Genomic DNA, 57,671 nt, shown 5'->3' with positions numbered 1-57,671 from the left:
TATCCCATCTCAATATTTGCGTAGTTGAACATAAAAAACCTGGAAAGTTGCTTATTTTGTTTTTAATCGCTGGTCAGTGTTCTGATTTACGCAATCCTATATCCTGTTAATTGAAATTTCATAGAACACCTTGCTGTTTTATAGTCCAGCTAAAGGTCACGACACAGAATCCATTATGAATACAAATATCGCCACGTTTAGTCCCGACTTACCCGTCCATATGACATTCGAGGAACATGACTGGCATCTTTTGGCTCAGTACTGGTATCCGATTGCACTTGCGCGTGATATTACAGATCAGCCAACAAGTAGTATGCTGCTTGATATGCCGCTGGTGATTTATAAAATGAACGATGAACTGGTGGTGGCGAAAGATGCATGTCCGCATCGCGGTGTACCTTTAAGCTTGGGAAAAAATGACGGCCAAGGCGTGGTGTGTCGTTATCACGGTTTACGCTTTGGCAGTGAAGGTAAATGTAACCGTATTCCTGCACATCCTCAGCATAAAATATCGGAGCGCTTCCATCTAAAAACTTATGCTGCGGTAGAAAAATATGGTCTGATCTGGTGTTCATTAAGCGCTACAAAAGATGCAGAACCTCATATTCCTCATATGCCTTTTTGGGATGATGCTGAGTATCAGCAACTGGTCTGCCCTCAGATAGACATTCAATGTTTTGCAGGAAGACAGCTCGAAGGTTTTATTGATGTGGCACATTTTGCCTGGGTGCATCCCGATACTTTTGGTGATCCGGAGGATGTAGAAGTTCCTGATTACAGTACGACAGAAACGGATGTTGGTTTTAATGCAGATTATATCAGTAGTGTGGGACGTTATCCGATCGGAACAGAGCAGCGTGGCCAGGAAGATTTTAAATGGTTACGTCATTTTGAAGTGAGCCTACCCTTTACTGCAACCCTTACGATTCATTTTCCGAATGATGCCAAGCAGGTCATCATGAATGCGGCTTCACCCATGACTGCGCGTTCAACACGACTTTTTGCACCTATTTGCCGCAATTATGATAAAGATTTACCGGTTGAAGATGCCTATGCCTTTAATATGAAAATTTTCGAGGAAGATCGTGTGATTGTAGAAAATCAGAAACCTGAATATTTACCTCTGGACTTATCTTTAGAAGCGCATTTTCCGGCAGATCGAAGCTCGAGTATGTACCGAAAATTACTACGCAAACGGGGATTTAGTCCTTTATTTGCTGCTTAAAAGTTCATTCAAGTGAAAAAGCGATTATAGGTAGTAAGGGTTAGAGATGCTCTGATATTTAAAAATCAATTGGGTTATATCGTGATTTCTAACAGGATACATCTTGTTATATATCCTCATAAGCCTTGTATTCTGGTGAAGATAAGGACTTTTAGAACGATAAAAAACTTTAAGAAGATAAAATTAGTTTTTTATTAAAATAGGTATATAATAAATAAAATCACTTTATTTTACTATTTTAATAAAATTATGGATCAGTATTGCACACTGCAGATTTATCAGGAAGATGAATGGCTGGATTGCGCTATTGTTGAAATTGTCGGCCAACAACAGACTGGATGGCAAGCAGCCACGCGCACCTCATATCTGTTTGAATATGCTATTTCTTATATGGATCTAAACGATGGGCATGCACTTGCCTATCATTTACCAGTAAATGTGCAAAATACATTGCAATCTACCTGGCCGGCCTTCCTGATGGATTTGTTACCTCAAGGATATGGTCGTAAAGAATTACTCCGTCAGCTTAATTTTTCTGAAAATACTCAGGAACAAGCAGACTGGGCGCTTTTAAAAGCGGGTGCAGGCAATCCGATTGGCAACTTACGGATTAAAGAGGCTTATGAATGGCTACAGGGGCAGTTCCCTGTTCAGCAGAACCATGGCTTTAGTCTAGACCAAGTCGTAGAACGTCAAGAAAAATTTATTGAATCCTTAGCCTCTTATGGACTTTTTATTGCTGGCTCTTCTGGTATTCAGGGCGAGTGGCCAAAATTACTGCTGACCCAAGGTCATGATGACCTGTTCTATCTGGATCACACGCTTAGAGATCATCAGGTCAAACAGCATTGGCTAGTGAAATTCAGCCGTGGCAGCGATCAGAATTTAGATAAAATTTTGATGCACGAAGCCTTATATATGAAAGTTGCCCAGTATCTCGGACTTCGTGTTCATCAGGAACTGGAACTGCATGGCAAGACTTTATTTATTCCCCGATTCGACCGTAAAGTTATTGAGGGGAAGGTTGAAAGAATCGCTCAGGAAAGTATTGCTTCTCTGGGAGGAAAAGCAGGTTTTGGGGTAAGAATGACCCATAACCAGATCTGTAGCCTGTTGATGCAATGCTGTACTGAACCAAAACAGGAAATCTTTGAATATTTGAAGCGTGATCTTGCCAATGTCGCTTTAGGTAATAAGGATAATCATACCCGTAATACAGCGATTCAACGTTTCAATAAAGGAATCATTCAACTAACCCCATTATTTGACTTTGCGCCGATGTGGCTCCATCCAGATGGTATTGCCCGGACTACGCGTTGGGAGCGAGATGATCATGGTGGTATGCCAATTTGGCATTCAGTCATTGAACAGATCGCCGAAAGCACGATGATTGATCCAAAAGAAATCAAAGCGGTGTTAATCGAACAATTACCACTTTATCAGGGATTACTCGAGCACATGCAGTATCTGCAATTGGCACCTGAAATTCTGGAAAATAGCCAGTATCGAATTGATAATATTTGCCAACAATTGGAGGAGCTGAATTATGGATAAACGCTTCAAGCCACTGACTCCGATTCAACAGATGCAAAAGAGATTGTCTGTACTTGAAACCGTCAGTAACAATCCTGACTGGCCTTTTCATCAGGTTGCTCGCTTCATTCGTACCGAGTTGCACCTCACACTCAACGATATGGCTAAAATTACCAAGATTGCTCCCCAGACTCTACAGAAAATGGAACAACCTGAAGGCAATCCAACACTCAAGTCTATGCAGAAATTACTGGATGCTTTTGGTTTAAAGTTAGAAATCAGGGTTAAATCCTGATGATAATCTGATGCTTTAATTGATATTTAGGGGAATTTTAGAGAAGAAGAATGACTTAACAACTGAAAATATGCCCTCCTCCAATCTGTTTATTGAGTCCTTGCTCCATCGCAGGAATCCCGGTTTAAATTAAACGCGGGATTCACTGGAGACTGATATTTTCTCATCAGTTTTTAATGAATACGTTTATTTTCTAAACGTCATTATGAAGAAATATCAACACAGAGATATTTCATTTCAAGGTATTCATCCATACCGAATTTAGACCCTTCACGGCCTAATCCCGATTGCTTGACTCCACCAAATGGCGCAACCTCATTAGAGATAGCTCCGGTATTGATTCCCACCATACCGTATTCTAAGGCTTCACCTACACGCCACTGACGTGCTGTACTTTGGGTAAATACATAGGTAGCCAGACCGAATTCTGTATCGTTCGCCATCTGAATTGCTTCTTCTTCAGTCTTGAAACGGAATAACGGCGCCAACGGTCCAAAAGTTTCTTCTTTTGCCACACGCATCTGCTGAGTAACTTCAGTCAGAAGCGTTGGCTCGAAGAATGTACCGCCCAGATTTGAGCGCTGTCCACCGGTTTTCACCTGTGCACCTTTGCTCACTGCGTCGGCAATATGTGACTGCACTTTTTCGATCGCAGCCTCATCAATTAATGGACCTTGGGTAGAAGCTTCATCACGGCCATCACCGACTTTTAGTTTGGCAACGGCAGCCACCAGTTTTTCTACCAGCGCATCATAAATGCCATCTTGTACATAAATCCGGTTCGCACACACACAGGTCTGTCCACTGTTCCGGAATTTACTCGCCATGATGCCCTGTACCGCCTGTTCGAGATTGGCATCATCAAAGACCAGAACTGGCGCATTGCCACCAAGTTCTAAGGAGAGTTTTTTGATGGTCGGCGCACATTGCTGCATCAGGATACGACCGACTTGAGTTGAGCCGGTAAAGCTTAACTTTTTCACGGTTTCGCTTTCACATAAGACCTGACCCACTGCAACCGCATCACCACTGACATACAGCAATACATCTTGTGGCAAACCTGCGCGCAAGGCCAAAACTTCAAGCGCATAGGCGGTTAAAGGCGTTTGTTCAGCCGGTTTAACCAGCATGGAACAGCCAGCAGCCAGAGCTGGCGCGGCTTTACGGGTAATCATCGCCGCCGGAAAATTCCACGGTGTAATGGCCGCTGTCACCCCAATCGCCTGCTTAATGACCAATAACCGTTGATGGGCAAGCGTTGGAGTCAACACGTCACCATCAATACGGCGTGCCTGCTCAGCAAACCAGCGGATAAAGGAAGCAGCATAACCGATTTCACCCCGTGCCTCAGCCAGTGGCTTGCCCTGTTCAGCAGTCAGGATCTGAGCCAGGGACTCTTTATGTTCCTGCATCAGATTGAACCAGGCCCAAAGCACATCCGCACGTTCAAGTGCTGTCTTGGCTTTCCATGTTTTCTGTGCTTGCTGAGAACGAGCAATTAGCTGTTCTACAGATGCACGGTCATGGGATTTTACCCAGGCCAAAGTGGCTTGGGTTGATGCATCGTTGACTTCAATATATTCACCCGTGGCAGGCTGATCGAAGCTGATATCAGGATGCTGTAATAAATCTCTATATTGCGCTTGAAGCATGATCATTACTCTTTCATTAGGCTGCGACAGACAGTGCAAACCCTTGTTTCAAGATGGCCAATCCCGCACGGAACTGTTCTGCCGGAATCGTGAGTGGGTATAGGAAACGGATTACATTACCATAACGACCACAGGTCAGGATTAACAGACCATTTTGCATGGCATGGTTTTGTACAGCTTTTGCCTGTTCCGCAGTTTCCAGCTCAACCGCCACCATTGAACCCAGTGCACGAATATCTTTAACCATGCTAGAAGACATTTTCAGTTCATGTAAAACATCAACCAGTTCTGCGCCTAGATCATTTGCTCTCTCACAAAGACCTTCTTCTTCAATGATATCCAGTACCGCATGGGCAGCCGCGACAGCAACCGGGTTACCTGCATAAGTGCCGCCCAATCCACCTGGATTTGGTGCATCCATGACTTCAGCACGACCTACAACGCCTGAGATCGGGAAACCGCCGCCCAGACTCTTGGCCATCGTGATCAGGTCTGGCTTGGTCTCATAATAATCCATCGCAAACAGTTTACCTGTACGTGCGAAACCAGACTGTACTTCATCAGCAATCAGTAAAATGCCGTTTTGATCGCATAGTACACGCAAGCGTTTCAGGAATTCTGCAGGCACCACATTAAATCCGCCTTCGCCTTGTACAGGCTCAAGCACAATCGCTGCTACGTCATGCGCAGCAATATCTTCTGCGAAAATGTCTTCGATGCTTTGAATTGCATCATCAACACTAATGCCTTTGGATTCCACCGGATAACGGGCATGGAAAACACCACCAGGCATCACCCCAAAGTCGCGTTTATAAGGTGCAGTTTTACCGGTCATGGCCATCGTCATGAATGAGCGGCCATGAAAACCATTGCCAAAAGTCACGATGCCATGACGGCCAGTATGGGCACGGGCAATTTTAACTGCATTTTCGACAGCTTCAGCACCCGTTGAAAAGAAGGAGGTTTTTGCAGCACCCTGGATAGGAGCACGTGCATTGATACGTTCTGCCAGAGCAACGTAGCTCTCGTATGGTACAACCTGATAAGCCGTATGGGTAAATTTGGTTAATTGTTCAGTGACCGCAGCAATAATTTTAGGGTGGCGATGGCCAGTATTCAGTACGGCGATTCCGCCCGCAAAGTCGATATATTGATTGCCTTCTGCATCCCAGATGGTCGAATTTTCTGCTTTCTCTGCGTACCATTGACACATGACCCCAACACCACGTGGTGTCGCCTGCTGTTTACGTGCATTCAGTGCTGAGTGTTTACTGTCCATTTTGTATCCTCATTCTTGATTCATACGTTGTAAATTTTGCTATCCGGATCTTGGGATAGAAATTTGCCAAAGACTGGCTGATATGGTTCATTTTGCGCTTTTATACGTATGAGACGAGAGCCACTTTGCAGCAGATAGAAGGAGCCAATTGATCTATTTAAAACGAGTAAAATAGTCAAAATATAAAATTATTTTATTTATAAACAATTATTTATATTTGCACTAAAAATTGGCTCCTTTTTAAATAAAGAAGCCAATTTAAAAATCCATTGCAAAAATTTAGGATGGGTAATAATCAACTAAATCCAGTCGGTTTAATCAATTAATCTATGGTGCAAAAACTTCGATTAACCCGGATAGATCCCGCGTTCCTGACGTGCCATTAAAATACGTTCACAAGCCAGAATATAAGCGGCTGTACGCAAAGAACATCCGGCCTGAACTGCTTTTTGCCATACATCCTGTACCGCATTTTTCATGCTGGCATCCATACGCTGGTTAATCTCTTCCTCAGTCCAGAAGTAGCTGGCCAAATCCTGAACCCATTCAAAATAGCTGACCGTCACGCCACCCGCATTGCAGATTACGTCTGGCACCACGGTAATATGACGTTCACTCAGAATTTCATCGGCCTCAGTCAATGTTGGACCATTGGCACCTTCTAGAATCATTTTGGTCTGAATATTTTGCGCGACCTGAATATTAATCACACCTTCCAGCGCTGCCGGAATAAAGACTTCGGCGGGAATGGTCCAGAAAGCTGATGCAGAAATTTCATCGTTGGTAGAAAATCCCTGAATTTTATGGTGGGTATTTGAGTATTCAAGCAGCTTTTTAATATTAATCCCCTCTTCTTGATACAGGGTGGCAGAATGGTCCTGAACACAGATCACTTTGCTGCCATTTTCCTGGAAAAGCAGCGCAGCTTCACTCCCGACATTACCGAAACCCTGTACACAGACCCGGGCATCTTTTAAATCCATACCAATTTGCTGGGCAACTTCACGACCGCTAATAAACACACCACGGCCTGTGGCTTTACTGCGGCCTAAAGACCCCCCTAAATGAACCGGCTTTCCGGTCACTACACCAGTAATCGTAGAACCCGCATTCATGGAAAACGTATCCATCATCCAGGCCATGATTTGCGGATTGGTTCCAACATCCGGCGCCGGAATATCTTTTTGCGGTCCAATAATTAAATTGATTTCTGCCGTATAACGTCGGGTCAAGCGTTCCAGTTCGCGTTTGGAAAGCTGGCTCGGATCGACTCGCACACCGCCTTTGGCTCCACCAAAAGGTAAATTTAGAGCAGCACATTTGATTGTCATCCAGGCTGACAGAGCCATCACCTCATCCAAATTGACATCTGGATGAAAACGCACGCCGCCTTTGCCTGGACCGCGAGTTAAATTGTGCTGAACACGATAGCCTTCAAAATGCTGAACCGTACCATCATCCATGATGACCGGAACATCGACAATCAAACTGCGCTTTGGGCGTCGCAGCATGTCCAGTCGTTCACTCAGCTCACCCAGATAAGGCGCTACTTTATCCAGTTGCTTAAGATAATTGTTCCAGGCCGTTGTACCTTGCTCGGTATAGGTCAATCCTTTCATCATCATGTTCATTCTATGATCCTTTTGTTATATGCAGTCGTATGTCCTGGCGGCTGCAACACATCTCTATTCGGCTGTTATGGCAATCATTGCTTGATTCAGGTCTTAGTTCAGCGAGCTCCAAACAAAATCAGTGTCTAGATTTTCCGCTTTAGTTTTAATCGGTATCTGTGTATATTGCCTGCCCGCCTGTATGCTCGCATTCAAGCCGCAGGTACATGATCAAAACGCATACAAGACACTTTACAATGACTGCCTGATCAGACTATTTTGCACCTAGCAATACCGCTCTCACGAGAGCCATTTCAAATTTGTAGGAGAGAGCCAATTGCGTAGCTTGCTTGGAGATTATTTACTGCAGCGATTGCAGCAAGATGTCACAGGAACATTACAGATGCGCCTGTTCCGCTGCTTGCGTAACGCGATTATTGATAGCGTATTGGCTCCCAAAACCCGCTTGCCTGCATCACGTGATCTGGCTAAAGAGATTCAGGTATCGCGTAATACGGTGTTAAATGCCTATGAACAATTACAGGCACAGGGTTATGTTGATGCCCGTACCGGTCAAGGTACCTGGGTAGTAGAGAAATTACCCGAATCCTTTTTGGTGAAGGCAGAACAGAATTCTCCTGCCGTTGCAGAAAAAAAAGCACAGCAAAATTATAATCTGTCGCAACGCGGTTCTTACTTGCTCGGCTATTCCGCGGCTTCGCCTTATCAATGGGGAGCCTTTGTACCGGGCGCACCCGATGTAACCGAATTTCCGCATCATATTTTCAGCAAAATCCAAACGCGTTTGAGCCGTGAACCTCAAGTTAACAACCTGATTTACAGCAATGCCGGTGGCTCCCTAGAACTGCGTCAGGAGCTGGCAGAATATCTGAAAATTGCCCGTTCAGTGCAGTGCGATGCTGATCAGATCATTATTACCGAAGGCACCCATCAGGCGATTGATTTGGTCTCGCGTACTTTAAGCGACATAGGCGATGAGGTCTGGATCGAAGATCCAGCCTATTGGGGCGCGCGTAATATTTTACGAATTAATGGCGTCAATCTACGTTCCTTACCGGTGGATCAGGAAGGGATTATTCCCGATCTGCATCCCAAGAAACCACCTAAACTGATTTTTGTGACGCCGTCGCATCAGTATCCTTTGGGCTCACATTTAAGTTTGGAACGGCGCAAACAGTTAATTGCACTCGCACGCCAACACAATAGCTGGATTGTTGAAGATGATTATGACAGTGAGTTCAGGTTCTCGGGCCAGCCCTATCCTTCTTTACAAGGTTTGGAGCCAGATTCTCCGGTGATTTATATGGGGACGTTTAGTAAGACCATTTATCCGGCTCTGCGCATTGGCTATTTAGTGGTACCAAAACAGCTGTTTTCTTCATTGCGAATTGTGGCCTCGGAACTTTATCGTGGTGGTCACTTAATCGATCAGCAAACACTGGCTGAATTTATCCGTGAAGGACATTATGAGGCGCATATCCGACGGATGCGTTTATTGTATGGCAAACGCCACGCTTTTTTAATTGACCTGATTCGCCGACATTTAGGTGAAGATTTTCTGCATGAATACAATACCGCCGCCGGTTTGCATCTGATTTTAAAATTGCCGAGCAGCAGTGATGATGTCTTGATTGCATCCAAAGCGCTTGAACTGGGAATCAAGGTCAGAGCCTTATCGCAATACTATACCAAACATTATTCCACCCGGCAGAAAGGATTATTACTGGGCTTTGCCTGTGTGAGTGAACAGGAAATTCTGGTGGCTTTCGGGATGTTGTTAAAGTGCTTGCGTGAGCATGGAATTCGCACTTTAACTTAGTAAAAAGTTAAGGATCAATACAATTATATTTTTATAATCAAAAAGCTTTTATTTATTTTTAAGAGAAAAGTAAAAGCTGCTGTTAGCCTGATATTTTAGGTAGGCTTTATTTTTCTGTAAATATGGCCTGCTTATATTTTTTATCTCTTAAGCCAATTGGCTCCTTTGAATTGCTCAAAAATGGCTCTCGTCACTTTATAACAAAAAAGAGAAATTAACCGCATACATGAACAGCATGTAACCGTACTTTAATCAAAGTGTGATCCTGTCTATAGGGCTACAAGGATTTATTTTGTTAAGATTAACTTAATATTGGTCAAGCACTGATGAATTCGGTTACAGTTTCAAAGGATAAGATAGCGTAAGCCAAATAAGGAATTTTATTGCCGCTACGCTATTGATATTAAGGGAAATTATATGGCAGAACATCAACATTTCTCCAATTCCGAATCATCAAACGGCTTAAAAAACGGACTTAAATCACGCCATCTCACCATGATTTCAATTGCCGGTGTCATTGGTGGAGCACTCTTTGTCGGCTCCGGTAATGTCATCTATTCTGCAGGACCGGCTGCACTCATTGCCTATACTCTAGGTGGAATATTAGTTTTACTCATCATGCGTATGCTGGGAGAAATGGCGGTACTGAATCCCGACAGTGGTTCATTTTCAACCTATGCGGATCGTGGAATCGGGCGCTGGGCTGGATTTTCTATCGGCTGGTTATACTGGTCTTTCTGGACGTTGCTCATGGGCTGGGAAGCCTTTGTTGCCGGGAAAATCCTAAATAGCTGGTTTCCATTTATCCCGATCTGGGGCTATATGCTTCTGGTCACTGTAGCACTGGTCTGGATTAATCTCCGTGACGTAAAAAACTTTGGTGAATTCGAGTTCTGGTTTGCCCTGATCAAAGTTATTGCCATTGTACTGTTTCTGGTGTTTGGTAGTTTGGCCGTGATGCACCTGTGGCCTTGGGGCGATGCCTCTATGCTCGGTGGTACAACTCATCTAACCGCTCAAGGCTTTATGCCTAATGGGTTTTCATCGGTGATCACGGCCTTATTGGGTGTAATGTTTGCTTATATGGGAGCAGAGATTGTCACCGTAGCAGCAGCTGAAACCAAAGATCCAGCCAAGGAAATTCGTAAGGCCGCTAATTCAATTGTATGGCGTATCATTTTATTCTATGTCGGTTCAATGTTGATTACGGTTTGCCTGATTCCACACAATAATCCTTTATTGAAAGATCCGACCTGGGGTACGTATAGCGTAGCGCTTACTGCACTCGGTATTCCAGAAGCACGCCATATTGTTAATTTTGTCGTGCTCACCTCGGTATGTAGCTGCTTTAACTCCGCACTTTATACCTGTTCACGCATGGTCTATTCCCTCTCGAAACGTGGAGATGCACCAAAGAGTTTCGGTTTAACCAACCGCAATAACAGCCCATGGGTAGGTGTCATCTTTTCAAGCCTGTTTTCTTTCGTGGCGATTTATCTGACTGCCACCGAAAGTATGAATATTTATGATGTCTTGATGTTAGCGACTGGTACCGTATCTTTATATGTCTATCTTGCTATTGCCATTTCTCAGCTTAAGTTACGTAAAAAACTGGAAGCTGAAGGACAAAATATTCCATTCAAGATGTGGTTATTCCCATGGCTCACTTATCTGGTCATTATCTTTATTGTCGGCGCTTTAATTACCATGATTATTGAAGGAACCTATTTTAAAGAAGTGGTTTATACCAGTGTGCTTGCATTATTTATTGTGGGCTTAGGCATCTGTGCACAAAAGTTTAACTGGGGTAAAGCCTCAGCCAAAAAGGAAAAGGCAGCACAGGCCAGAATTAATTTAAGTGATAATCTTTAATTTATTTCTATAGAAATTTTTTAAACACATCAGAATGAATAAATAAATGGAGAGTTAAAAAACTCTCCATTTATTTTATATACAAGCCCAGTAAAAAAGGCCTATGTATGTCTAGATTTTAAATCTCCGTTGATACCTCACCTTTCCTAATCAAATTTCACCTTTCAAGACCACCTCAGCTATCAAAGTGTAGCCAGAAGCTGTTTCATCAGCTTTTTCTGTTCTGGTTGCTCAACCTGATCCGTTTCAACGAATAATTGATAAATCTCGAATACATTCTGTTATGAAATGTTGAGTCCAGCCTCATTTTGCCTAAAAGCTTCTAATATATTTTTTCTTATATGGCCACAATCATTGGAATTGGAAAAGATATGAATCATTATCCTGAAACCCCAGCTTCAACTGAAACACAAGACCATCAACCGGGTGTGCAAACCAAAATGGACCCTGCACCGGAAATTATTAAACCGCATTATAAAGGCAGTGAAAAATTAAAAGGCAAAGTTGCCTTGATTACTGGTGGTGATAGCGGAATTGGCCGTTCTGTATCGGTCTTATTTGCTCGCGAAGGTGCCGATATTGCCATTTGCTATTTGGATGAAGATCAGGATGCACGGGACACCAAAAAAATGGTGGAAGATGAAGGCCGCCGTTGTCTGCTGATTCAATGTGATTTACAAGATCAAGATGAAATCAAGAAAATGGTGGAAAAGACCCTTCAGGAATTTAAAACGATTAATATTCTGGTCAATAATGCCGGGGTTCAATACCCTCAAGAAAGTATTGCCGATATCTCGCCCGAGCAATTACTTAAAACATTTAATGTTAATATTCTGTCGATGTTCCACCTGACTCAGGCGGTGATTCCGCATATGCAAGCAGGTGACAGCATTATCAATACCACCAGTATTACCAGTTATCACGGACATGACCAGTTGATTGACTATGCAAGTACCAAAGGTGCCATCACCACATTTACCCGAAGCCTTTCCACCAATTTATTGAAAAATAAAACCGGCATTCGTGTCAATGGAGTCGCGCCAGGTCCAATCTGGACACCATTGATTCCGAGCAGTTTTGATTCCGATCAGCTTAAAGATTTTGGTAAAAGTACCCCAATGGGCCGCATGGGCCAGCCAAGTGAAGTAGCACCGGCGTATTTATTTCTGGCCAGTGAAGAAGCCAGCTATATTTCAGGTCAGGTGATTCATGTGAATGGCGGCAGTATTATTAACGGCTAATCAAGCAAAGAAGATGATGGTTCTAGATGACCGTTATCTTCATCTCCCTGATTTCAGGCCCATATATTTTTAAGAAATATTTTTAAAAATCAATGTATAAAACATTTTCTAGATTCTATTTTTCTTTTATAAAATAAGTCAAACAAATACTTACCTGCATAGAAACCAGCCCTTGTTATAGTAATTTAAGCCAAACCTGATGAGGATATTAAGATGCCTAGAGGTGACAAATCAGCCTATACCGATAAGCAAAAACGGCAGGCCGAACATATTGAAGAAAGCGAAAAAAAACGTGGTCATTCTGAGGAAGAAGCCGAACGTATTGCCTGGTCGACGGTCAATAAACAAGATGGTGGCGGCAAGAAAAAGAAAACGTCCCACTAAATAGAATTCATGTCGATGAAAGTATGGGACAGATACAAAGACCCTCTATAATGTAATTATAGAGGGTCTTTGACCATCAGGCTCAAGTAATATTTTCGATACGCTGCTGAGTCCATGCTGGCCAGATCTTTCGCAAGGTCTTTTCAAATTTTGCATTCTCAGTTCGCCATTGTGGATTTTTGTCTTTATCAATAATCAGCGCACGAACCCCTTCAATAAAGTCGCCCTGCTCTAACCAGACATCCTGCAAGTCCCGTTCCAGTTGCATACATTTTTCTAGCGACAAATTCTGTCCGGCTTGCTGTAACTTCAGGCTGGTTTGCTTGGCCATAACCGGACGTTGCTGCAAAATTGCCAGCATTTTACTAGCCCATTCCTGATCGGTTGAATTACTTGTATGAGCAAGGCTCTGTTCAATCTCCTTGAGGTTTGGATAGCCAAAATGCTGATTAATCAGATCTGCACGTTTTTGCAGCTCGCTTTCTACCGGATGCGTAATATAGCCACTAATGATTTTCTGGATTTCAATCGAATTTAACACAGGCGCAGTAATCAACGCTGCTTCCAATTCAGCAAAACGCTCACTCGGCACATGATAATCCACCAGATCGAGATACAAGGCATCACTGCTACTGATCTGCTCCCCGGTCAAAGCCATATAGACACCGACTTCATCCAGTCGGGACAGGAAATGGGTGGCTCCAACATCTGGGAAAAAACCAATTGCGGTTTCGGGCATGGCAAAACGTGATTTTTCACTCGTAACTTTGATATGACAGGCTTGAGCGAGGCCAAAGCCTCCGCCCAGTACATAGCCATCCATCATCACGATCACGGCCTTTGGAAAATTACGCAAGGTGCTCAGCATCTTATATTCAGTGGCAAAAAAATCCTGATATTGGGTATTGCCGGCCTGATAGCTGTCATACAGATAGCGGATGTCGCCTCCAGCACAGAACGCCTTGGGACTGTTGGAATTTATCAGGATGGCTTGCACTTCTGGATCATGGCACCACTGATCGAGTTGCGCCTGAATGCCTTGGATCATTGGCAGGGTTAAGGCATTTAAATGGCTGGTGCGGTCCAGGCTGATAATGCCCAGACCCCCTGCGACCCGTATCGCTAAATTATTTTCATCACTCATTTTATTTTCCTATTTTTGTTTTATTGATGGGTAAATTTGGCTGGGCGTTTTTCTACAAAGGCCTGCATGCCTTCTTTTTGATCGGAACCGGCAAAAATCGAATGGAAAACCCGGCGTTCAAAGCGCAGGCCTTCAGCCAGGCTCACTTCAAAGGCCCGATTAATTGATTCTTTAATCATCATCACGGCAGTAAGCGACTTTTCAGCAATTTTCTCGGCAGCTTGCAGGGTTTGTTCCAGCAATTCTTCCTTGGCAAAAACCCGAGCGACCAAACCACTTTGTTCCGCTTCCTGCGCCCCCATCTGCCGTGCAGTCAGGCACATTTCCATGGCTTTGGCCTTACCAATCGCCAAGGTTAAACGCTGGGTCCCGCCAATGCCGGGCAACACGCCTAAGGTAACTTCGGGCAAACCAAATTTTGCATTATCAGCGCAGTAAATAAAGTCGCACATTAAAGCCAGTTCGCAACCACCACCCAAAGCATAACCACTCACTGCGGCAATTAAAGGTTTACGACGCTGCGCAATTCGATCGGCCAGACTGAAAAAATCATCCAGATAAATTTGCGGAAAATTCAGATCTGCCATTTCTTTAATATCGGCACCAGCGGCAAAGGCTTTTTCCGAACCGGTAATCACAATACAGCCAATTGCCGGATCTTTTTCCAGCTGATCCAGTGCCTGATTGACTTCAACAATCAGCTGGTTATTCAGTGCATTTAACGCTTGTGGGCGGTTTAAAGTAATTAGGCCGACCCCGTTACGCTGTTCGAGTAAAATCGTTTGCCATTGCATGAGATAAATCCTTTTAAAATTAGAGGCTGCGTGCAATCACCAAGCGCTGAATATCGCTGGTGCCTTCATAAATCTGACAAATCCGCGCATCCCGATAAATCCGCTCAATCGGGAAATCTTTGAGATAACCGTAGCCGCCAAAAATCTGCAGCGCTTTGGAGCAGACACGTTCTGCCATTTCTGAAGCAAATAGCTTGGCCATGGAGGCTTCGGTTAAACAGGCTTCACCGGCTTCTTTTTTGCGTGCTGCAAAATGTACCAGTTGCCGTGCCGCTTCAATTTCAGTCGCCATACTGGCCAACCTGAAAGAAATCGCCTGCTGTTCAAAAATAGGTTTGCCAAAAGCCACGCGGTCGTGCGCATAAACAGTGGCTTCTTCCAATGCGGCACGTGCCAAGCCAACCGCCTGTGCGGCAATACCGATCCGCCCGCCTTCCAGATTGGCCAAGGCGATTTTTAAACCTTCGCCTTCGGCACCGAGTCTTAAACTTTCATGAATGCGGACATCGGTTAAGGCAATCTGACAGGTATCCGAAGCATGCAGGCCGAGTTTTTCTTCCACCCGAATCACTTCATAGCCAGGTGTGTCGCGCGGCACTAAAAATGCACTCATGCCTTTTTTGCCCGCGCCTGGATCAGTCACGGCAAACACAATAATCATCCCGGCATTGTGGCCAGAAGTAATAAACTGTTTGGCGCCATTGATGATGTAATGATCGCCGTCCTTGACCGCCCGGGTTTTAATCGCGGCAGCATCCGATCCGGTATGTGGTTCGGTTAAGGCAAAGGCACCAATCATTTCACCTTGGGCCAAAGGCTTTAGAAATTGCTGCTTTTGCTGTTCCGTGCCGAACTTGAAAATCGGCACACAACCCACCGAGTTATGTACGCTCATAATCGCGGATGTTGCACCATCAGCCGCAGCGACTTCTTCTAAGGCCAAGACATAAGCCAGCGTGCCTGTGCCCGAACCGCCCCATTCCTCGGGAATCAGCATCCCCAGAAAACCCAGCTCTCCCATTTGAGCCAAGGCATCTTTGGGAAAGATGCCTTTTTGATCCCACTCGCCGGCAAAGGGTTTAATCTGTTCCTGGGCGAAGCTTTTGGCCATATCCTGAATCAGGTGTTGTTCTTCCGTTAATTGCATCGATGCTTCCTTCAATCTCTTTATTTAATCTTCTTATTCAATCTGTTGGCTTTATGAGCTTATGCAGTTTTGGATTGCTGCTTGTTGATTTCCTGATTGCGCAGTAAAAAGCGTTGAATTTTACCGCTTGGGGTTTTCGGCAATTCGGTCACAAATTCAATCAGACGCGGATAGGCATGCGCAGATAAACGCTTTTTCACAAATTGACCCAGCTCTTCCTGCAGCTCGGCAGTTGCAGGAGAATGACCAGCCAGAATCACAAAGGCTTTAATGATTTCGGTCCGCTCGGGATCCGGTACGCCAATCACCGCCGCTTCAATCACGGCATCGTGTTCCAGCAAGGCACTTTCCACATCAAACGGCCCCACCCGATAGCCCGAGGTAGTAATGACATCATCACTACGTCCCACAAAACTCATACTGCCATCGGCATGAATTTCCGCGGTATCTCCGGTTAAATAGTAGTGGCCGACAAAGGGAGATTTACGGCTTTCTTCATAGCCAGAGAACCACATCATCGGAGATTGGCTGATATCAACCGCTAAGATTCCCGGGACGTCAGCTGCTAATTCATGCCCCTGTTCATCGACAACGGCAATTCGGTAACCCGGGCTGGCAAAGCCTGCCGAACCTGAACGGACCGGATGTTCCAAAGCATGATGATTACACACCACCATCCCGACTTCGGTCTGGCCATAATGGTCATAAATCGGCACATCTAGCACCTCTTTAAACCAGCGGATCACTTCCGGATTTAACGGTTCTCCCGCACTGCTGACAACACGTAACTTACCGCGTAGTTTTGCCATTTGAGCAGGATCGGCCGCCATCATCATGCGATAAGCAGTCGGTGCACCAGCCAGATTGGTAATGCCATATTCCTTAACAATTTCGCAGACACTTTCGGCATTAAAACCGCCTTCATAAAACAAGGTCGAGTGTCCAAGCATTAAGGGACCAATAATCGCGTAATATAAACCGTAGGCCCAGCCAGGATCAGCAATATTCCAGAAAGCATCTTCAGGAGTCAGACCAATGGCATTTTGCATATAGCTTGCAAAAGCAATCAGCGCTTTCAACGGGACTTTAAGTGGTTTCGCTGGTCCAGTAGTACCGGAGGTAAACATCAACAAAAAAGGATCATTAACATTCAGGATTTCCAGCTCACAAGCTTCAGCCTGACGGTTTAATACCGTCCAGAAGCTGAGGTCGTGCGGATAGCGATCTGCCTCAGTTTCGGCATGTACCGTCACAATCGCCGGGCAGTTGCTGATCTCGGATAATTTCTCTCGATTCGCCAGATCAGTCATCACCAGCTTGCTTTGCGCCAGCTGAATGCGATGTTCAATAGCTTTAGGCCCAAAGGCCGTAAATAAGGGTTGATAGACAGCACCAATCCGCCAGGTCGCTAAAATGGTAATGATCAGCTCTGGGGTACGTGGTAATAGTCCGGAAACACGATCACCTTTACCAATGCCTTGAGACTTTAGAAAGTTGGCAAACTGGCTGGAATATTTTTTGAGCTCGGCAAAGCTATATTGTTCTTTACGGCCATCTTTACCATGCCAGTACAAGGCAATGGCATCGGAATTGGCATGACGGTCACAGCATTCATAACAGGCATTTACTGCCTGCATTGAACCGGAGAGATACTGACTTGCAACCGTGTTTAAATCAAAGTCTTGAACCGTTGTTTGATAATCTAACATGTTAAACCTCAGCCTGAATTTATCGTTATTAATGACAAGGTGTGTAGTTATTGAAGCGAATCCTTGCTCCATCTGAATATTTTAGGTTTTAAGCAGGTGGCATGGTGTATTGATGCATGATGCTGGAGAAGTCCAGATGGGCATCGCCTTCCTGACAGAGCTGTTGATAGAGTTTCTGTACCATGCTGCCGAGTACCACCGGCTGATCCACCTGTTGTGCTGCATCGACAGCCAGACCCAAATCCTTGAGCATCAGTTGTGCAGCAAAACCGTCGGTATAACCCCGCGATGACGGCGCATTGGCACAAATATCGGGCCATGGATTATAAATTTCAGAACTCCAGCAGCGTCCGGTGGAACTGTTGATCACGCCAGCCAGAGCCTTTGGATCAATACCCAGTTTGGCTCCTAGCGCCATTCCTTCTGCAACGGCAGTCATGGAAATGCCCAGAATCAGATTATTACAGATTTTTGCCACCTGTCCGGTTCCCACCGCACCACAGTGCACCAGATTTTTACCCATACAATCAAGAACCGGTTTGACAGCTTCGAAAGTAGCCTCATCTGCACCGACCATAAAGGTCAGGGTTCCATCTTTAGCACCTAAAGTACCGCCAGATACAGGTGCATCACAGACGCGAATCTGTTTGGCTTGCGCTGCTGCGGCAACCTCCTGAATGGTTTGCGGATCAATGGTGCTGCTGTCGATACACAAACTGCCCGATTGAAGTACCTCTAAAATACCATTTTCACCTAAATAGACTTCACGCACATGCTTGGCTGCGGGCAACATACTGACCACGATCTCCGCCTGCTTCGCGGCAGCTTGTGGACTGTCGCAGACGATACCGCCCACTTCTGCAAAATGCTGTAAAGCCACTGCACTTAAGTCATAACCAAAAACTTGATGACCCGACTTGAGCAGGTTTTGCGCCATGGAACCGCCCATGTTGCCTAAACCGATAAATGCAATCTTCATGCTGATGCTCCTTAACGCAGACTGATTGTGGTATTGACACCAGTGGTTTCCTGGTCATCTTCAAACCAGCGGCTGGTAATGGTTTTGGTCTGGGTATAGAACTGCACCGCCTGTTTGCCATAAGGACCGAGATCACCCAGTTTTGAACCGCGTGAACCGGTAAAACTGAAGAAAGGTACAGGTACAGGAATTGGAATGTTAATGCCCACCTGACCGATATCAATCTGGTTCTGGAAGGTACGTGCCGTATTGCCATTTTGGGTAAACAGTCCAACGCCATTACCAAACGGATTGGCATTAATCAGTGCAATCGCCTGTTCCAAAGTATCGACATGCATGATCGCCAGTACCGGACCAAATACTTCTTCTTTATAAATGCGCATATCGGTCGTGACCTGATTAAAAATCGTTGGTCCGACAAAATTACCCTGTTCATAGCCTGGAACCTGCACATCACGGCCATCCAGCAGCATTTCAGCACCCTGTTCAACACCACTGTTAATTAAATCGATGACACGCGATTTGGCACGGGTTGAAATCACTGGTCCAACATCGGTATTCGGTTCATGCCCGGCATTTACCTTTAAGGTTTTGGTTTTATTGACCAGTTCATCGACCCAGTGCTTGGTCTCACCGACCATTACCGCCACGGAAAGTGCCATACAACGTTGACCTGCTGCGCCAAAAGCTGCACCGACCAAGGCATTTAAGGTCTGTTCTTTATTCGCATCTGGCATCACCACCACATGGTTTTTGGCGCCCATCATCGATTGCACACGCTTGCCGTGTTGGCCTGCAAGGTTATAGACATGCGTGCCGACTGCAGTCGAACCGACAAAAGAAATCGCCTTGATATCACGATGGGTACACAGTAGATCGACCACTTCTTTGCCGCCATGTACCACATTCAGTACGCCTGCCGGCACACCTGCCTGAATCGCTAACTCAACCAGCATCATGGTCGATAGTGGATCCTGTTCAGAAGGCTTTAAGACAAAAGTATTGCCGCAGACAATCGCCATCGGGAACATCCACAGTGGAATCATCGCCGGAAAGTTAAACGGGGTAATTCCTGCACAGACACCCAAGGGTTGCTGCAAAGTATAGGTATCGACACCGCGTGCCACACCTTCAATATACTCGCCCATTTGTAGGGAACCGATCGAACAGGCATGCTCCACCACTTCTAAACCACGCTGGATATCACCTTCGGCATCGGCCAGGGTTTTGCCCTGTTCCGCCGTTAAGACTCGGGCGATACTTTTTAGGTTTGTACGAATCAGATCCTGCAGTTTCAGCATGATTCGCATACGTGCCTGGATCGGGGTCTGGCGCCAGCTGGCAAATGCATTTTGTGCAGCAGCAATGGCGGCATTAACTTCTTCTGCGGTAGCAAAAGGCACTTGGCCCAAGATTTCCTGAGTGGCAGGATTAACAATATCTTGCCAATGGCTGGTTCTTGATTCGACAAATTCACCATTAATGAGGAGTTTTGCGGTGGTGAATCCGGTACTTTGCTGTGGATGAGAAATGGCGTTCATGGTCGCTCCGTGCTGGTTTGTTATTGTCGTTGTATCTGCCTTTACTGGCTTTTATTTAACGTATAATTTTTACGCTGTTTCAGCAGACTAACAAAGAACACTTTGACCACCAATAGAAATTGGTGCACGATGGTTGTGCAAATATGCACAGGAATTTAACAGGATGTTAAATAAAAAATGAAAGTAGATTGGGATCATTTACGCTTTTTTTTAGTTTTGGCGCGTGCTAAAACACTCACCAACGCAGCACGCTTAATCGGGGTTGAACATAGCACCGTAGCGCGGCGGATTCAGGCCCTGGAAAGTACTTTAGGTACGCAACTGTTTAAGCGCGAAGCCACCGGTTATGAACTAACCTCGGAAGGTCTGGCACTGGTGCCGCGTGTGGAACAGATGGAACAGTCCTTTATCCAGATTGACAAGCGCCATGATCCCTTGCAAGGTCGGGTCCGGATTGGTGCGCCAGAAGGTTTTGGCACGGCATTTTTAGCTCGTCTTTTGGCAGAATTTTCCCAGCATTATCCTTTGCTGACCATTGACCTGATTCCGGTACCGAAAGCGATCAAACTTTCACATCGAGAAGCCGATATTGTGATCGCGATTGACCGGCCCAAATCTGGTCCGTATATCATTACTCGTTTGTCTAATTACTGTTTAAAGCTATATGGCAGCCAGCATTATTTACAGCAAAATCCGGAAATTAAAAAACTGGAAGACCTCCAGCAGCACCGTTTTGTCGATTATATTGATGATCTGGTCTATAGCACTGCACTATATTCGCTAGAGCGTCTTCCCTTGCAGGTCAGTGCCTGTTTTCGCAGTAACAGCATTCTGGCGCAGGAAATTGCGGTTCGTGCAGGCGCTGGACTGGCCATTTTGCCGAAATTTCTGGTCAATGATAAAAATGAACTGAAAGAGGTGCTGGGTCAGCAGCTCAGTTTTACCCACACTTTCTGGATGCTGACGCTAGTCGATCTTCAACATGAACCAAAAATAAAACTGGTCTGGGATTTCTTGCGTAAACAAGCTGATCTTCAGCAAGACCTGTTAATGGGCAGATGAGTATTGAACATACTGTTCACTTTGCAAGGCTATGCACCTTAGTTAAATCAACTGAAACAACAACGTATCGATACAGCAAATGAACGTATCACAACACTTCTGAAGTCCGTGACTTGTTAAATTAACAGTCGATCATTCGCAATGTTTAACGAGCTACAGGAAAATAATATGAAAATCTTGATGGTACTGACTTCACATGACCAGCTGGGTGATACTGGCAAAAAAACCGGCTTCTGGCTGGAAGAACTGGCTGCACCCTATTACACCTTTGTTGATGCAGGCGCAGAGGTAGTTTTGGCATCTCCTGCAGGTGGTCAGCCACCACTAGATCCGAAAAGTAATGAGCCGGATGCGCAAACCGAAACCACCAAACGCTTTGAAGCAGATGAAGTGGCCATGCAGGCACTTGCCAATACGCATAAACTGAGTGAAGTCTTAAATCAGGATTTTGATGCTGTATTCTATCCGGGTGGTCATGGACCACTATGGGATTTGGCCAAAGACCAGAATTCCATTTCTTTAATTGAGCAAACCTTGCAGGCAGATAAACCTGTTGCGCTGGTCTGTCATGCTCCGGGTGTCCTGCGTGATGTAAAAGATGCCAAAGGCCATTCGATTGTAGAGGGCAAGACAGTCACCGGTTTCAGTAATACCGAAGAAGACGGTGTGGGTTTGACAGACATCGTTCCGTTTTTAGTTGAAGACATGCTGAAAGAAAAAGGTGGGAAATATTCTAAAACTGAGGACTGGCAGGTATACGTGCAACAAGATGGTCTGCTCATTACTGGACAAAACCCCGCCTCTTCTGCTGCAACGGCTGAAGCTTTATTAAAATTATTAAAGTAGAAGTTAATCTAAAATTCGTATTAACCCTTTAGATCGCTTCTTTTTGAATAAGAAAAACCCTGAATGATGCAAGATTATTCAGGGTTTAATTTGTATATATTCAGAGATTTAGTTTACTTCAACTGCCATTGAGGCAATATGCTGTGCCAGTAATTCTCTGAGTTTGAATTTCTGGATTTTTCCGGATGGCGTCATCGGAATATCCTCCCAGATCTCCAGGCGTTCCGGCAGATACTGCATGGCCAGATTATGAGTTTTCAGGAAATCTACCAGCTCGTTAAAACTTAACGGCTTTGTCTGATCTTTCAGTTTGATGATTGCACAGGCACGCTCGCCCATTCGTTCATCTGCATAAGCCACTAAAGCCACTGTTGCAATATTCGGATGCTTATAAAGTAGTGATTCAATTTCCGCGACCGGAATATTTTCCCCGCCCCGAATAATCACATCCTTCTTACGTCCGCAAATCCGGATGTAACCCTGCTCATCCTGATAGGCAATATCGCCAGTATCAAACCAGCCTTCAGTATCTGTATCGTTCAAATGTGGACGTTTTAAATAACCGCCAAAATTTGAACAGGTGTGGATCATCAAACGACCGGATTCATTCACGGCTTTGGTCTGACCTTTTTTATCCACGATCTTGATTTCCACGCCTGGCAAAGCGATGCCATCAGTATTGAAAGAGCGCTCATCTTCATCTTCAGGTCGGGTCAGTGTCACCGCACCACATTCGGTCATACCCCAAGCGGATATGACTTTAACACCCAGAATTTCCCGGGCTTTTTGTACCAATGGTCCCGGAATTGGCGCACCAGCACAAAGGAAAATTTTCAGTGAATCGACTTTGTCATGCTGTTCAGCCACAGTATTGGACAGGTCGTTCAAAAATGGCGTTGAAGCCATGGTGAAATTCACCTGATGCTGATGAATCAAGTCTACTGCTTTGGAGACATCCCAGACATCCTGTAATACCACTTTGGTATTGAGCTGAATCGGCATCATCAGGCCATACATAAATCCGGTCTGATGCGCCATCGGTGACGCCATCAATACCACATCATTTTCAGTTAAATGCAAACGCTCTGCATAAGGCACAATATTGGAAAACAAGGTATTAGCGGTATGCATCACGCCTTTCGGTTCACCTGTAGTGCCCGAGGTAAAGATCAGTTGGGTAATATCATCCGGGCCAGATTCCAGCCCATCTAGTGCAACAACGGCTGCAGCATTCTGTTCCAGACCATGGTTGAGTAACAGGCGATCAAAATTATTCTCGCCTTCACCATTTACTACGACGACATGTTGCAGGGTGTCCAGCTTGCTTTGTAGCTGATTGGCCAACTGTTCATGGCTAAAATTGCGGAAAGTTTTAGGCACTACAAAAACTTTAGATTCACCATGTTTCAGCATGAATTCCAGTTCACGCTCACGGAATATCGGCATGAGTGGATTCAATACGGCGCCAATACGGCTACAAGCCAGGTAAAGCAAGGTAAATTCCCACCAGTTCGGTAACTGGCAAGACACCACATCATTTTTTTCAACACCCAGCTGTTTCAGACCCAAGGCAATTTTATTGGTCATGTCCCAAAGTTGCTGATAGCTGAAAGTCTGTTCAGTTTGATTCTCGACCTTAACGCTTACTAAAGCTATTTTATCCGGATTCTTTTCTACGGCGCTACGTAAAAAATCAAGAATCATTTGATTTAACCAGTATCCCTGTTTGAGCATGGCCTCTTTTCTGGCCGGGATCAGAACCGCATCGAAATCCATTCGCTTACTCCTCATTATAATTTTAGTTCAGGCCTGTGCTTATTTTCCTTAAGCTGGTACAGCCTTACGTCCTGCCTTATGCCGCGCAATAATCGTTTTCATGATTTGTGCTGTTCCATCACCGATCTGGAAACCGAGTACATCCCGCATACGCTGTTCCATCACACCACGGTCATAACCAGCATGGCCAAAAGTCAACAGACATTGATGAATCACATCATAGGCCAGTTTTGGCCCCCACCATTTACACATGCCTGCTTCAGAGGTATGTGGCAGATGATTGTCCTTGAGCCATAAGGTTTGCAGGCAAAGTAAGCGTGCAGCCTCAACCTGAGTTTCGTATTCCGCGAGAGGATGTGAAACTCCCTGAAAAGCAGTCAATGGCTGACCAAAAGCTTCGCGTTGCGCGGCATATTCCCAGGCTTCATCCAGACTCACCCGTGCAACGGCCAAGACCTGCAGGCCAATCAGTGCGCGTGAAAAATCAAAGCCCTGCATCACCTGCACAAAACCTTTGTTTTCATCCCCTAGACGGTGATTGACTGGCACGCGAACATTGTCAAAAAAGATTGAACCGCGACCAATGGCGCGCTGACCATGACAGTCAAAACGTGTGGTACTAATGCCCGGTAAATTCATCGGAACCAAGAGCGCTGTCACGCCATGCGCACCATCTTCATTGGCACTAGTACGGCCAAAAACAACAGATGCATCTGCCTGATCGGCCGCAGAAATTGAGGTCTTTTCGCCGTTAATCACATATTCGTCGCCATCACGTTCAATCTTTAAACGCAAGTTGGCTGCATCAGAACCGCCTCGCGGCTCGGTCAAGGCAATTGAAAAGATAGCTTCGCCTGCAGTAAGTTTTTTCAGCCAAGGCTCAACTACTTCAGGCTGACCATGTTCGGCTAGAATTTGGCCATTTAAAGAAGCCAACAAGTTGATATAGGAAAAACTTAAATCCGCTTTGGCAATGGCTTCATGGATAATTCCAGCCGCCAGTCTACCCATGCCCTGACCGCCGTATTGTTCCGGTAGTTCAGGTGCAATAAAACCCATTTCACCCATCTTTTTGACCAGATCACGGTCAAAGACTCGGCTTTGGTCGCGTTCCAGAAAGCCGGGAGCAATATATTTCAGGGCAAATTTTTCTGCTGTTTCTGCCAAAAACTCGAGTTCTTCAGTGATATAAGGATTCTTTTTCATGGAGCAGTCTCCTTATTTAGCATATTTACGGAATTCAGGCTGACGTTTTTCTTTCAGTGCATTGACTCCCTCACGAGACTCCTCAGTATCGTAATAAAGTTTCAGCGCATACATGCCCATGCAAGCAATACCCGCCTGATGTGCGGTATCCATATTGAAACTGCGTTTGGCAATTGCAATGGCAGTCGGACTACGCTGACAGATTTCTTCAGCCCAGGCCTGCACTTCGGCATCCAGTTGATCGGCCGGTACGCATTTATTCGCCAGACCCATTTCCACAGCTTCCTGACCAGAATAACGGCGGCACATATACCAGATTTCACGGGCCTTCTTCTCACCTACCACACGCGCTAAAAATGCCGTGCCATAGCCCGGATCAACCGATCCCATTTTCGGACCAACCTGGCCAAAAATGGCTTTGTCTGAACAGATGGTCAGGTCACAAATGGTTGCCAACACATTGCCACCGCCAATAGCATAGCCCTGTACGCGTGCAATTACCGGTTTAGGTACATCGCGGATGGCGGTATGCAACTCTTCCATCGGTAAGCCGATCGTTCCACGGCCATCATAATTGCCATCGTGTGCAGACTGGTCACCACCGGTACAGAAAGCTTTCTCACCCGCGCCTGCCAATACAATTGCACCCACGTTACGGTCATAACCTGCTTTATTCAATGCCTTGATCAGTTCGTCACAGGTGGTGCCACGGAAGGCATTCATTTTTTCCGGACGGTTAATTGTGATCCAGGCAACACCTTTTTTAACTTCATATAAGATATCTTCAAAATTCATTTTCTTTACATCCTGTACTGTTTTTATCTATCTGATTGAACTGTGTTTATTATGAGATTTAATGATGATGTCCGTTTAACCGTTCATGGTTAAACCGCCAGAAACACTGAGTACCTGCCCGGTAATAAAGCTGGCGTCATCACTCAAGAAAAAGGCAATGGCAGAAGCTAAATCATCCGGCTGACCCAAGCGACCCAGCGGAATGGCACGAATAAAGGCTTCACGTAATTTTTCCGGATTTGATGCACCTTCAGTCACGCCTGCAAGCAAAGCCGTATCGGTGGGTCCCGGGCAAATCACGTTTATTTTGATGTTGTGACGTGAGTGTTCACGTGCCAGCGTTTTAGAGAAAGATAACAAGCCGCCTTTACAGGCCGCATAGACTGCTTCACCTGAAGAACCGACCCGAGCTGCGTCAGAAGCAATATTGACAATACTGCCGGAATTGCGTTCAACCATGCCTTTCAGCACTACAAAATGCATATTCAGCATACCGACCAGATTAATCTGGATCAGTTTTTCCCATTCCTGCGGATTGGTTTTAACAAAAGGTTTAAAAATATCCCAGCCGGCATTGTTGACCAGTCCATCAATTGGACCGAGTTCAGTTTTGGTTTTTTGAACCGCCTGCTCAACCACGTCCATTTGGGTAATATCACACTGAATTGCCAGTGCCTGACCATATTGATTGATTTCATTTGCCAGCTTTTCAGCCGCTTCCAGATTCATATCGAAAATGGCAACTTTGGCGCCTTCCTCTGCCAGACGTCGGCAGGTGGCTGAACCAATTCCGCCTGCTCCGCCTGTCACAATCACAACCTTGTCTTTTAGTCCTTTCATTGCTCATCCCTACGCTATTTTGTTGTCGAATTTAATTGGCTGTTGTTTTAATTCGGTGTGTTTTATCTAAAATAGAAAGAGATTGAATTTATGTCAATGCATTTACATAAAATAATAATTATAAATTATTATTTATATATTTATCATTAACTTAATATTTTTAATTATTCAATGTATTGACCTATATTGTTTTTTGGCTTTAGATTAATTTGAATCCGACTTCACTCTAGGGCCAAATTATGTCTTTTGCATGACAGATAATTTATTCCTTTAAAATTAGGAAGAAAACCTTAGATATTTGACGAGTGAGCGCAATGGAAGTGAGGAGAAAAAGAGAGATTTCCAAACCATAAAACTGATTGACTCAGAATTTAAATAGGAAAATTTCTGCAAAAACACTATGATTTTTAAATCAAATTATAATAGAAACTGGTTTGTGCGAAAAAGCGATAGGTTATACTCTGCGCGGCTCGGCTATTTCAGTTTTGAGGATGTCCAATATTGTGAGTGATACGTTGTCAAAAAAATATGATCAATCCTTATATTCTGCTCATAACCGGCTTTTTTTCCGGCTGTTTCAGGTGGGCAACAGCCTGGACCGCAAGTGCCTCAATGAGCTAAAAATATCTCCAGTACATTGGGCCGTGCTGGGTGCTTTGTCCCGTCCAAAAGTTAAATCAGGAATGTCTTTTTCTGATCTGACCGAATATCTTGGGGTAAGCCGGCAAAACCTGGACGCAGTATTAAAGCGTCTGGAACGTGATGGTCTGGTGGAGCGGGTCATTAGTGAACAGGACCGGCGCGCTAAAATTGTTGCGCTGACGGCTGAAGGCTTGGAAACATGGGACAACTTGCAAGCTGATTTCTTTGATTTTTATGGTCAGGCCTTAAATAAACTGGCCTTTGATGATGTGGTTACCCTGATTCATCTGCTCAATAAAGTAAATGATGGTTTGAAAAGTATTCATCTGCATAAAGAAGCAGATCAGGAATAAACAAATAGAAATTCAGCTTTAATTGAAGAGTATAAAAAAGAGCCTGTATTCAGGCTCTTTTTTTGAAGTTGAAATTATGCTTTTTGTGGATCGTATTGACGGTCTTTGATGAAAATCCCGGACACTGCCCCACATAAGAAATAAGCACCGCCCATAATCAGGAAGCCTAGACCAATTGAACCACCGCTGGCTGCCGCGCCAATAATCGCAGGTGCAAACATGGCGCCAATACGACCTGCATTATAAGCACCCCCTACTGCAGTACCACGAATCGAAGTGGCAAAGCTTTCCGTCATATAAGTGGCATTAATCGCATATGGAATACCATACAGGAATCCAAAGAAAATCAGCAGATAGGCAATGTTATCTGGCGTATTGAATAGCACAATCACGGGCAGGAAAATCGCCGTTCCAATTGCTCCAAACGAAAAGACAGCGCGTCTACCCAGACGGTCTGCAGCAAAGCCCGCCAGAATTTTTCCGAAAATCATGGCTACATAGGTACCAATCATATAGCCTGCCATGGATTTAAAATTCATGTGCAATTCAGATTCCAGATATGCCGGCATCCAGTTGTTTACGCCATAGTAGCCAAATTGCAGAAAACCGGCCGTAAAGATCCACAAAATAAACATTCTGCGATTCGCAGGATCCGCGAAAATCTCTTTGACTGTGCTTTTTTTGGCTGGTTGCTGTGCTGTGATTTCAGCTGGGGCATATAGACGCTGCAAACGTGCACGCTGCCAGGATTCTGGCTCAGGAACCAGTTTCTGGATAAAAATCGCCATAATCGAGGGAATAATGGCAATAAAAAATAGGGTTCGCCAGCCATATTCTGGAATGATCCAGCCTGCCAGTACAGTGGCCACAATATAACCAACGGTCCATCCTGCCTGTAAGGTACCTAAAACCGTGGTGCGATATTCAGTTGGAACATATTCAGCCATGAGCGTATTGGCTGCAATATATAAAGAGCCTATGCCAAAGGCAGAAAGGAAGCGTAAAACAGCGAACTGTTCAAAGTTTTGTGCAAAGCCTAAGGCTGCGGTCAATATAGAAAATACCAGAATCGAAATGACCACGGTACGTACACGACCTAGACGGTCACAGGCCCAGCCACCTATAAAGCCACCAATCGCCATACCTGCTAAGGTAAAACTGCCCAGTGCACCGGCCTGCAGATTACTGAGACCAAACTCTGCTTTCAGGCTATTTAAACTGAAAGACAGCAGCAACATGTCCGCGCCATCCACCAGTAAAGCCAGAAAGGCGAAAATAAAAGCAATTTGCTGGGTTCGTTTGGTTGTGGGTTTAATCTTTTCTAATTCTCTCGCTAAATCCGTCATATTTAAATCTCTGTTTTCCTATCCTTAGGTTTTCATGATCTTTTTATATTTAAAGCTATTCCGCTAATGAATATGCTTTAAGGCTAATCCGTTTTTAATTCACCTGATTGACTCCTTTTTTAATCCTGTCCGGGAGATCGTTTTTTCCTTTTTATCAGTTACCTCTTGTTCCTCATTCATGCTTATATTTGCATCAGGCTAAAGAAAATAAGATGAATATTCAATCATTTTGGATATTTTATTTTGTTATGCGAAATTTATTATCATAAAGTTGATTGTTCTTTCATTTTCATATAGCTTTAAAAAGAGGGATTAGAACGATATGTCATTTGAATAAGATCGAACAGGGAGCGTAATAATGGGTGCCTTAACAGGATTTCGTGTACTGGATTTAAGCCGGATTTTGGCTGGGCCCTGGTGTAGCCAGATTCTGGCTGATCTGGGTGCAGAAGTGATCAAGATTGAAAAACCGGATCATGGGGATGATACCCGTATCTGGGGACCACCCTGGCTTAAAAATAATCAGCAGCAAGATACCCATGAATCGGCTTATTACCTGTCAGCCAACCGTGGCAAGCATTCGGTTGCAATCGATTTATCTACACCTGAAGGTCAAAGTATTATCAAAAAGCTTGCTGAACAAAGCGATGTAGTCATTGAAAACTATAAAGCCGGTTCGTTGAAACGATATGGGCTGGATTATGAAAGTCTGAGTCAGCTAAATCCGCGACTGGTATATTGTTCTATTACCGGTTTTGGCCAGAACGGTCCGCGTGCGCAAGAGCCGGGCTATGATTTTATCGTTCAGGGAATGGGCGGCATGATGAGTGTCACTGGCGAACGTGATGACCTGCCCGGTGGTGGCCCGCAAAAAGCAGGTCTGGCCTTTGCCGATTTGACCACCGGCTTATATGCCGCAATTGCCATTCAGGCGGCTTTGTTGTCCCGTGAGAAAACCGGTGAAGGTCAGTATATTGATATGGCGCTGTTAGATACCCAAGTTGCTTCCCTCTCTGTTCTGGCCATGAATTATCTCACCTCAGGCAAAGTACCCGGTCGCTTCGGAAATGCGCATGCCAATATTGTGCCTTATCAGGTGTTCAAAGCCCAGGAAGGTGAATTTATTATTGCCTGCGGCAACGATCTGCAATTCCAAGCTTTGTGTCAGGCCGTTGGTTTGGCTAAGGTGGCAGAAGATCCTCGCTTCTTGAAAAATTCAGGACGTGTTACACATCGTGAAGAACTGACCACAGTTCTACAGGCTCATTTCTATACTCGACCGGCAAAAACCTGGGTAGATTTAATCCATGCGGTTAAAGTGCCGGTCGGAATGATCAATGACCTGAAACAGACTTTGCAAGAAGAACAGGTATTGGCACGCGATATGGTGATTCAGATGCCGCATACTTTACGTGAAGATTACACCTCAATCGGTTCACCGATCAAACTCTCCAAGACACCGGTAGAATATAAAAAGGCCCCACCTTGTCTGGGTGAAGATACCGATGCCATTTTGAGTCAATATTTAAGTTCTGCTGAAATGGAAGAACTGAAAAGCAAAAAAGTTATCCAGCAGCGATAAGCCTGCAAGCAGTAAAAAAGGAATCTTGCGATTCCTTTTTTATTTTAAAGATAATGGATTAGATCATTCCTTAACAGACCTTAGCGCTGGGCTGAACAGTACGAGGCAGTTCACGACGCAGAATTTTGCCTACTGCAGACTTTGGTAGTTCGGACACAAATTCAATGTATTTCGGCAATTTATAACTGGTCAGTTGCTGCTTCAGATAAGTCATGATTTCATCTTGGGTTAGAGTTTCATCCTGTTTCACAATAAATGCCTTGGGTACCTGTCCAGATTTTTCATCATCAATACCAATCACTGCACATTCCAGTATCTTAGGGTGTTTGGACAGTACGCCTTCCAGCTCATTGGGATAAACATTAAATCCGGAGACCAGAATCATGTCTTTTTTGCGGTCCAGAATGGTGATATAGCCTTGTTCGTCCATACAACCGATATCACCTGTCAGGAAGTAACCATCTTTGGTAAATACCTGTGCTGTTGCTTCCGGTTGCTGCCAGTATCCTTTCATCACCTGTGGACCACGTATGGCGATTTCTCCAGCCTGATTAAGCTCTACAGGTTCTCCTTCATCATTCAGAATCAGAATTTCAGTCCCTGCCAATGGCAAGCCAATCGTGCCACTAAATCGCCGGCTTAAAGGCGGGTTAAAAGTTGCAGTCGGTGAAGTTTCGGAAAGCCCATAACCTTCATAAATCTGGCAGCCTGTGACCTCATGCCATAACTCTGCCGTATTTTTCAAAATAGATGCCCCTCCGCCGGTTGTGGTTTTCAGGCGTGAATGATCCAGTTCACGGAAAGGTGAATGATGCGCCAAGGCATTAAACATGGTATTCACCCCGGGGAAAACAGTGGGTGGATGTTTCTGGTATTGATCCGCCAAAGCATCCAGATTTCTCGGATTTGGAATCAGGACATTGGCGAAACCACGGCTTAAACCATAACTGAACAGGCAGATGGTAAATCCATAAATGTGATACAGCGGCAAGGCACAGAATACATATTCATTTTCAGTGGCATAGCGGTCACCAAAATGGCTGATAAATACGGTACTGTTCTGGGCGATATTAAATAAAATATTGCGATGGCTTAGTTCCGCGCCTTTAGAAACCCCTGTGGTACCTCCCGTGTATTGCAGAATGACCGTATCTTCCTGATGCTGTACAGGTGGTTCAAAATCAATAATCTCTACCTGATTTATTGCCTGTCTAAAGTCAGAAAACTGTTTATCTGGATATTGTGCTGCCTGACTATAAATAGCACTTGGCTGCTCTTGAATAAAATCTAGCGGATACGTCGAAATGACATATTTAAGTTCAGGACATTCATCTAGTGCTGTTAATTGCTCTAAAGTCTGTCCCAGGATAATCAAAGCTTTAGCACCTGAATCCTGTAGCTGATGAAAGAGCTCGCGCTGGGTATACATGGGATTGACATTGACCAGTACATAACCGGCACGAATAATCGCAAAAGTAGCAATTGGATATTGAATAATATTCGGCAACATCACCGCAATACGGCTGCCAGCAGTCAGCCCAAGACTCTGTAAATAGCTTGCCAGTTTCTGGCTATACATATCGACATCTTGATAGCTGAATTTTCGATCCAGATAGATAAATGCGGTTTTATCCTGAAATTTCACCAGATTATCAGCAATTGTCGTGCTCAGGGTCTTCTCAGGATCTGGCCGGGTAAACTCCGGATTGATATTCCACTTTTTATATTCTTCCATCCATGGCTGACTGCTCATGACTATACTCCTGTCCTGGATTTACATTTATTTTGTATTGTTGAAACTATAAGATTTTGATTTTAATTAAATATTTTTAAACTACTTTCTGCTGTCTCGATTCAACATACTGATAGTGATAACCGCTACGAATAAAATGCTGATTTTTATCCCTAAATGAATGAGCATAATCCGGCCAGACCAAAGTCAGCTTACGACTGACCGGGTCCAGATACCAGCTTTTACAGCTTTCTGATAACCAGACACTGCCTTGGGAAAGCTGCTGTAACTCCTGCATATAGCGATTTTCAGCATCTTGATCAGCTTCAAAGACCTGAATCTGTTCCTGTTCAAAAAACTGCAAGGCATCCAGTACCAGATCAAATTGGGTTTCCAGGAAATAAAGCGCTGAGTTATGCCCACTTCCGGTATTTGGACCGTTTAAGATAAACAGATTCGGAAAGTTATGGACTGTCGTAGATTGATAACCCTGCATACCACTAGACCATTGCTGCTCAAGGCTTAAGCCATGTTTACCTACCACCTTTGCCGCATAAGGTGGACGTGCTGCTTCAAATCCAGTAGCAAAGACGATGATATCTCCAGAAAACTCATTGCCGGACTTACTGATCACACTATCTTTCGTAATTTCAGCCAAAGCTGAGTCTTCAAGCGTGACATTGGGTTTTAGAAAAGTCGGATAATAATCATTGGACAGCAATAAACGCTTGCAGCCCGGTTCATAATTCGGTGTGAGTTTCTGCTGTAATTTAGGATCTGAAATCTGGTGTTTCAAGAATTGCAGGCAGTTTTTCTTGACCCGCTCGATCTGGCTTTTCAGATTACGGCGCTGGGCAAAATTATATTCATTGCCCCAGAACAAGGAATGTCTTAACTCTGCCATGCTGTCCGGATCTTTGCGGAAAAGCTGTTTTTCTGACTCAGAATAAGGTCGGTCTGGTCGCGGCAAGATATACGGTGCACTGCGCTGCAATACGGTCAGGCTTTTGGCTGTTTTGGCAATTTCTGGTACAAGCTGTATGGCAGAAGCACCTGAACCCACTACAACTACGCGCTGGTTTTCCAGATTTACTTCGTGATTCCAGCGTGCAGAATGCATCACCTGACCTTGGAATTCATCCAGTCCTAGAATTTGAGGTAAATGTTCATCTGCCAGATGTCCAGTAGCGGTGATTAGAAATTCTGCTTCATAAGAACCTTTAGATGTCTGAATATTCCAGATACGTTTTTCGGCATTCCAGCTGGCTTTTTCCAGTTGAGTCTGAAAATCGATATGTGGCCGGATATTTTCCTGATCACAGCATTGAATCAAATAGCGCTGAATTTCTGCCCCTTGCGGAAAGACACGTGACCAGTTGGGATTTTTAATAAACGAGAAAGAATATAAATGTGAGGGTACATCACAGGCGACACCGGGATAGGTATTATCACGCCATGTTCCGCCCACTTCTGCGGCACGTTCAATGATTTTAAAATCGTGAATGCCCTGCTGTTTAAGACGGATCGCCATGCCTAATCCACCAAAACCGCTGCCTACAATTAAAATCTTGCTGCGCTGTCCTTGAGCTTGCATTATTTTTCTCCTTTTTTTAAGGCATCATGGGCTGGATTTTCTGATTCGCCGGATACTGTTCTGGATGCTGGCTAAACTGGTTGATCAGTTGCACCACTTCCGCTGGCGCTTCAATATGGATTGCATGTCCTGAAGCTATTTCGATATAGCGGCTGTTCTGAATCGAAGCAAACAGTAATTTTGCTTGCGCTAAAGGCACCATCCGGTCTTCACGGCAAGCCACGATCAAAGTCTCCGCAGAGATGTTCGGCAAAATGGCGGTGATGTCAATGCGATAATTCAGTTCACGCTGTTTGGCTGCATCTTGAGAAGGCTTAACGAAGCGTGCCAGATCCAACACATGCTGTTCACTACGTGCAGACAAATAATCATCGCTATACAGGCAATAATTCACAAAATGCGGTAAAGCTGCGGATTGATCGTTAAATAGCTGTTGCCAGATCGTGGTCCGTAGTTGTTGCACCGAGCTGGTTTTTGCCCAACCGGCTAACAGAATCAAACGTGCCACGCGCTGTTTAAGACTCGCAGCTACTTGTGCAGCAATCACAGCACCAAGTGAATAACCCACCACAGTAATTGCTTCATCTTCTGCAACTGCATGCTGGATCAGTGCTTCAACTTGTTGACTAAAATCAGTCACTGCCAGATCGGCTTTATCTGGAGTATGCAAATCAAGCGATAAAACCCGCTGATGGATACCGAGCATGGGGAAAATATAGCTGAAATGTTTGTCCGTATTTCCACCCGTACCATGGATCAGAATGATGGTGGGATATGAGGATTTCTGTCCGACTTCATGAAAATTAAGCTGCAGATCAGCATAAGGACACTGTCGAGTAATCATGTCTAAATCCATATAGACTCCTGATCTTGTTGTTTTATGGTTTATTCAATATCCGAGAATAAATCTCAATATTTGAATTGGGTGAGGATGCAAAAATTATTAAAAAAGACCCACGACACGAGTATCGTGGGTCAAAAGGTTTAATCGAATTTGAACTCTTCAGGTTCAAGTAAAAACAGGCTTTCACCGCCCGCCTGAATATTGGCAAAGTGGGTTGAAGTTCTTGGCAAAATACGCGCAAAGAAGAATTGTGCAGTTTTGATCTTGGCTGCATAGAACGGATCAGTATTGCCTTCTTCAATTTTCTGCTGCGCAGTAATTGCCATTTTCAGCCACAAATAAGCGGACACGACATAACCAGAGAAATATAGGTAGTCAACTGATGCTGCCCCAATTTCATTGGCAGACTGTTGAGCCTGCTCCTGAATGGTTCTGGTTAATTTCAGCCATTGTTCAGTCAACTGGCTGACTTGTGCAACTTGCTGGCTGAACTGGACATGTTGCTGATGCTCTTTTACAAAGCCCTGAATTTCATCGGTTAATGCGGTCAGCAAACCCAATTTTGAGCCCAGCACTTTACGCGCCAGCAAGTCAATGGACTGAATTTCAGTAGTTCCTTCATAGAGGCTGGCAATACGTGCATCACGGGCAATCTGTTCCATGCCATGTTCAGCAATATAACCGTGACCACCGAAAATCTGCATACCATGTTTAGCCGCTTCTATGCCGGTTTCGGTCATTAATGCTTTGGCAATAGGGGTTAATAATGCTAGACGGTCTTCAGCTGCTTTCTTTTCTTCCGGGCTGTCAGTGGCTTCAGCGATATCGGCATAGGTCGCCAGATAATATGCAAGTGCACGTGAACCTTCTGCAAACACCTTTTGAGTCAGCAGCATGTTACGTACTGCCGGATGCACGATAATCGGATCTGCAGGTTGGCCTGGCGCTTTCGCACCTTCAAGTGAACGCATCGCCAGACGGTCTTGGGCATAAGCCAATGCCCCCTGGTAAGAAGACTCTGCTGCTGCCAAGCCTTGAATGGCTGTACCGATACGTGCCGAGTTCATAAAGGTAAACATGCAGTTTAGGCCGCGATTTTCAGGCCCAATCAGGAAACCTTTGGCATTATCAAAATTCAGCACACAGGTCGCATTGCCATGAATACCCATCTTGTGTTCAATTGCGCTACACACCACGCCATTACGGGAAGCCACATTACCAGCTTCATCCAGATTGTATTTCGGCACAATAAACAGCGAAATACCTTTGGTTCCCGCAGGTGCATCTGGCAAACGTGCCAATACGATATGCACGATATTTTCAGCCAGATCATGTTCACCGGCTGAGATAAAGATTTTCTCGCCACTGATGCTATAGCTGCCGTCTTCATTTGGCACTGCTTTGGTACGGATTAAACCTAGGTCAGAACCGGCATGAGATTCAGTCAAGCACATGGTTCCAGTCCAGCGGCCTGCAATTAAAGGTACCAGAAACTTCTGTTTCTGTTCATCGCTACCGTGGTGCTCTAAAGTACGCATGGCACCATGGGACAGGCCTGGGTACATGCCCCAAGACCAGTTCGTTGCGGTAATAATTTCAGAAATGGCAATACGGTATAAGGTCGGGAAGCCCTGACCGCCATATGCTTCGTCACCAGTTAATGAGGTAAAGCCGAGTTCTACATATTTGTCATAAGCTGCTTTAAACCCATCCGGGGTGGTTACGACGCCATCCTGCAAACGGCAACCCTGCTGGTCGCCTGTCGCATTAATCGGTAGAAGTTCGTTTTGGCAAAAGTCCGCAGCGACTTCCAGATATTGCTCCATAATATCCATAGAAACCTTGTCTGCGAATTTTGCATAGCCCTGATATTTCTGTTCAACGTTTAACAGGTCTTTCAGGACAAACTTCATGTCTTTTAATGGCGCAATATAATTTCTCATCGTAATTCCCTTGTATGAGTTCTAATTTGTATATTTATGACAATTAATTTCATAATACGAAATTATGTTTTAAATCCACTATAATATAATTTAAAGAATAAAATCTAGTCATTCGATGAAATTTCCCATTTAAAAATAAAAAATATACAGGATGAAAAAAGCCATTCATGGTGGAATGGCTTTTCTATTCAGCGACTTCACTAAAGTTGATTAACGTGGAAAAAATTGAGCTAAACGTTGCTGAACAATCTGCTCTGCCTCCTGCATGATATTTTCGATCAGCGCCTGACAAGTCGGAATGTCATGAATCAATCCCATCACTTGACCTGCAGTCAGTACACCAGCATCAATATCGCCATTTTCTAAAGCGAGCTTGCCTTTTAAACCGCTGACATAGGGACGAATCTGTTCAAATTGCAGGTTTGGATCTTCACTCATTTTCACCACAAGATCAGATACCGCATTTTTGGCAACACGGGCAGTATTCCTGAACTGTCGATACAGCAGATGTGTCGCCCTTTCATCATTATCGACATAGAACTGTTTGATGTTTGAATGGATCGGCGCTTCCTTAGTGGCACAAAAGCGTGTACCCATATTGATGCCTTCAGCACCTAAAGCCAAAGCTGCGACCAGACCACGGCCATCAGCAAAACCGCCACTGGCCACAATCGGCACAGTAAGCTGATCCGCAGCGGCAGGAATTAAAATCAGGCCAGGAATATCGTCTTCACCCGGATGGCCCGCACATTCAAAACCATCAATCGAAATGATATCCGCACCGATTCTTTGTGCTGAAAGCGCATGACGGACGGAAGTACATTTATGAATGACAATAATGCCGTGTTGCTTAAACGCCTCAATATGTTCATGTGGCTTGTTGCCTGCTGTTTCTACGATTTTGATACCACTTTCAATAATGGCCTGACGATATTCGGCATATGGCGGCGGATTCACAGCGGGCAATAAAGTCAGATTGACAGCAAAAGGCTGATCCGTCATTTCTCGGCAGCGTGCAATTTCCTTGACCAAGGCTTCAGGCGTCGGTTGAGTCAATGCCGTTAATGTTCCCAAGCCACCAGCATTAGAAACTGCACTGGCCATTTCTGCGGTACCGACCCACATCATACCGCCCTGAATAATCGGATAGCGAATGCCTAAAAGCTCGGTAATACGGGTCTGAATTTTCATAAATGCTCTCCTTAGCATCCGGTAAATTGTGCAGGGCGTTTTTCGACAAAAGCCTGGACACCTTCTTTATAGTCCTGACTGCTCAGAGCCAGATATTGCAGGTTTTGTTCCAGTTCCAGTTGCTGGTCCATGTTATTTTCAGCACTGCGTTGTAAGGCCTGTTTGGTTAAAGCCAGCGCATAAGTCGGCTGTTGAGCTAATCGCTGTGCAATGTCGTCGATATAAGCATCAAATTCTGTATCTGGAAGCATTTTCCAGATCATGCCCATTTCAGCGGCCTCTTTGGCATGCACCGGTTCCCCCAGAAAAGTCAGTGCCATGGCACGTGCATAACCGATTAAACGTGGCAACATCCAGGTGCCACCGGCATCAGGAATCAAGCCAATTTTAGAAAAGGCCTGAATAAATCGGGCACTTTCCTTGGCAATGACCAGATCACAGGCCAGCGCGATATTGGCACCTGCACCAGCAGCCACACCATTCACTGCTGCGATTACCGGTTTGGGACTCTGGCGGATCAGATTAATCAAGGGATTATAGTATTTGGCCAGCGAGCCTTGCGGTGGCAAAGGCACATTGCCGAGCTGTCCAGCACGTTCTTTTAAATCCTGTCCCGCTGAAAACGCCCGGCCTTTGCCGCGAATCACAATCACTCGAATATCCGGATCTGTATTCCAGTTTTTCAGCACCTGCTGCACTTCCTCATGCATTTGCCGGTTAAAACTGTTGAGTGAATCCGGACGGTTAAAGCTTAAGGTTGCGACGCCTTGCTGAACCTGAGTTTGAATCGTTTCCCACATCATCAATTTCCTTATTTTTTTGCCTGTATCCCTACAATTAATAGCCTTTATTGACATCTACCTGATGGCACAAATCCAGCCCGAGATTTAAGCGTCGGTCATTTTCCAGAATCTGTTCCACTACCACAGACATGGGTGCATGTGAGGCGACATGTGGCGTAACTAAGATCTTTTCATGCTGCCAGAATGGATGTTCAGCAGCTAATGGCTCCTGTTCAAATACGTCGACAATTGCACCACGTAACTGGCCGGACTCCAGTGCATTGAGTAGATCCTGCTCGATTAAATGCTGCCCACGACCCACCTGAATAAGAGCAGCCTGATCGGGTAATTTTTTAAATAGCTGTTCAGATAAGATGCCAGTATTGTCTACAGTTAAAGGCATTAAATTAATCAAAATCTGGCTGTGGGCCAGGAACTCGGAAAGCTGTTCTTGGCCTACATAGCTTTTGACCTGAGCAATCTCTTTTGGGGAATTGGACCACCCAGACACCTGATAGCCCATGTCGGCAAAATGTTTTGCCACATAACCACCCATATGGCCAAGGCCCATAATCCCGATCTGGATATGATGGCTATAACTTTGACGATACTGTTTCCATAGCTGCTGCTTTTGCTGCTGGATCATGCGGTCAAAATAACGCTGGAAATACAGCACGCCCCAGAGCAGATAATCAAACATGCCCTTTTGATGATGTGGATCCAGTACCCGGCAGACTGACTGGTCAGATCTAATCTCGTTTAAATTTAAATGTTCGACCCCTGCAGCAATCGAATGAATCAGGCCAAGTTCTGGAAGCTTTTTGAGTTTTTCCAGATCTGGAAACCACGAAGCTGCTGTGGTCGCCTGTTCAGCTTCCGGGCTGTCCAGTGTACAAAAACTACCCTCAGGCGCATATTTCTGAAAAGACTTCACCAGAATGACTTCAATATTCGGCACAGTACTGGATATTACAATCATGATGCATACTCCGTATATTGATGCTCAATCAAGGATAACGCAGCCTGCCAGGCACGCTGTAAAATCGGTTCAACCAAAGGACTGGCGAACTGCTTGGCGGTTTTAATTCGGACTTCTTCTGCTGGATAATGCAGTTCGGCACCGCCACTTAAGGCTTTCACCTGTGCCTGACAGGCACGCTCAAGGAAATAGATTTCATGAAAGGCCCGTGCAATGGTTTCGCCAGCTGTTAAAAGTCCGTGATTGCGTAAAATCATGGCGCGATGGCCGCCTAGGTCCTGAATCAGGCGTTCTTGTTCATCTGTTGAAAGTGCCACGCCTTCATATTCGTGATAGGCCACCTGCTGATAAAACTTCATGGCGTGCTGGGAAATGGGCAGAAGTCCGTGTTTCTGTGCAGAAACTGCTATGCCATCTGCGGTATGCGTATGAATAACACAGTTCAGATGAGCATGTGCTTCATGAATCGCGGCATGGATGACAAAGCCTGCCATATTCACCGGCTTATCCTGTTCATAGCTTTCTACGACCTGCCCTTCATGATTAATCTTGACCAGCGTTGAGGCACACATTTTTTCAAAAGCGACACCATACTGATTAATCAGAAAACAGTCAGGCTGATCAGGGACTCTTAAACTGATATGGGTATCAATTAAATCAGTCATCCGGTAATGCGCAATAATGCGATAAAGCGCTGCGAGTTCACAACGTGCCTGCCATTCAGCATCTGTGACGAGATTTTTTATTGTCATCGTTCCATCCTGGAAAAATATAGCATTTCGATCACTATCTGTTATATCATAATTTTAGAAAAACAGAATATTATTTCATAAAGCGAAATAAATCATTACAAGGAGTTGATATGTCAACATCACAATTAAACGGACTCGAATATCTAACCGCAATTAAGAATGGGGAAATTTCCAGTTCAGCCATGAGTGAAATTATTCCCATGCGTCTGATCTTGGTGCGCGAAAACTATGTGGAATATGAGGTGCGTCCTGATCAGCGCCATTATAATTTACAGGGTGGTATTCATGGCGGCTTTTGTGCAACGGTTCTAGATAGTGCCACTGGCGCTGCCGTGCATACGACAGTAGATGCAGGTGTCAGTTTCTCGACCATTGACCTGAATGTAAAAATGCTGAAAGCGATGAAAAGCGGCGAAACCTATACAGCTATTGGTGAAGTCATCCGGATCGGGCGTAATGTACTGACCTCAGAAGGCCGAATTATCGATAAAGAAGGTAAAGTTTATGCTTTTGGTTCAGCGACTTTATTAGTCACTGCCCGTAAGTAAATCATTACAGTGATGTAATCAATCCCTGCATGTGCAGGGATTTTTATTTTGAAAGAAAAATCCCAATAAAGAATGCCATGCATATCATAGATACATGGCATTAAGACTATGACTAAACTGTTATGCAGCTTCAGGGTTTTCAATCACCATCGCCAAGCCTTGACCCAGACCGATACACAGACTAATCACGGCATATTTTTTACCGGTACGCTGTAACTGACGTGCAACGGTTAAAGCCAAACGCGCACCCGAACAGCCCAGTGGATGACCAATGGCAATCGCACCACCATTTGGATTGACACGCGGATCATCCAAAGCGACATCCAGACCTTTCAGGCAAGATAATACCTGACTGGCAAAGGCTTCATTAATCTCGATGATATCCATATCGTCTAGCGTCAAACCAGCACGTTGTACTGCCTTTTTAATCGCTTCAATTGGGCCTGCACCCATGATGCGTGGCTCAATGCCAGCGGCTGCAGAAGACAGGATACGAGCTAAAGGTTTTAAGCCATACTGTTCCTGCACTTTTTCACTGCCGATAATCAGTGCTGCAGCGCCGTCATTGATTCCTGATGCATTACCTGCTGTTACTACACCACCTTCAAATAGCGGTTTTAACTTGGATAAAGCTTCAAATGTTGAAGATGCACGTGGATGCTCATCCTCAGTAATTTGTTTAGGCGGCAATTTGCGTCCTTGAGAAACTTCAATCGGGGTAATTTCACCTTCAAAGAAACCTGATTCTTTCGCTACCTGATATTTTGCCTGTGATGCAGCGGCAAAGGTATCAGCCTGTTCACGGCTAATACCGAATTCTTCAGCCACGTTATCACCTGTTTCAGGCATACTGTGCGCGCCAAACTGATCCGTAAATTTACGGTTCGGGAAACGGGTACCAATCGTGGTGTCATAAATTTTGGCATCACGTGAATAAGCACTTTCTGCTTTGCCCATCACAAAAGGCGCGCGGGTCATACTTTCTACGCCACCAGCAATGTACAACTCGCCTTCGCCTGCAGTGATGGCACGTGCCGAATCAATCACAGCACCGAGACCTGATGCACATAAGCGGTTTACCGTCTGCCCCGGAACTGTTACCGGCATACCCGCTAACAATGCTGCAAAACGTGCCACATTACGGCTGTCTTCACCGGCCTGGTTGGTACTACCAAAGATTACATCTTCTACGTCTTCTGCCGGGATACCGGTTTTTTCCAGCAGGTTTTTAATGACTGTAGCTGCTAGATCATCTGGACGTACACTTGCCAGACTTCCGGCATGGCGACCGATTGGTGAACGTAAACCATCATAAATATATGCATTTAACATGAGTGTTATTCCTTTAACTTTTTAATTAATGTGTTGTATGAACAAGAGGCAGACCAAGCTGAACACGGCGACGCAACCAAGGACTTGGACGGTAACGCTGGTCACGGGTAATCGCAGTCATGCTATCCAGAATTTTCAGGATTTTTTCAGCACCCAGCACATCCCCCCATTCAATTGGGCCATATGGATAACCAAGGCCTAATTTCACCGCGATATTGATATCTTCCACCGTTGCAACGCCTTGCTGGGCAATATCACAGCCGAGATTCACAATCATCGCCAAAGCACGTTGAGCCACAAAGCCGACGCTTTCCTGAATTACGCTGGCGGTCACACCATCCAGATTGAAAATTGATTGGGCTGCTTTTACCAGCTCAGGTTGGGTCACAAAAGTTGGCATCAAGGTACGGTGTTTATGCAGACCATATAGCAGATCGATGCACACCACTTGCTGAGGTGCCAGCTGATAACGGACAGCGGCTGAAGTTGCATCTTCACCATAAGTGGCAATCAGGATTAAAGCCTCTGCTGAAGGTGTCTCAGTTTGCTCAATCTGGATATTGAACTGCTGCAGATATTGCTCAAGTGCCTGACGGTCTTCGTCATATTCGGTGCCTAGCCAGACTGATGGATATTGACTTAACTTTTCAACCAATGCTGGAGCAACATCACCTTCTTTGCTACCCGAAGTGTAATCATAGAAACCTTTACCGGTTTTACGACCTAACTGCTTGGCAATAAAACGCTGACGGGTAATCACGCTTGGACGATAACGTGCTTCTCCATAATACTGATGATAAATCGATTCACTCACCGGGTGCGAGACATCCATACCGGTCAGATCACCTAATTCAAACGGCCCCATTTTGAAACCGATTCCGTCACGGTAGATCCTGTCAATATCATAAAATGGTGTGACATTTTCATTCAAAATTGCATAGGCTTCGCTACCAAAGGCACGGCCGGCATGGTTAATGATAAATCCTGGAGTATCTTTTGCTTTGACCGGACGATGCCCCATTTTAATCGAGAGCTGGGTTAATGCTTCAATAATGTCAGCACGGGTATTAAAGCCTTCAATCACTTCGACCACTTTCATGAGTGGTACCGGATTAAAGAAGTGATAACCGGCAACACGTTCTGGCTGCTCACAGTTGGCAGCGATTGCACTGATCGACAATGAAGAGGTATTGGATGCCAGAATCGCTTCTGGTTTTATCATTCCTTCCAGTTGCTGCATCAGTTTTTGCTTGATTTCCAGATTTTCAATAATCGCTTCAACAATCAAGTCACAATCTTTCAGGTCTTCTAGCTGCTGCGCAGTCGACAGATGAGCAATATCTTCAGCGGCTTTTTCATGGCTGAATTTACCTTTATCTGCTAAGGTATTTAATGTTTTGGCCAGTTTATCCTGTGCCTGTTCGGCTGCCCCTTCTTTGGCATCAAACAGTACCACATCATGACCAGACTGAATCGCGATCTGGGCAATACCTGCACCCATCGTGCCTACACCAATAATGCCGATTTTCTGAATCTGAATACTCATGCTTATCGTCCCTGATAATTCGGTTTACGTTTTTCAATAAAGGCCTGCATGCCTTCTTTTTGATCTTCGGATGAGAACAGCATCTGGAAAGACTTACGTTCCAGGGTAAGTCCGGCATTAAGCGGCACATCTTCAGCCAGTAAAGCCACTTCCTTGATTTGTTCAAGCGCAATTGGCGGCATTTTTGCCAGACCTTCAGCCATCTTGATTGCTGTTGCAAGGGTTTCGCTGTCTTCCGTTACTTGAGACACTAGGCCAATCTGATAACCTTCCGGCGCTGGTATCAGACAACCCGTCATGATGATACGCATCGCATGGAATTTACCCACGGCACGGAATAATCGCTGGGTACCACCGGCACCCGGCATGACACCCACTTTCACTTCAGGCTGACCAAACTGGGCGCTTTTCCCGGCAATAATAATATCTGCATGCATCGCCAGTTCACAGCCACCACCAAGTGCATAACCGTTTACAGCTGCAATCACCGGTTTTGAACACTGTGCAATCGCCTGCCAGTAACGTTCAGTCCGGCGCTGCATCATTTGAATGGTTTCTGCATTGGCCAGTTCTTTAAGATCGGCACCTGCTGCGAAATCTGTTTCACCACCGGTAAGAATAATGGCACGTACATTTTCATCGTCATTCAGTTGCAAAAATGCCGCCGCAAGTTTCTGGCGAACTTCTGTATTCAGGGCATTTTTCGCTTCTGGTCGATGAATTTTAACCATCGCTACATGTGCTGAAACTTGTTCTACTTGAACGACCTGTTCCATTAAAATCTCCATTTATTTTGTATAGCGAAATTTTATTTTATATAAAACTAAGGTTTCTCAAGCTATAAATCAAGGATTTTTAACTCCAGAATTCAAAAAAGTTATTTTTTACTAAAAATAGAGTAAAAACTCTTGTTTAGATGGTTATTTTGTGATTAATTGATTTCGCAATACGGAATTAAATATTTTAAATGCAATCTGATTATCCATTTAAATGAATAATCACCATAAGGCAGAACTTAAAATTAATTTACGAAATCAAATTTTCCAGCAATGAGATGATTTTGATTTAGCGTAATAAAGTGAAAAATCGAATGTAGCCTGATAATAAATACAGCGGCTGTAGCGTTCAGGAGCAAGTCTGTTAAATCAGGAAAACTATGTTTCCGTGAGGAAGAAAAATGGATTTAGCGGTAGCAGAGGAAATGCTACTTTTAATATATAGAGGATATAAGAATGACAAGCGATACCATCGTAACAGGAGACAATAAAACCGATGTCTCCTCCACGGATACCATCAAACAGGCGCCAAAACGTCTATGGATGACGGCTTTTGTCTTTGCTTTTCTGATTTTGCTCTGTGACGGTGCAGATATCGGGATTCTGGCTTTCAGCCTGACCAGTCTGAAAGCTGAATGGGGATTAACTTCTGTACAGGCTGGTGCTTTAGGAAGTTATTCTCTTTTGGGTATGGGGATAGGAGGTTTTATTGGTGGATGGGCATGCGACAAATTTGGACGTGTCCGCGTCATTGTACTGGCCACCATCGCCTTCTCGATCTTGTCAGCCTACTCAGGTTTTGCTCAGTCTTATACTGAATTTGCAATTTTACGTACTCTTTCTTGCTTGGGTTTAGGCTGTTTATATATTGCCTGTAATACCCTGATGTCAGAATACGTACCGACCAAATACCGTACTACTGTACTGGCAACATTGATGACTGGTTTCACTTTAGGTTCATTGGTGATTACCATGATTTCAGGCTGGATTATTCCTGAGTTCGGCTGGCGTATGCTGTACTGGATCACAATTGCTCCATTAGCTTTGGGTATCCTGATGCACTTTATGGTGCCAGAGCCAGAATCATGGAAACGTGTCCGTGAAATGAAAAGAACTGGTCAGATTGTGGATAACGATACCAAAAAAGGTAATCCATACATCACCATTCTTAAAGATAAAACCCATGGCAAGATGTTTATCTTGTGGTCTTTCAGCTCCGGTTTCCTGTTATTTGGTTACTTCGGTGTAAGTAACTGGTTGCCAAGTTATCTTGAAGCTGAATTAGGCATTAAGTTTAAAGAAATGGCACTGTATATGGTGGGTACATTCATCACCATGATTTTTGCCAAAATCATTGCAGGTTATGTTGCTGATAAAATTGGTCGCCGTATTGTGTTTGCTTTCGGCACCATGGGAACAGCGCTATTTATCCCTGTCGTGGTGTATATGCATAATGCCGATAACATTGGCGTACTGATGCTAATCTTCGGCTTCCTGTACGGTATTCCATATGCCATCAATGCAACCTATCTAACCGAAAGTTTCCCGACTGGTGTTCGTGGTACAGCGGTGGGCGGTGCATTCAATATTGGTCGTATCGGTGCAATCTTCGCGCCAATTACGATTGGTTATCTTGCGATGCATGGTTCGATCGGTACAGGTCTGTTGGTAATGGGTGCAGCATATTTCCTATGCGGTTTGATTCCTGCCCTGTTTATTAAAGACCGTTTATACGATCCGCAAAAAGCAGAATAAACCCTACTTCGGAAGGCAGGTCAAATCGCTGCCTTCCTCACTTCAAATATTTACAACACGTCAGTATAGAAAGGTTTCCTTTCATTCAGAATTAAAAGTTTCTTCAGGGATTAAGAAATGAAAAAATTAGTTTTAGCGACACTATGTGGTATTGCTTCAGCACAGGCATTTTCAGCAGAAGCATCTGAAGACCGGATGCAGTTTTTAGAATCACAGTTAAAGCAAATCCAGGCTGAACTGGAACAACAAAAAGCAGCGCAACTCGCGCTAAAGACCCAGCAGGAAGAAGCCAAAGCCCAAGACTCTAAAACCCTGAGTTCAATGGTTGACAATGTCGATGTTTATGGTTTGATCCGCTTTGATGGTGCAGTCGATTTCAAAAGTACGACTGAAGCCCGTGGCCGAACTATTAACCAGATCAATAAAGTGCCTTTTACTGAACCGGATTCTGTACGTTCCGATTTTACTGCGGCTGCCAGCCGCATAGGTTTCCTTGCCAAAGATCTGGGAGGCAATCCAAATGTTTCTGCTCGTTTAGAAGCCGACTTCTGGACCAACAATGGTAAAGGCGATGGTGGATTACGTATCCGTCATGCACATTTAAAATATTATAACTGGACATTTGGTCAGGCTTGGTCATTGATGTCTACACCAGAAATTAGCACTGAAGCTGTCGATTACAGCTTGTTCCTGGGTGGATCAGTCTTACGTACACCTCAGATGAGCTATGCTTTCAAACTTGATCCAGAAAATACCTGGAATGTCGGTCTGGAATATATGGCCGGTGGCGATCGTTCTTCTGCTTTGCCTGCATTAACCACTAAGTATGTTCATCAATCAGGCCCTCTTCATTTATTAGCTCAAGGCTTTGTCAATCAAAAGCAGGCGCAAACAGATACAGGTGATATCGAGAAAGTTGGCTGGGGTGTGGGCGTTGGTGGACGTTACCGTTTAGATGATCAAAACTCGATTCAAGGTAACTATTTCCATATGGTCGGTGATCAGCGTATTGCAGCTTTCTTGACTCAAGGTTCAACAACCGATGGTGCTGCCTGGGGTGGCGATTATTCAGTCGATCCAATCAATAATGAACTTTTATTGAATGAGTTCAATAGTATAAATATTGGCTTCACGCATAAATTTACGCCGAAACTACGTAGTAGTATTAATGCCAGCGTGGTTGATTTTGATGATTCTAGCGATTATGCCAAAGCCAATCCGGAAACCAATAAGCGCTTAACCGACTATGTGGCTAACGTGATCTATTCTCCTGTTCCAAAGATTAATTTGGGTGCAGAATATCATCATGGCAAGCGTGAAACCTTTGACAATAAGGAAGCAGATATTTCGCGTATCAACCTCTCTGCCAACTATAGTTTTTAAAGCCTCAGGAGACAAGGATGTCAGCCCAAGGGCAAATTTCACGCCGTTTCATGTTCATGATGGCAATGACCTGCGCACTCTGCGCAGGTTGTAACTATTTTAACCAGCCCCTGATTTATTCTATTGCAGAGGATCTGCAAATCAGTGTGGCTCAGTCTGGTTGGACTGTAGTACTGACCCAGATTGGCTATGCCACCGGATTATTTTTGTTTGTCCCTCTGGGTGATTTGTTTGAAAAACGGCTGTATATCTGTAGTTTGATGTTGTGTACCGGACTGGCGCTTATTGGGCTTTCAGCCAGTACCAATCTGCATATGTTGTATGGCTTTACCCTGCTCGCCTCTTTTTGTTCGATCACCACCCAGATTCTGATTCCCTTTGCTGCCAACCTGTCTCAGCGAGAAAAAAGTGCTGAAGTGGTCGGTCTGCTGATGAGTGGTGTATTGGTCGGCATCCTGTTTGCCCGAACTGTATCAGGATTAATTTCTACCTTATGGTCTTGGCATGCCGTATACCTATTAAGTGGCTGCTCTATCCTGTTGCTCAGTATCGCCATGTGGTATCAGTTACCCAAAGCGAAAAGCCAGTTGCAGATGAATATATTGCAAATTTATCGCTCACTATTTACCTTTGCCCGAACAGAACCCATGCTGATCCGGCGTAGTATGATCGGAGGTTTGGGCTTTGGCATGCTGAGTATTATCTTTACTACCATGACTTTTATTCTGGCTGAAGCACCTTATCATTTTAACGATTTTCAGATTGGCCTTATGGGCATTGTGGGGGTGGTCGGCATCTGGTCCTCTCAGTGGACCGGTAAAATGATTGGCAGACATCGGGAAAAATGGATTGCGCATCTGGCCACCTGCGGACTGATTCTGGCCTGGATTCCCTTATTCTTTGCCCAGAATTATTTATGGATTTATATCCTGGGCCTAATTCTGGCTTATTTCGGAATTTCCTGTTTGCATGTCTTGAACCAGAATCTGGTCTATCGAATTTCAATGCAGGCTCGCTCGCGGATTAATGCCATCTATATGACCTGTTATTTTTCTGGTGCCGGTCTGGGGGCATTTTTATCGCTGCATTTATGGAAAAGCTATGGCTGGTCTGCCTGTGTCATTTTAGGTTTTATTTTTGCCGTGTTGATTTTTGCGATTAACTATTATGATCTGAACCAAGAAAGAAATTTAGCCAATATTCAGCCTGAACCTTAGATACTGTTAAAAACCTTTGGGGTTAAAAGCTTATTTTTTATCCCGCTTTCTATACCAAATGCAAATTATTAAGATGATACGCTCATAAAATAGGAAAATTCTTTAGGCCTGTTTATCATTGTCTTTCTACATGAAGAACGGTTGAAAATATTGATATCTTAACTTTTTAGAGTTAATTCAATTTACTATTTTCCATTGCGAGATAAATAGGTTTCAATTCAGTTAAAGGTGCAGGTTTTGCATAAAAGAAGCCTTGTAGCAGATCACAGCCCTGTTGATAGAGCAAGCTGGCCTGACTTAAGGTTTCGACCCCTTCCGCGACAACTTCCAAATCCAGCTGATGGGCCAGATGAATAATGGATTGCACAATCGCAGCATCCTGACCATCGAGGGTCAACTCTTCAATAAAACTACGGTCTAACTTGATTTGATTGATCGGCAAGCGACGCAGATAACTGAGACTCGAATAACCTGTGCCAAAGTCATCAATGGCAACCTGTACACCTAAAGCACGCACCGCTTTCAAAATTTCTATGGTTCGATCTGCGCCATTAATGATGACACCTTCCGTAATTTCAATTTTAAGTAATTCCGGTGGTAATTGACTGAGTTCAAGAGCATGTTCAAGTACTTGCAAAAAGCCTGCTCTACGGAATTGCAAAGGAGAAATATTCACCGATACTGTGATCTGGCTATTGTGCGTCTTGTTCCACTCCGCAATATCTAGACAGGCCTTTTCCAATACCCATTGACCTACGCTAATAATTTGCCCGGTTCTTTCTGCAAGTGGAATAAAAATCGCTGGGGAAATATAACCCTGCTGTGGATGGCACCAACGGATTAAAGCTTCTACACCTGTTACCAGTCCAGTTTCAGGATGAATCAACGGCTGATAGAACAGGTCAAAATTTTCCTGATTGATCGCTTCCATGAGTTCCAGACGCAGATTCGTATAGTCTATTTCTGCGACAGGCTGCATTCTGGTTTTTTCATACCACTGCCACATATTACGACCTTGTCTTTTGGCTTCCTGCATCGCCAAAACAGACTGATAAATCAATTCAGAAGAATGATGAATTGAACTGTCATCTGCCACGATACCAATACTGGCACTTAAATGTATTTTGTACTGATCGACAATAAACAGCATGGAAAGAAGATCAAGAATTTCTCCGGCGATCGCCTCGACTTCAGTGTGCTCATCTGTCCCTGAGAGCAGTAAAATAAATTCATCTTCAGCAAAGCGGCATAGCACATTATTGCCTTGAACAAATTTTTGCAGCCGCTCGCCCACACTTTTGAGAATCTGGTCCCCCACCAGATGACCTAAGCTGTCGTTGATATTTTTAAAGTCGTCCAGATCTATATACAGCAAGACTAAAGGTTGTGAGCTCTCGTGCTGTACTTCAAAAATATCTTCCAGAATCTGTTTGAATGCATGCTGGTTCGGTAAACCGGTTAAATGATCATGAGTATGCTGATGCTGAATATATTCTTCGTGAATACGTTGCTGGGTAATATCTTCCTGAATCCCCAAAAAATGGGTGCAGGTTCCTGTCTGGTCAAAAATAGGACCTATGGTTAAACGATTCCAGAACCAGCTGCCATCTTTACAGTAACTTTTTATAGTCACCTGAATTTCTTTTTGTTCTTTGACCGCTTGCTTGAGTAATGCAATCTGATCCGGATCAGTATCTGGACCCTGTAAGAAAAAACAGCTTTGTCCTAATACTTCTGCTGCTGTATAACCGGTGAGCTTTAGAAAAGCCGGATTTACATACACCATTAGCCTTTCTTCAGAGACATCGGTAATAAAAAGACTATTCGGACTGGCCTCTACCCCCCGTTTTAATAATCGTAGAGACTCCTTGTTTTCACGCGATACAGTAATATCTCGGGCAATGCCAATAATACCGGTGACTTTCTGATTTTGAATAATCGGTAAATTGGTCAGATCCAGCCATAAGATATCGCCTGCAACATTATAAATTGGAAGTTCATAATGTTGAGATTTACCTTGCGCCGCTTCTGAAAATGAAACGTTAGCAAGTTCATGGAATTCGGGCGGTATGAAGGCACAATAGTGCTGACCATGAATTTGCGCTTTAGAAAAACCTGTAATTTCTTCGCAAGCAATATTGGTATTAAGCACATGTCCCTGTAGGTCAAGTTCAAAAATAATATCTGGATGATAGGTATAAAATGAGCTGTATTTTTCATTAAGCTCATGTCTTTTTTGACGTTCCTGATCAAGCTCAATTGCGAGGGCAACTAATTTTGCCGCTTGCTGTAAAAGCTGAATATGAGGTTCAGTCGGTATTTTGGGTGTTCGATAATAGGTGGCAAACGTTCCGTATAGAATATCTGAAGCATTAATAATCGGCATAGACCAGCAGCTAGACAATTTTTCTGCGTTTACCAAAGCACGGTAAGGCTGCCAGTTTGGGTCTTTCATTAGATTTGGACTAATGACCAACTGACGCAGGAAAGCAGCTACACCACACGATCCTTGATTTGGCCCAATTTTCAAATCTTGAATAGCATTACAGTACTCTTTTGAAAAGTGCTGTTTGCCGCTTATAACGTTTAAAGTTTGGGTGTCATCCTTATAGAGCATAATAGTGACAAGCGCATCTGGTATACGCGCTTCAAGCCACTGGCTAATAACATCGAGGATAGGTTTAAGTTCAGTATGGCGACCAATCAGATTAAAAATATGAAAAATTTCTTGATCATCACAATTATTATTCATTCAGACTATCACCTTCCTTAGCTTGTTAACATTTTAGACTTATTATTAAAATAATCATTAGCAAAAGTTTGTATTTATATCTTTAAAATGCGGAAATATGGTCAATATTACGTGTATTTGATAATAATTCTAAAATTTAAAAATCACAGCCGAAGCTGTGATCTAAAACTATACTTTTACTCAATCAGAATATTGCGGACTTATTTTTAGGCTGCTTGTTGACGACTGTCCACTAATTTACAGCCAGTCTGCCGTTGCAATTCTTCAAAACTTAAGCCATCCACTATTTCAATAACCTGAGCTTGGCGGTCTTTTAATTCAATCACACAGAGATCAGTATAAATACGGTTGACACAATGTTTACCTGTTAGAGGATAACTCAGTTCTTCAACAATTTTTGCTTCACCGTTTTTGGTCACATGTTCCATGCAAACATAGACACATCGAGCACCCACTGCCAGATCCATTGCACCGCCTACAGCAGGTACAGCATCAGCATTACCGGTATGCCAGTTCGCCAGATCACCATTAATAGCCACCTGAAAAGCACCCATGATACAGATATCCAGATGCCCGCCTCGCATGATATCGAAAGAGTCCGCAGAATTCATAAAACTGCCACCTTGCAACATGCTTACGAGTTCTTTACCGGCGTTAATCAGGTCATCATCTGCCTGTTCGGGATCACTCAATGCAGCAAAACCTAAAACGCCATTTTCCGAGTGCAGAATTACTCCTTGTTCAGGTTTTAAATAACCAGCTACGCGTGTCGGCAAACCAATACCCAAATTTACAAAAGAGCCAGTTGGAATGTCTTGTGCAACTTTGGCCACAATCTGTTCACGTGTACGTTTTTGAATATTCATTATTTAATATCTCCAACTTTGACCACATGCTGTACAAAAATCCCTGGCGTTACGATGATCTCTGGATCAAGCTCCCCCAGTTCCACAACTTGATGGACTTGTGCAATGGTGGTTTTTGCTGCTTTGGCCATGATTGGACCAAAATTCCGTGCTGCCTTACGGTAGGTTAAGTTGCCCCACTGATCTGCCTGATTGGCATAAACCAAGGCATAATCAGCATGTATCGGATATTCCAGCACATAATCTTTTCCATTGATATTACGGGTTTCTTTACCCTCAGCTATTTTGGTACCAAAACCGGTTGGAGTAAAAACAGCTCCTAAGCCTGCACCGGCTGCCTGAATACGGCAGGCCAGATTGCCTTGTGGCACCAGTTCCAGCTCAACTTTTCCGGCTTTATACAGATCTTCAAAGACGGTTGAGTTATTGGCTCGTGGAAATGAACAGATCATTTTTTTAACCAGTCCAGACAACAGCAGATTGGTTAGACCACGATCTCCAGAAGCTGCATTGTTGTTAATAATGGTTAAGTCTCTAGGACCAAAGTCAATTAATGCTTCGATTAATTCTACCGGCTGACCTGCCAGACCAAAACCACTGGTCATAATGTGTGCACCATCAGGAATTTGCTTAAGTACCGTCTCGATATCCTGCGTGATTTTATTCATCATATTGCTTCCTAGCATGTTCTATCTATATTACGAGTGCAGATTAATCTGCCTTTTGCGGATCAAATAAGCGGTCTTTAATAAAGAAAGCGGGTATCAGGCCGCAAAGAAAATAGGCAATGCCCATAATCAGTAAGCCGGTACCAATCGAGCCTCCTTGAGCAAAATAGCCAATGGTAAGAGGTGCAAACACCGCACCCAGTCGGCCTACGTTATATGCCCCACCCACTGCTGTTCCACGCACTTTGGTGGAGAAGCTTTCTGTCATGTAAGTCGCATTAATACCGTATGGAATACCATAGAGAAAACCGAAAAATAACATCAGCCAGAGGATATTATCCGGCGTATTACCAAAGACAATCACAGGGATAAAAATTGCAGTACCCATAGTGCCGAAAGCAAATACCGCACGACGGCCAATCCGGTCAGCGATAAAACCAGCAATGACTTTGGTACACATCATGATCAGGAAGGTCCCGATCATATACATGGTCATTTCTTTAAACTTGATTCCGAGATCAGTCTCTAAATAGGCCGGTAGCCAGTTGCTGACTCCATAATAGCCAAACTGTAAAAATGCGGTACTGAAGGACCAGAGGATAAACATGCGACGGCTGAGTGCATCTTCAAAAATCATTTTGAAAGTGTTCTTGGGCTTTTCCTGCACAATGCCACTGGCTTTTGCATCCAGGCGGGCCTGACGTGCTTCTAACCAGGCTTTCGGTTCAGGCACTAAAAAGTACATCGCGAAAGCCAGTACAATTGGAATAATGGCAATATAATAGAGGTATCGCCAGCCAAACTCAGGCAACAGCCATCCAGCCAGAACAGTTGCGACCACCGAGCCTAAAGTCCAGCCAGTCATGAGCGTTGCCAATACTGTAGAGCGATATTTGGTGGGTACATACTCTGCCATGAGTGTGTTACAGGCAATATATAAGGCGCCTAGTCCAATCGCAGACGTAAAGCGCAGCCATTTGAACTGATCATAACTTTCTACGAATCCCAACCAGAAGGTTAATGAAGAAAATAATGCAATGGCAATGACGATCACACGAACCCGGCCAAAACGGTCACAAGCCCACCCGCCAAAAAAACCGCCGATAGCCATCCCTGCAAGTGTCCAGCTTCCTAAAGCACCGGCCTGCATATTACTTAATGAAAACTCTTGTTTCAGACTGGTCAGACTGTAGGCTAATAATGCAATATCAGCACCATCAACCAGTAATGCCAAAAATGAGAAGATAAAGGCCAGAATCCAGACTTTTTGCTTGGGTTCGTTTCCATCTTTCACTGGGTGTTGTTGTGAACTGATCGTATCCATAATGCTCTTTCTACTTTTCGGCACTCCTGTGCCTTTTTAAAACGCATATTTCACTTAATTTTTTAGGTGAAATATAGAATATTTACTGATCATTACCACGCTTGAACAAGGTGGTATGAAAATGATTTTCAAAGTTCTTGATAAATTTTCTCTGCAGAAATCACATAGCAATACATTAAATGATGTGATTAAGCACAATTCTTAAACCCGTAAAACAATCTAGCCAGCAATGCTGGCTAGGTTAAACTCAGGTTTAGTTGCAAAAGGCTGCAATTCCGGTTTGTGCACGACCTAAAATCAGGGCATGTACATCATGGGTACCTTCATAGGTATTTACCACTTCCAGATTAACCAGATGACGGGCCACACCGAATTCATCAGAAATCCCGTTACCGCCCATCATGTCACGGGCCAAACGGGCAATATCCAGTGCCTTGCCACAGTTATTACGCTTAATTAAAGACGTACCTTCAACTGAAGCAATGCCCTCATCTTTCATGCGGCCAAAACGTAAAGCCACCTGCAAACCGAGTGCAATTTCAGTTTGCATGTCTGCCAGTTTTTTCTGAATCAGCTGATTCGCAGCAAGTGGTCGGCCAAACTGTTTACGGTCCATGGTGTACTGATGCGCGGTATGCCAGCAGAATTCTGCTGCACCCATGGCACCCCATGCAATCCCGTAACGCGCACTATTCAAGCAAGTAAAAGGCCCTTTTAAACCACGAACTTCCGGAAATGCATTTTCTTCTGGAACAAAGACGTTATCCATTACAATTTCACCGGTGATCGAGGCACGTAGACCCACTTTACCGTGAATCGCTGGAGCAGAAAGCCCTTCCCAGCCTTTTTCTAGAATAAAGCCACGAATGTCACTGACATTACCTTCGGCAGAAACTTCTTTAGCCCAAACTACAAATACATCAGCAATCGGGCTGTTGGTAATCCACATTTTTGCGCCAGTTAAACGGTAACCACCCTCGACTTTTTTGGCACGGGTAATCATGCTGCCCGGATCCGAACCATGATCCGGCTCGGTCAGGCCGAAGCAACCAATATACTCACCGGTTGCTAATTTTGGTAAATACTTCTGCTTTTGCTCTTCAGAACCAAATTCATTAATTGGCACCATCACCAGAGAGCTTTGTACGCTGGCCATTGAGCGATAACCTGAATCGACACGTTCAACTTCACGGGCAATCAGACCATAACTGACATAATTTAAACCTGCACCACCGTACTGTTCAGGAATAGTTGGGCCTAGCAGACCAAGTTCACCCATCTCACGGAAAATAGCCGGATCGGTTTTTTCATGGCGGAACTGTTCCAGTACACGCGGCATCAGTTTGTCTTGACAGTACGCTGCCGCTGCATCGCGGATCATACGCTCTTCTGACGTCAGTTGCTGTTCGATTAAAAACGGGTCTTGCCAATCAAATCTAATTTTTGTCGTCATTTTAATATTTCCTTATTTTAAAATTATGAGATTAGGCGGTTGCTTGTTTAATCATTTCACGCGCAATAATAATTTGCTGGATTTGTGTGGTTCCTTCATATAAACGGAACAGACGCACATCACGGTAGAAACGTTCAATTGAATATTCACTGATATAACCCGCTCCACCATGAATCTGCAAACAGCGATCAGCTACTCGACCACACATTTCAGTTGCAAACATTTTGGCACAAGAGGCTTCAGTCGTAACATTTTGGCCAGCATCACGTAGACGCGCAGCATCCAGCACCATACATTTGGCTGCATAAATCTCGGCTTTGGAGTCTGCCAACATACCTTGGATTAGCTGGAAATTCGCAATGGGCTGGCCAAACTGTTTGCGTTCCACTGCATAGTTAAGTGCATCTTCCAGCATACGCTCTGCCATGCCGACGCTATAACCGGCAATGTGCAGACGGCCCTTATCTAGAACGCGCATTGCTGTTTTGAAGCCAATCCCTTCTACACCGCCAATCAGCTGATCTTTATGCACTTTACAGTTATCAAAAATTACATCACAGGTATAGGAACCATGTTGGCCCATTTTCTTATCAATTTTACCTAGGCTTAAACCAAGTGTGCCTGCTTCGACTAGAAATGCTGAAATACCGCTCGCACCTTTAATCTCTTGATTGGTACGTGCCATCACGGTAAATGTCGTGGCACGTGGTGCATTGGTGATAAAGCGTTTAGTTCCGTTTAAAATATAATAATCGCCGTCTTTGACTGCACTGGTTTTTAAAGCAGCAGCGTCTGAGCCGGAATCCGGTTCGGTCAAACAGAATGAACCAATAATTTCGCCCGTTGCATAACGCGGTAAATATTTCTGTTTTTGTTCTTCTGTACCGTCGATAATGATGCCACTTGAGCCAATGCCGTTGTTAGTACCAATTAAAGAGCGGAATGCAGCTGATGTATGACCTAACTCCATCGCGACCAGAATTTCTTCTTCCATGGTAATGCCTAAACCGCCATATTCTTCAGGAATCGTCAGGCCAAACAAGCCCAGCTCTTTCATCTGTTCCACAATATGTTCAGGAATGGCGTTGTTCTCTTCTACTTCATGCTCAAGAGGCACCAGTTCATTTTTTACAAAATCGCGAATCGTTGACAGAAGTTGGTCTAGCATTTCCGGATCACGAATCATATGAATCTCCATGGATATAATTTAGGTAAATTCCTTTACCCTTATTTTTGTTTCGTATTACGAAATAAATAATCATATAAAATCATTTTGAGCAAGTGAAATTATTAAAAATTTTATATTTTAACTAAAAAATGAAATTTTTCTGGTATTCCAGTTGATTTGTGTTTAATATTTAATTTCACGATACGAAATATTTTGATGAGTGATTATTCTATTTATCAGTTTTTTTGAATAGATAATTAAACCTTTTTTCTTGCTGTAATATTTATCGATCACTGACTCTTTCGGAGAAATCGAAACTTTTTAAATATATTGGCTACGTGTTAAACCTAAAAAACTAGATGATTTTATATTG

Annotated in this window: 46 protein-coding genes; 15 read left to right on the top strand and 31 right to left on the bottom strand. The window is 44.2% G+C overall.

The window, feature by feature from the left end; all coding sequences use genetic code 11:
* The first annotated feature begins 175 nt into the window (after positions 1-175).
* The 3 genes from J7649_RS03755 (at position 176) to J7649_RS03745 (ending at position 3,053) form a co-directional block, all read left to right on the top strand.
* Positions 176-1,225: an aromatic ring-hydroxylating oxygenase subunit alpha gene (locus J7649_RS03755; protein ID WP_219309442.1), complete on the top strand. Its 1,050-nt coding sequence runs from the start codon at positions 176-178 to the stop codon at positions 1,223-1,225.
* A 249-nt stretch (positions 1,226-1,474) separates the two neighbouring features.
* Positions 1,475-2,779 (top strand): type II toxin-antitoxin system HipA family toxin, encoded by a 1,305-nt coding sequence (locus J7649_RS03750; protein ID WP_191112352.1) that lies wholly within the window; start codon positions 1,475-1,477, stop codon positions 2,777-2,779.
* On the top strand, positions 2,772-3,053 hold the full coding sequence (locus tag J7649_RS03745; protein WP_004280265.1) for a helix-turn-helix domain-containing protein: 282 nt from the start codon (positions 2,772-2,774) through the stop codon (positions 3,051-3,053). The genes J7649_RS03750 and J7649_RS03745 overlap by 8 nt, the downstream gene beginning before the upstream one ends.
* Before the next feature lie 203 nt (positions 3,054-3,256).
* Here J7649_RS03745 and J7649_RS03740 read toward each other — a convergent pair whose 3' ends face one another.
* The 3 genes from J7649_RS03740 to J7649_RS03730 all read right to left on the bottom strand — a co-directional run bounded on the left by J7649_RS03740 (position 3,257) and on the right by J7649_RS03730 (position 7,603).
* Positions 3,257-4,705 (bottom strand): NAD-dependent succinate-semialdehyde dehydrogenase, encoded by a 1,449-nt coding sequence (locus tag J7649_RS03740; protein ID WP_219310045.1) that lies wholly within the window; start codon positions 4,703-4,705, stop codon positions 3,257-3,259.
* Positions 4,706-4,721: 16 nt separating this feature from the next.
* Entirely contained in the window at positions 4,722-5,984 is a 1,263-nt protein-coding gene (gabT, locus tag J7649_RS03735) for a 4-aminobutyrate--2-oxoglutarate transaminase (protein ID WP_005246377.1), read from the bottom strand.
* Between the two features lie 347 nt (positions 5,985-6,331).
* Complete coding sequence (locus tag J7649_RS03730; protein WP_228738674.1) at positions 6,332-7,603, bottom strand: Glu/Leu/Phe/Val family dehydrogenase; 1,272 nt, start codon at positions 7,601-7,603, stop codon at positions 6,332-6,334.
* 328 nt (positions 7,604-7,931) lie between these two features.
* Here J7649_RS03730 and pdxR point away from each other — a divergent pair, with 328 nt between their 5' ends.
* The 4 genes from pdxR to J7649_RS03710 all read left to right on the top strand — a co-directional run bounded on the left by pdxR (position 7,932) and on the right by J7649_RS03710 (position 12,931).
* Positions 7,932-9,434: a MocR-like pyridoxine biosynthesis transcription factor PdxR gene (gene pdxR / locus J7649_RS03725; RefSeq protein WP_219309440.1), complete on the top strand. Its 1,503-nt coding sequence runs from the start codon at positions 7,932-7,934 to the stop codon at positions 9,432-9,434.
* 417 nt (positions 9,435-9,851) lie between these two features.
* Positions 9,852-11,306, top strand: coding sequence for an amino acid permease (locus tag J7649_RS03720; RefSeq protein WP_004280273.1), 1,455 nt, complete (start codon positions 9,852-9,854; stop codon positions 11,304-11,306).
* Positions 11,307-11,677: 371 nt separating this feature from the next.
* Entirely contained in the window at positions 11,678-12,547 is an 870-nt protein-coding gene (locus tag J7649_RS03715; RefSeq protein ID WP_219309439.1) for an SDR family oxidoreductase, read from the top strand.
* 213 nt (positions 12,548-12,760) lie between these two features.
* A complete protein-coding gene (locus J7649_RS03710; protein WP_180038848.1) occupies positions 12,761-12,931 on the top strand; it encodes a hypothetical protein in 171 nt (56 codons plus the stop codon).
* Between the two features lie 82 nt (positions 12,932-13,013).
* Here J7649_RS03710 and J7649_RS03705 read toward each other — a convergent pair whose 3' ends face one another.
* The 6 genes from J7649_RS03705 to J7649_RS03680 form a co-directional block, all read right to left on the bottom strand.
* Positions 13,014-14,075 carry an enoyl-CoA hydratase/isomerase family protein gene (locus J7649_RS03705; protein WP_219309438.1) on the bottom strand — a complete coding sequence of 354 codons (1,062 nt, stop codon included), beginning with the start codon at positions 14,073-14,075 and terminating at the stop codon, positions 13,014-13,016.
* Positions 14,076-14,095: 20 nt separating this feature from the next.
* A complete protein-coding gene (locus tag J7649_RS03700; RefSeq protein ID WP_004646938.1) occupies positions 14,096-14,869 on the bottom strand; it encodes an enoyl-CoA hydratase in 774 nt (257 codons plus the stop codon).
* A gap of 19 nt (positions 14,870-14,888) precedes the next feature.
* Positions 14,889-16,016, bottom strand: a complete 1,128-nt coding sequence (locus tag J7649_RS03695) for an acyl-CoA dehydrogenase family protein (protein ID WP_004646940.1) — start codon at positions 16,014-16,016, stop codon at positions 14,889-14,891.
* 59 nt (positions 16,017-16,075) lie between these two features.
* A complete protein-coding gene (locus J7649_RS03690) occupies positions 16,076-17,725 on the bottom strand; it encodes an AMP-binding protein (RefSeq protein ID WP_219309437.1) in 1,650 nt (549 codons plus the stop codon).
* A gap of 88 nt (positions 17,726-17,813) precedes the next feature.
* Entirely contained in the window at positions 17,814-18,704 is an 891-nt protein-coding gene (mmsB, locus tag J7649_RS03685) for a 3-hydroxyisobutyrate dehydrogenase (RefSeq protein WP_219309435.1), read from the bottom strand.
* A gap of 11 nt (positions 18,705-18,715) precedes the next feature.
* Positions 18,716-20,245 carry a CoA-acylating methylmalonate-semialdehyde dehydrogenase gene (locus J7649_RS03680; RefSeq protein WP_219309434.1) on the bottom strand — a complete coding sequence of 510 codons (1,530 nt, stop codon included), beginning with the start codon at positions 20,243-20,245 and terminating at the stop codon, positions 18,716-18,718.
* 177 nt (positions 20,246-20,422) lie between these two features.
* Here J7649_RS03680 and J7649_RS03675 point away from each other — a divergent pair, with 177 nt between their 5' ends.
* Together J7649_RS03675 and J7649_RS03670 are read left to right on the top strand one after the other, a co-directional pair.
* On the top strand, positions 20,423-21,307 hold the full coding sequence (locus J7649_RS03675) for a LysR family transcriptional regulator (RefSeq protein ID WP_180087019.1): 885 nt from the start codon (positions 20,423-20,425) through the stop codon (positions 21,305-21,307).
* A gap of 168 nt (positions 21,308-21,475) precedes the next feature.
* On the top strand, positions 21,476-22,153 hold the full coding sequence (locus J7649_RS03670) for a type 1 glutamine amidotransferase domain-containing protein (RefSeq protein ID WP_219309433.1): 678 nt from the start codon (positions 21,476-21,478) through the stop codon (positions 22,151-22,153).
* 108 nt (positions 22,154-22,261) lie between these two features.
* Here the strand turns inward: J7649_RS03670 and aliA are convergent, their stop codons facing one another.
* The 4 genes from aliA to J7649_RS03650 form a co-directional block, all read right to left on the bottom strand.
* Positions 22,262-23,929, bottom strand: a complete 1,668-nt coding sequence (gene aliA, locus J7649_RS03665) for a cyclohexanecarboxylate-CoA ligase (RefSeq protein WP_219309432.1) — start codon at positions 23,927-23,929, stop codon at positions 22,262-22,264.
* Positions 23,930-23,977: 48 nt separating this feature from the next.
* Positions 23,978-25,135 carry a cyclohexanecarboxyl-CoA dehydrogenase gene (gene aliB / locus J7649_RS03660; protein WP_219309431.1) on the bottom strand — a complete coding sequence of 386 codons (1,158 nt, stop codon included), beginning with the start codon at positions 25,133-25,135 and terminating at the stop codon, positions 23,978-23,980.
* Positions 25,136-25,147: 12 nt separating this feature from the next.
* Entirely contained in the window at positions 25,148-25,930 is a 783-nt protein-coding gene (gene badI, locus J7649_RS03655; protein ID WP_219309430.1) for a 2-ketocyclohexanecarboxyl-CoA hydrolase, read from the bottom strand.
* Positions 25,931-26,005: 75 nt separating this feature from the next.
* Positions 26,006-26,770, bottom strand: coding sequence for a glucose 1-dehydrogenase (locus J7649_RS03650; RefSeq protein ID WP_180191018.1), 765 nt, complete (start codon positions 26,768-26,770; stop codon positions 26,006-26,008).
* Between the two features lie 503 nt (positions 26,771-27,273).
* On the opposite strand from J7649_RS03650, the gene J7649_RS03645 reads away from it, so the two are divergent.
* Positions 27,274-27,765, top strand: coding sequence for a MarR family winged helix-turn-helix transcriptional regulator (locus J7649_RS03645; RefSeq protein ID WP_064101545.1), 492 nt, complete (start codon positions 27,274-27,276; stop codon positions 27,763-27,765).
* A gap of 74 nt (positions 27,766-27,839) precedes the next feature.
* Here the strand turns inward: J7649_RS03645 and J7649_RS03640 are convergent, their stop codons facing one another.
* Positions 27,840-29,111: an MFS transporter gene (locus tag J7649_RS03640; RefSeq protein WP_219309429.1), complete on the bottom strand. Its 1,272-nt coding sequence runs from the start codon at positions 29,109-29,111 to the stop codon at positions 27,840-27,842.
* A gap of 358 nt (positions 29,112-29,469) precedes the next feature.
* On the opposite strand from J7649_RS03640, the gene J7649_RS03635 reads away from it, so the two are divergent.
* Positions 29,470-30,693: a CaiB/BaiF CoA transferase family protein gene (locus tag J7649_RS03635; protein ID WP_121979787.1), complete on the top strand. Its 1,224-nt coding sequence runs from the start codon at positions 29,470-29,472 to the stop codon at positions 30,691-30,693.
* 70 nt (positions 30,694-30,763) lie between these two features.
* On the opposite strand, the gene J7649_RS03630 is transcribed toward J7649_RS03635, so the two are convergent.
* The 8 genes from J7649_RS03630 to J7649_RS03595 all read right to left on the bottom strand — a co-directional run bounded on the left by J7649_RS03630 (position 30,764) and on the right by J7649_RS03595 (position 40,510).
* Complete coding sequence (locus tag J7649_RS03630; RefSeq protein WP_219309428.1) at positions 30,764-32,446, bottom strand: AMP-binding protein; 1,683 nt, start codon at positions 32,444-32,446, stop codon at positions 30,764-30,766.
* A 76-nt stretch (positions 32,447-32,522) separates the two neighbouring features.
* Positions 32,523-34,019 (bottom strand): flavin-containing monooxygenase, encoded by a 1,497-nt coding sequence (locus J7649_RS03625; RefSeq protein ID WP_219309426.1) that lies wholly within the window; start codon positions 34,017-34,019, stop codon positions 32,523-32,525.
* Between the two features lie 16 nt (positions 34,020-34,035).
* Positions 34,036-34,875, bottom strand: a complete 840-nt coding sequence (locus J7649_RS03620; protein WP_219309424.1) for an alpha/beta fold hydrolase — start codon at positions 34,873-34,875, stop codon at positions 34,036-34,038.
* A gap of 128 nt (positions 34,876-35,003) precedes the next feature.
* The gene (locus tag J7649_RS03615) at positions 35,004-36,806 is read right to left on the bottom strand and encodes an acyl-CoA dehydrogenase C-terminal domain-containing protein (RefSeq protein WP_219309422.1); all 1,803 of its coding nucleotides are present in this window, start codon (positions 36,804-36,806) and stop codon (positions 35,004-35,006) included.
* A gap of 210 nt (positions 36,807-37,016) precedes the next feature.
* Positions 37,017-37,997 (bottom strand): NAD(P)H-dependent flavin oxidoreductase, encoded by a 981-nt coding sequence (locus J7649_RS03610; protein ID WP_005096900.1) that lies wholly within the window; start codon positions 37,995-37,997, stop codon positions 37,017-37,019.
* Positions 37,998-38,008: 11 nt separating this feature from the next.
* The gene (locus J7649_RS03605) at positions 38,009-38,797 is read right to left on the bottom strand and encodes an enoyl-CoA hydratase-related protein (protein WP_219310044.1); all 789 of its coding nucleotides are present in this window, start codon (positions 38,795-38,797) and stop codon (positions 38,009-38,011) included.
* A 37-nt stretch (positions 38,798-38,834) separates the two neighbouring features.
* Complete coding sequence (locus tag J7649_RS03600) at positions 38,835-39,758, bottom strand: 2-hydroxyacid dehydrogenase (RefSeq protein WP_219309420.1); 924 nt, start codon at positions 39,756-39,758, stop codon at positions 38,835-38,837.
* Positions 39,755-40,510, bottom strand: coding sequence for a class II aldolase/adducin family protein (locus J7649_RS03595; RefSeq protein WP_219309418.1), 756 nt, complete (start codon positions 40,508-40,510; stop codon positions 39,755-39,757). Before J7649_RS03595 ends, J7649_RS03600 begins: the two co-directional genes overlap by 4 nt.
* Before the next feature lie 110 nt (positions 40,511-40,620).
* Here J7649_RS03595 and J7649_RS03590 point away from each other — a divergent pair, with 110 nt between their 5' ends.
* Positions 40,621-41,058, top strand: coding sequence for a PaaI family thioesterase (locus tag J7649_RS03590; protein WP_005246335.1), 438 nt, complete (start codon positions 40,621-40,623; stop codon positions 41,056-41,058).
* A gap of 120 nt (positions 41,059-41,178) precedes the next feature.
* Here the strand turns inward: J7649_RS03590 and J7649_RS03585 are convergent, their stop codons facing one another.
* From J7649_RS03585 to J7649_RS03575, 3 genes are read right to left on the bottom strand one after another with little or no spacing between them, the layout of a single operon-like run.
* Positions 41,179-42,390, bottom strand: coding sequence for a 3-oxoadipyl-CoA thiolase (locus J7649_RS03585; RefSeq protein WP_219309416.1), 1,212 nt, complete (start codon positions 42,388-42,390; stop codon positions 41,179-41,181).
* 25 nt (positions 42,391-42,415) lie between these two features.
* Positions 42,416-43,936: a 3-hydroxyacyl-CoA dehydrogenase gene (locus tag J7649_RS03580; protein WP_219309414.1), complete on the bottom strand. Its 1,521-nt coding sequence runs from the start codon at positions 43,934-43,936 to the stop codon at positions 42,416-42,418.
* 2 nt (positions 43,937-43,938) lie between these two features.
* Positions 43,939-44,712, bottom strand: a complete 774-nt coding sequence (locus tag J7649_RS03575) for an enoyl-CoA hydratase (protein ID WP_219309412.1) — start codon at positions 44,710-44,712, stop codon at positions 43,939-43,941.
* Between the two features lie 456 nt (positions 44,713-45,168).
* Between J7649_RS03575 and J7649_RS03570 the strand changes: the two genes are divergently transcribed.
* From J7649_RS03570 to J7649_RS03560, 3 genes are all read left to right on the top strand, one after another.
* Positions 45,169-46,467, top strand: a complete 1,299-nt coding sequence (locus J7649_RS03570) for an MFS transporter (protein ID WP_005096906.1) — start codon at positions 45,169-45,171, stop codon at positions 46,465-46,467.
* A 117-nt stretch (positions 46,468-46,584) separates the two neighbouring features.
* Positions 46,585-47,850 (top strand): DcaP family trimeric outer membrane transporter, encoded by a 1,266-nt coding sequence (locus tag J7649_RS03565; protein WP_219309411.1) that lies wholly within the window; start codon positions 46,585-46,587, stop codon positions 47,848-47,850.
* A gap of 17 nt (positions 47,851-47,867) precedes the next feature.
* Entirely contained in the window at positions 47,868-49,067 is a 1,200-nt protein-coding gene (locus tag J7649_RS03560; protein WP_219309410.1) for an MFS transporter, read from the top strand.
* Between the two features lie 172 nt (positions 49,068-49,239).
* Here J7649_RS03560 and J7649_RS03555 read toward each other — a convergent pair whose 3' ends face one another.
* The 6 genes from J7649_RS03555 to J7649_RS03530 all read right to left on the bottom strand — a co-directional run bounded on the left by J7649_RS03555 (position 49,240) and on the right by J7649_RS03530 (position 57,316).
* Positions 49,240-51,819, bottom strand: a complete 2,580-nt coding sequence (locus J7649_RS03555; protein WP_219309409.1) for a bifunctional diguanylate cyclase/phosphodiesterase — start codon at positions 51,817-51,819, stop codon at positions 49,240-49,242.
* A gap of 206 nt (positions 51,820-52,025) precedes the next feature.
* On the bottom strand, positions 52,026-52,685 hold the full coding sequence (locus J7649_RS03550; RefSeq protein WP_219309408.1) for a 3-oxoacid CoA-transferase subunit B: 660 nt from the start codon (positions 52,683-52,685) through the stop codon (positions 52,026-52,028).
* Positions 52,685-53,356 (bottom strand): 3-oxoacid CoA-transferase subunit A, encoded by a 672-nt coding sequence (locus J7649_RS03545; RefSeq protein WP_004730985.1) that lies wholly within the window; start codon positions 53,354-53,356, stop codon positions 52,685-52,687. The genes J7649_RS03550 and J7649_RS03545 overlap by 1 nt, the downstream gene beginning before the upstream one ends.
* Before the next feature lie 40 nt (positions 53,357-53,396).
* The gene (locus tag J7649_RS03540) at positions 53,397-54,677 is read right to left on the bottom strand and encodes an MFS transporter (protein ID WP_219309407.1); all 1,281 of its coding nucleotides are present in this window, start codon (positions 54,675-54,677) and stop codon (positions 53,397-53,399) included.
* Positions 54,678-54,930: 253 nt separating this feature from the next.
* A complete protein-coding gene (locus J7649_RS03535) occupies positions 54,931-56,130 on the bottom strand; it encodes an acyl-CoA dehydrogenase (RefSeq protein WP_219309405.1) in 1,200 nt (399 codons plus the stop codon).
* 31 nt (positions 56,131-56,161) lie between these two features.
* The gene (locus J7649_RS03530; RefSeq protein WP_004730987.1) at positions 56,162-57,316 is read right to left on the bottom strand and encodes an acyl-CoA dehydrogenase family protein; all 1,155 of its coding nucleotides are present in this window, start codon (positions 57,314-57,316) and stop codon (positions 56,162-56,164) included.
* Positions 57,317-57,671: the final 355 nt, after the last annotated feature.

This window comes from Acinetobacter lwoffii, from assembly GCF_019343495.1.
Taxonomy (GTDB): Bacteria; Pseudomonadota; Gammaproteobacteria; order Pseudomonadales; family Moraxellaceae; genus Acinetobacter; species Acinetobacter lwoffii_P.
Note: the sequence above shows the minus strand (reverse complement) of the source record. Positions and strands in the feature narration are given on the sequence as shown.

What these genes read in the sequence shown, in the direction of transcription:
- J7649_RS03755 (WP_219309442.1), top strand. Translation starts at nt 176, where the DNA reads ATGAATACAAATATCGCCACGTTTAGTCCCGACTTACCCGTCCATATG.
- J7649_RS03750 (WP_191112352.1), top strand. Translation starts at nt 1,475, where the DNA reads ATGGATCAGTATTGCACACTGCAGATTTATCAGGAAGATGAATGGCTG.
- J7649_RS03745 (WP_004280265.1), top strand. Translation starts at nt 2,772, where the DNA reads ATGGATAAACGCTTCAAGCCACTGACTCCGATTCAACAGATGCAAAAG.
- J7649_RS03740 (WP_219310045.1), bottom strand. Translation starts at nt 4,705, where the DNA reads ATGCTTCAAGCGCAATATAGAGATTTATTACAGCATCCTGATATCAGC.
- gabT (WP_005246377.1), bottom strand. Translation starts at nt 5,984, where the DNA reads ATGGACAGTAAACACTCAGCACTGAATGCACGTAAACAGCAGGCGACA.
- J7649_RS03730 (WP_228738674.1), bottom strand. Translation starts at nt 7,603, where the DNA reads ATGAAAGGATTGACCTATACCGAGCAAGGTACAACGGCCTGGAACAAT.
- J7649_RS03720 (WP_004280273.1), top strand. Translation starts at nt 9,852, where the DNA reads ATGGCAGAACATCAACATTTCTCCAATTCCGAATCATCAAACGGCTTA.
- J7649_RS03715 (WP_219309439.1), top strand. Translation starts at nt 11,678, where the DNA reads ATGAATCATTATCCTGAAACCCCAGCTTCAACTGAAACACAAGACCAT.
- J7649_RS03710 (WP_180038848.1), top strand. Translation starts at nt 12,761, where the DNA reads ATGCCTAGAGGTGACAAATCAGCCTATACCGATAAGCAAAAACGGCAG.
- J7649_RS03705 (WP_219309438.1), bottom strand. Translation starts at nt 14,075, where the DNA reads ATGAGTGATGAAAATAATTTAGCGATACGGGTCGCAGGGGGTCTGGGC.
- J7649_RS03700 (WP_004646938.1), bottom strand. Translation starts at nt 14,869, where the DNA reads ATGCAATGGCAAACGATTTTACTCGAACAGCGTAACGGGGTCGGCCTA.
- J7649_RS03695 (WP_004646940.1), bottom strand. Translation starts at nt 16,016, where the DNA reads ATGCAATTAACGGAAGAACAACACCTGATTCAGGATATGGCCAAAAGC.
- J7649_RS03690 (WP_219309437.1), bottom strand. Translation starts at nt 17,725, where the DNA reads ATGTTAGATTATCAAACAACGGTTCAAGACTTTGATTTAAACACGGTT.
- mmsB (WP_219309435.1), bottom strand. Translation starts at nt 18,704, where the DNA reads ATGAAGATTGCATTTATCGGTTTAGGCAACATGGGCGGTTCCATGGCG.
- J7649_RS03680 (WP_219309434.1), bottom strand. Translation starts at nt 20,245, where the DNA reads ATGAACGCCATTTCTCATCCACAGCAAAGTACCGGATTCACCACCGCA.
- J7649_RS03675 (WP_180087019.1), top strand. Translation starts at nt 20,423, where the DNA reads ATGAAAGTAGATTGGGATCATTTACGCTTTTTTTTAGTTTTGGCGCGT.
- J7649_RS03670 (WP_219309433.1), top strand. Translation starts at nt 21,476, where the DNA reads ATGAAAATCTTGATGGTACTGACTTCACATGACCAGCTGGGTGATACT.
- aliA (WP_219309432.1), bottom strand. Translation starts at nt 23,929, where the DNA reads ATGGATTTCGATGCGGTTCTGATCCCGGCCAGAAAAGAGGCCATGCTC.
- aliB (WP_219309431.1), bottom strand. Translation starts at nt 25,135, where the DNA reads ATGAAAAAGAATCCTTATATCACTGAAGAACTCGAGTTTTTGGCAGAA.
- badI (WP_219309430.1), bottom strand. Translation starts at nt 25,930, where the DNA reads ATGAATTTTGAAGATATCTTATATGAAGTTAAAAAAGGTGTTGCCTGG.
- J7649_RS03650 (WP_180191018.1), bottom strand. Translation starts at nt 26,770, where the DNA reads ATGAAAGGACTAAAAGACAAGGTTGTGATTGTGACAGGCGGAGCAGGC.
- J7649_RS03640 (WP_219309429.1), bottom strand. Translation starts at nt 29,111, where the DNA reads ATGACGGATTTAGCGAGAGAATTAGAAAAGATTAAACCCACAACCAAA.
- J7649_RS03635 (WP_121979787.1), top strand. Translation starts at nt 29,470, where the DNA reads ATGGGTGCCTTAACAGGATTTCGTGTACTGGATTTAAGCCGGATTTTG.
- J7649_RS03630 (WP_219309428.1), bottom strand. Translation starts at nt 32,446, where the DNA reads ATGAGCAGTCAGCCATGGATGGAAGAATATAAAAAGTGGAATATCAAT.
- J7649_RS03625 (WP_219309426.1), bottom strand. Translation starts at nt 34,019, where the DNA reads ATGCAAGCTCAAGGACAGCGCAGCAAGATTTTAATTGTAGGCAGCGGT.
- J7649_RS03620 (WP_219309424.1), bottom strand. Translation starts at nt 34,875, where the DNA reads ATGGATTTAGACATGATTACTCGACAGTGTCCTTATGCTGATCTGCAG.
- J7649_RS03615 (WP_219309422.1), bottom strand. Translation starts at nt 36,806, where the DNA reads ATGAGAAATTATATTGCGCCATTAAAAGACATGAAGTTTGTCCTGAAA.
- J7649_RS03610 (WP_005096900.1), bottom strand. Translation starts at nt 37,997, where the DNA reads ATGAAAATTCAGACCCGTATTACCGAGCTTTTAGGCATTCGCTATCCG.
- J7649_RS03605 (WP_219310044.1), bottom strand. Translation starts at nt 38,797, where the DNA reads ATGTGGGAAACGATTCAAACTCAGGTTCAGCAAGGCGTCGCAACCTTA.
- J7649_RS03600 (WP_219309420.1), bottom strand. Translation starts at nt 39,758, where the DNA reads ATGATTGTAATATCCAGTACTGTGCCGAATATTGAAGTCATTCTGGTG.
- J7649_RS03595 (WP_219309418.1), bottom strand. Translation starts at nt 40,510, where the DNA reads ATGACAATAAAAAATCTCGTCACAGATGCTGAATGGCAGGCACGTTGT.
- J7649_RS03590 (WP_005246335.1), top strand. Translation starts at nt 40,621, where the DNA reads ATGTCAACATCACAATTAAACGGACTCGAATATCTAACCGCAATTAAG.
- J7649_RS03585 (WP_219309416.1), bottom strand. Translation starts at nt 42,390, where the DNA reads ATGTTAAATGCATATATTTATGATGGTTTACGTTCACCAATCGGTCGC.
- J7649_RS03580 (WP_219309414.1), bottom strand. Translation starts at nt 43,936, where the DNA reads ATGAGTATTCAGATTCAGAAAATCGGCATTATTGGTGTAGGCACGATG.
- J7649_RS03575 (WP_219309412.1), bottom strand. Translation starts at nt 44,712, where the DNA reads ATGGAACAGGTCGTTCAAGTAGAACAAGTTTCAGCACATGTAGCGATG.
- J7649_RS03570 (WP_005096906.1), top strand. Translation starts at nt 45,169, where the DNA reads ATGACAAGCGATACCATCGTAACAGGAGACAATAAAACCGATGTCTCC.
- J7649_RS03565 (WP_219309411.1), top strand. Translation starts at nt 46,585, where the DNA reads ATGAAAAAATTAGTTTTAGCGACACTATGTGGTATTGCTTCAGCACAG.
- J7649_RS03560 (WP_219309410.1), top strand. Translation starts at nt 47,868, where the DNA reads ATGTCAGCCCAAGGGCAAATTTCACGCCGTTTCATGTTCATGATGGCA.
- J7649_RS03555 (WP_219309409.1), bottom strand. Translation starts at nt 51,819, where the DNA reads ATGAATAATAATTGTGATGATCAAGAAATTTTTCATATTTTTAATCTG.
- J7649_RS03550 (WP_219309408.1), bottom strand. Translation starts at nt 52,685, where the DNA reads ATGAATATTCAAAAACGTACACGTGAACAGATTGTGGCCAAAGTTGCA.
- J7649_RS03545 (WP_004730985.1), bottom strand. Translation starts at nt 53,356, where the DNA reads ATGATGAATAAAATCACGCAGGATATCGAGACGGTACTTAAGCAAATT.
- J7649_RS03540 (WP_219309407.1), bottom strand. Translation starts at nt 54,677, where the DNA reads ATGGATACGATCAGTTCACAACAACACCCAGTGAAAGATGGAAACGAA.
- J7649_RS03535 (WP_219309405.1), bottom strand. Translation starts at nt 56,130, where the DNA reads ATGACGACAAAAATTAGATTTGATTGGCAAGACCCGTTTTTAATCGAA.
- J7649_RS03530 (WP_004730987.1), bottom strand. Translation starts at nt 57,316, where the DNA reads ATGATTCGTGATCCGGAAATGCTAGACCAACTTCTGTCAACGATTCGC.